The sequence below is a fragment of the Pseudomonas sp. IT-P260 genome, from assembly GCF_949768395.1.
GTDB lineage: Bacteria > Pseudomonadota > Gammaproteobacteria > Pseudomonadales > Pseudomonadaceae > Aquipseudomonas > Aquipseudomonas parakoreensis.
The window spans coordinates 114124-171476 of the sequence record NZ_CATKPO010000033.1; the positions used below are offsets into that span (position 1 = coordinate 114124).

52 protein-coding genes (2 of these 52 only partly in view) are annotated in these 57353 nt (G+C 60.2%); 24 read left to right on the forward strand and 28 right to left on the reverse strand.

Annotated elements, in window-relative coordinates; translation table 11 throughout:
• A protein-coding gene (locus ACM6HV_RS14485; RefSeq protein ID WP_414904545.1) for an acyl-CoA dehydrogenase crosses the window boundary here: on the forward strand, nt 1-478 show its final stretch. It extends 650 nt beyond the left edge of the window; the window shows 478 of its 1128 coding nt (coding positions 651-1128); its start codon lies beyond the left edge, outside the window; the stop codon is at nt 476-478.
• 119 nt (nt 479-597) lie between these two features.
• On the forward strand, nt 598-1371 hold the full coding sequence (locus ACM6HV_RS14490) for an enoyl-CoA hydratase (RefSeq protein WP_414904546.1): 774 nt from the start codon (nt 598-600) through the stop codon (nt 1369-1371).
• A 186-nt stretch (nt 1372-1557) separates the two neighbouring features.
• Here ACM6HV_RS14490 and ACM6HV_RS14495 read toward each other — a convergent pair whose 3' ends face one another.
• The 14 genes from ACM6HV_RS14495 to arnB all read right to left on the reverse strand — a co-directional run bounded on the left by ACM6HV_RS14495 (nt 1558) and on the right by arnB (nt 17232).
• Nucleotides 1558-2709 (reverse strand): acyl-CoA dehydrogenase family protein, encoded by a 1152-nt coding sequence (locus ACM6HV_RS14495; RefSeq protein ID WP_414904547.1) that lies wholly within the window; start codon nt 2707-2709, stop codon nt 1558-1560.
• Between the two features lie 3 nt (nt 2710-2712).
• Nucleotides 2713-3819, reverse strand: a complete 1107-nt coding sequence (locus ACM6HV_RS14500; protein WP_414904548.1) for an enoyl-CoA hydratase/isomerase family protein — start codon at nt 3817-3819, stop codon at nt 2713-2715.
• A gap of 235 nt (nt 3820-4054) precedes the next feature.
• The gene (locus ACM6HV_RS14505; RefSeq protein WP_414904549.1) at nt 4055-4741 is read right to left on the reverse strand and encodes an HPP family protein; all 687 of its coding nucleotides are present in this window, start codon (nt 4739-4741) and stop codon (nt 4055-4057) included.
• 155 nt (nt 4742-4896) lie between these two features.
• A complete protein-coding gene (locus tag ACM6HV_RS14510) occupies nt 4897-6075 on the reverse strand; it encodes an MFS transporter (protein ID WP_414904550.1) in 1179 nt (392 codons plus the stop codon).
• Between the two features lie 142 nt (nt 6076-6217).
• A complete protein-coding gene (locus ACM6HV_RS14515) occupies nt 6218-6736 on the reverse strand; it encodes a GNAT family N-acetyltransferase (protein WP_414904551.1) in 519 nt (172 codons plus the stop codon).
• Between the two features lie 79 nt (nt 6737-6815).
• Nucleotides 6816-8414 (reverse strand): glycosyltransferase family 39 protein, encoded by a 1599-nt coding sequence (locus tag ACM6HV_RS14520; RefSeq protein ID WP_145598078.1) that lies wholly within the window; start codon nt 8412-8414, stop codon nt 6816-6818.
• On the reverse strand, nt 8411-9790 hold the full coding sequence (locus ACM6HV_RS14525; RefSeq protein ID WP_145598079.1) for a UDP-glucose dehydrogenase family protein: 1380 nt from the start codon (nt 9788-9790) through the stop codon (nt 8411-8413). Before ACM6HV_RS14525 ends, ACM6HV_RS14520 begins: the two co-directional genes overlap by 4 nt.
• The gene (gene arnF / locus ACM6HV_RS14530; protein WP_414904552.1) at nt 9787-10200 is read right to left on the reverse strand and encodes a 4-amino-4-deoxy-L-arabinose-phosphoundecaprenol flippase subunit ArnF; all 414 of its coding nucleotides are present in this window, start codon (nt 10198-10200) and stop codon (nt 9787-9789) included. The genes ACM6HV_RS14525 and arnF overlap by 4 nt, the downstream gene beginning before the upstream one ends.
• On the reverse strand, nt 10197-10541 hold the full coding sequence (arnE, locus tag ACM6HV_RS14535) for a 4-amino-4-deoxy-L-arabinose-phosphoundecaprenol flippase subunit ArnE (RefSeq protein WP_414904553.1): 345 nt from the start codon (nt 10539-10541) through the stop codon (nt 10197-10199). Before arnE ends, arnF begins: the two co-directional genes overlap by 4 nt.
• Nucleotides 10538-12187, reverse strand: a complete 1650-nt coding sequence (gene arnT / locus ACM6HV_RS14540) for a lipid IV(A) 4-amino-4-deoxy-L-arabinosyltransferase (protein ID WP_086791184.1) — start codon at nt 12185-12187, stop codon at nt 10538-10540. Before arnT (ACM6HV_RS14540) ends, arnE begins: the two co-directional genes overlap by 4 nt.
• Nucleotides 12184-13068 carry a 4-deoxy-4-formamido-L-arabinose-phosphoundecaprenol deformylase gene (gene arnD, locus ACM6HV_RS14545; protein ID WP_041063807.1) on the reverse strand — a complete coding sequence of 295 codons (885 nt, stop codon included), beginning with the start codon at nt 13066-13068 and terminating at the stop codon, nt 12184-12186. The genes arnT (ACM6HV_RS14540) and arnD overlap by 4 nt, the downstream gene beginning before the upstream one ends.
• Nucleotides 13068-15059 carry a bifunctional UDP-4-amino-4-deoxy-L-arabinose formyltransferase/UDP-glucuronic acid oxidase ArnA gene (arnA, locus tag ACM6HV_RS14550; RefSeq protein ID WP_414904554.1) on the reverse strand — a complete coding sequence of 664 codons (1992 nt, stop codon included), beginning with the start codon at nt 15057-15059 and terminating at the stop codon, nt 13068-13070. Before arnA ends, arnD begins: the two co-directional genes overlap by 1 nt.
• On the reverse strand, nt 15056-16087 hold the full coding sequence (arnC, locus tag ACM6HV_RS14555; RefSeq protein WP_145598084.1) for an undecaprenyl-phosphate 4-deoxy-4-formamido-L-arabinose transferase: 1032 nt from the start codon (nt 16085-16087) through the stop codon (nt 15056-15058). Before arnC ends, arnA begins: the two co-directional genes overlap by 4 nt.
• Nucleotides 16084-17232: a UDP-4-amino-4-deoxy-L-arabinose aminotransferase gene (gene arnB / locus ACM6HV_RS14560; protein ID WP_145598085.1), complete on the reverse strand. Its 1149-nt coding sequence runs from the start codon at nt 17230-17232 to the stop codon at nt 16084-16086. The genes arnC and arnB overlap by 4 nt, the downstream gene beginning before the upstream one ends.
• A gap of 439 nt (nt 17233-17671) precedes the next feature.
• Here arnB and xerC point away from each other — a divergent pair, with 439 nt between their 5' ends.
• Nucleotides 17672-18562, forward strand: coding sequence for a tyrosine recombinase XerC (xerC, locus tag ACM6HV_RS14565; RefSeq protein ID WP_027611947.1), 891 nt, complete (start codon nt 17672-17674; stop codon nt 18560-18562).
• Here the strand turns inward: xerC and ACM6HV_RS14570 are convergent, their stop codons facing one another.
• The 6 genes from ACM6HV_RS14570 to ACM6HV_RS14595 form a co-directional block, all read right to left on the reverse strand.
• On the reverse strand, nt 18563-19621 hold the full coding sequence (locus ACM6HV_RS14570; protein ID WP_145598086.1) for an ABC transporter ATP-binding protein: 1059 nt from the start codon (nt 19619-19621) through the stop codon (nt 18563-18565).
• The gene (locus ACM6HV_RS14575) at nt 19618-21213 is read right to left on the reverse strand and encodes an ABC transporter permease (RefSeq protein WP_414904759.1); all 1596 of its coding nucleotides are present in this window, start codon (nt 21211-21213) and stop codon (nt 19618-19620) included. The genes ACM6HV_RS14570 and ACM6HV_RS14575 overlap by 4 nt, the downstream gene beginning before the upstream one ends.
• Before the next feature lie 3 nt (nt 21214-21216).
• The gene (locus ACM6HV_RS14580; protein ID WP_086791197.1) at nt 21217-22230 is read right to left on the reverse strand and encodes an iron ABC transporter substrate-binding protein; all 1014 of its coding nucleotides are present in this window, start codon (nt 22228-22230) and stop codon (nt 21217-21219) included.
• Nucleotides 22231-22416: 186 nt separating this feature from the next.
• The gene (locus tag ACM6HV_RS14585; protein ID WP_414904555.1) at nt 22417-23934 is read right to left on the reverse strand and encodes an ArnT family glycosyltransferase; all 1518 of its coding nucleotides are present in this window, start codon (nt 23932-23934) and stop codon (nt 22417-22419) included.
• Nucleotides 23931-25652: a lipid IV(A) 4-amino-4-deoxy-L-arabinosyltransferase gene (gene arnT, locus ACM6HV_RS14590; RefSeq protein WP_414904556.1), complete on the reverse strand. Its 1722-nt coding sequence runs from the start codon at nt 25650-25652 to the stop codon at nt 23931-23933. Before arnT (ACM6HV_RS14590) ends, ACM6HV_RS14585 begins: the two co-directional genes overlap by 4 nt.
• 294 nt (nt 25653-25946) lie before the next feature.
• Nucleotides 25947-26627, reverse strand: coding sequence for a histidine phosphatase family protein (locus ACM6HV_RS14595; protein ID WP_414904557.1), 681 nt, complete (start codon nt 26625-26627; stop codon nt 25947-25949).
• A 314-nt stretch (nt 26628-26941) separates the two neighbouring features.
• Here ACM6HV_RS14595 and ACM6HV_RS14600 point away from each other — a divergent pair, with 314 nt between their 5' ends.
• Complete coding sequence (locus ACM6HV_RS14600; protein WP_414904558.1) at nt 26942-28249, forward strand: sensor histidine kinase; 1308 nt, start codon at nt 26942-26944, stop codon at nt 28247-28249.
• Here ACM6HV_RS14600 and ACM6HV_RS14605 read toward each other — a convergent pair.
• The 5 genes from ACM6HV_RS14605 to ACM6HV_RS14625 all read right to left on the reverse strand — a co-directional run bounded on the left by ACM6HV_RS14605 (nt 28210) and on the right by ACM6HV_RS14625 (nt 34468).
• Entirely contained in the window at nt 28210-28758 is a 549-nt protein-coding gene (locus tag ACM6HV_RS14605; protein ID WP_414904559.1) for a membrane integrity-associated transporter subunit PqiC, read from the reverse strand. The two genes, ACM6HV_RS14600 and ACM6HV_RS14605, sit on opposite strands and share 40 nt — an antisense overlap.
• Nucleotides 28759-28774: 16 nt before the next feature.
• Nucleotides 28775-30430: an intermembrane transport protein PqiB gene (locus ACM6HV_RS14610; RefSeq protein WP_182401112.1), complete on the reverse strand. Its 1656-nt coding sequence runs from the start codon at nt 30428-30430 to the stop codon at nt 28775-28777.
• Between the two features lie 134 nt (nt 30431-30564).
• The gene (locus ACM6HV_RS14615; RefSeq protein ID WP_414904560.1) at nt 30565-31866 is read right to left on the reverse strand and encodes an NAD(P)/FAD-dependent oxidoreductase; all 1302 of its coding nucleotides are present in this window, start codon (nt 31864-31866) and stop codon (nt 30565-30567) included.
• Entirely contained in the window at nt 31863-32951 is a 1089-nt protein-coding gene (locus tag ACM6HV_RS14620) for a polyamine ABC transporter substrate-binding protein (protein WP_041063835.1), read from the reverse strand. Before ACM6HV_RS14620 ends, ACM6HV_RS14615 begins: the two co-directional genes overlap by 4 nt.
• 158 nt (nt 32952-33109) lie before the next feature.
• Nucleotides 33110-34468: a glutamine synthetase family protein gene (locus ACM6HV_RS14625; RefSeq protein ID WP_041063837.1), complete on the reverse strand. Its 1359-nt coding sequence runs from the start codon at nt 34466-34468 to the stop codon at nt 33110-33112.
• Nucleotides 34469-34629: 161 nt separating this feature from the next.
• Between ACM6HV_RS14625 and ACM6HV_RS14630 the strand changes: the two genes are divergently transcribed.
• The 3 genes from ACM6HV_RS14630 (at nt 34630) to ACM6HV_RS14640 (ending at nt 37137) form a co-directional block, all read left to right on the forward strand.
• Nucleotides 34630-35526 (forward strand): helix-turn-helix domain-containing protein, encoded by an 897-nt coding sequence (locus ACM6HV_RS14630; protein WP_041063839.1) that lies wholly within the window; start codon nt 34630-34632, stop codon nt 35524-35526.
• A 143-nt stretch (nt 35527-35669) separates the two neighbouring features.
• Nucleotides 35670-36185 (forward strand): cupin domain-containing protein, encoded by a 516-nt coding sequence (locus tag ACM6HV_RS14635; RefSeq protein ID WP_414904561.1) that lies wholly within the window; start codon nt 35670-35672, stop codon nt 36183-36185.
• 292 nt (nt 36186-36477) lie between these two features.
• Complete coding sequence (locus tag ACM6HV_RS14640; RefSeq protein WP_041063919.1) at nt 36478-37137, forward strand: carbonic anhydrase; 660 nt, start codon at nt 36478-36480, stop codon at nt 37135-37137.
• Between the two features lie 72 nt (nt 37138-37209).
• Here the strand turns inward: ACM6HV_RS14640 and ACM6HV_RS14645 are convergent, their stop codons facing one another.
• Together ACM6HV_RS14645 and ACM6HV_RS14650 are read right to left on the reverse strand one after the other, a co-directional pair.
• Nucleotides 37210-37923 (reverse strand): SDR family NAD(P)-dependent oxidoreductase, encoded by a 714-nt coding sequence (locus ACM6HV_RS14645; RefSeq protein ID WP_414904562.1) that lies wholly within the window; start codon nt 37921-37923, stop codon nt 37210-37212.
• A 46-nt stretch (nt 37924-37969) separates the two neighbouring features.
• A complete protein-coding gene (locus ACM6HV_RS14650) occupies nt 37970-38182 on the reverse strand; it encodes a tautomerase family protein (protein WP_121185428.1) in 213 nt (70 codons plus the stop codon).
• A gap of 201 nt (nt 38183-38383) precedes the next feature.
• Between ACM6HV_RS14650 and ACM6HV_RS14655 the strand changes: the two genes are divergently transcribed.
• From ACM6HV_RS14655 to ACM6HV_RS14700, 10 genes are all read left to right on the forward strand, one after another.
• Nucleotides 38384-39307, forward strand: coding sequence for a LysR family transcriptional regulator (locus ACM6HV_RS14655; RefSeq protein ID WP_145598243.1), 924 nt, complete (start codon nt 38384-38386; stop codon nt 39305-39307).
• Nucleotides 39308-39392: 85 nt separating this feature from the next.
• Nucleotides 39393-40502 carry an ArsO family NAD(P)H-dependent flavin-containing monooxygenase gene (locus ACM6HV_RS14660; protein ID WP_414904563.1) on the forward strand — a complete coding sequence of 370 codons (1110 nt, stop codon included), beginning with the start codon at nt 39393-39395 and terminating at the stop codon, nt 40500-40502.
• Nucleotides 40503-40543: 41 nt separating this feature from the next.
• Nucleotides 40544-40978 carry a YeeE/YedE family protein gene (locus tag ACM6HV_RS14665; RefSeq protein ID WP_095669180.1) on the forward strand — a complete coding sequence of 145 codons (435 nt, stop codon included), beginning with the start codon at nt 40544-40546 and terminating at the stop codon, nt 40976-40978.
• 2 nt (nt 40979-40980) lie between these two features.
• The gene (locus tag ACM6HV_RS14670; protein ID WP_414904564.1) at nt 40981-41400 is read left to right on the forward strand and encodes a DUF6691 family protein; all 420 of its coding nucleotides are present in this window, start codon (nt 40981-40983) and stop codon (nt 41398-41400) included.
• Nucleotides 41401-41515: 115 nt separating this feature from the next.
• The gene (locus ACM6HV_RS14675) at nt 41516-42706 is read left to right on the forward strand and encodes a cation:proton antiporter (RefSeq protein ID WP_414904565.1); all 1191 of its coding nucleotides are present in this window, start codon (nt 41516-41518) and stop codon (nt 42704-42706) included.
• Between the two features lie 223 nt (nt 42707-42929).
• Nucleotides 42930-44015, forward strand: a complete 1086-nt coding sequence (locus ACM6HV_RS14680; RefSeq protein ID WP_052510577.1) for an efflux RND transporter periplasmic adaptor subunit — start codon at nt 42930-42932, stop codon at nt 44013-44015.
• Complete coding sequence (locus tag ACM6HV_RS14685; protein ID WP_414904566.1) at nt 44012-47221, forward strand: efflux RND transporter permease subunit; 3210 nt, start codon at nt 44012-44014, stop codon at nt 47219-47221. The genes ACM6HV_RS14680 and ACM6HV_RS14685 overlap by 4 nt, the downstream gene beginning before the upstream one ends.
• A complete protein-coding gene (locus tag ACM6HV_RS14690; protein ID WP_414904567.1) occupies nt 47222-48649 on the forward strand; it encodes an efflux transporter outer membrane subunit in 1428 nt (475 codons plus the stop codon).
• Between the two features lie 67 nt (nt 48650-48716).
• Complete coding sequence (potE, locus tag ACM6HV_RS14695; RefSeq protein ID WP_145598106.1) at nt 48717-50057, forward strand: putrescine-ornithine antiporter; 1341 nt, start codon at nt 48717-48719, stop codon at nt 50055-50057.
• 48 nt (nt 50058-50105) lie between these two features.
• Complete coding sequence (locus ACM6HV_RS14700) at nt 50106-51011, forward strand: amino acid ABC transporter substrate-binding protein (RefSeq protein WP_414904568.1); 906 nt, start codon at nt 50106-50108, stop codon at nt 51009-51011.
• A 44-nt stretch (nt 51012-51055) separates the two neighbouring features.
• Here the strand turns inward: ACM6HV_RS14700 and ACM6HV_RS14705 are convergent, their stop codons facing one another.
• A complete protein-coding gene (locus tag ACM6HV_RS14705) occupies nt 51056-51649 on the reverse strand; it encodes a TetR/AcrR family transcriptional regulator (protein WP_095669313.1) in 594 nt (197 codons plus the stop codon).
• Between the two features lie 196 nt (nt 51650-51845).
• Between ACM6HV_RS14705 and ACM6HV_RS14710 the strand changes: the two genes are divergently transcribed.
• From ACM6HV_RS14710 to ACM6HV_RS14740, 7 genes are all read left to right on the forward strand, one after another.
• Nucleotides 51846-52523: a type 1 glutamine amidotransferase domain-containing protein gene (locus ACM6HV_RS14710; RefSeq protein ID WP_414904569.1), complete on the forward strand. Its 678-nt coding sequence runs from the start codon at nt 51846-51848 to the stop codon at nt 52521-52523.
• Between the two features lie 96 nt (nt 52524-52619).
• Complete coding sequence (locus tag ACM6HV_RS14715; RefSeq protein WP_414904570.1) at nt 52620-53744, forward strand: alkene reductase; 1125 nt, start codon at nt 52620-52622, stop codon at nt 53742-53744.
• A 238-nt stretch (nt 53745-53982) separates the two neighbouring features.
• On the forward strand, nt 53983-54543 hold the full coding sequence (gene folE / locus ACM6HV_RS14720) for a GTP cyclohydrolase I FolE (RefSeq protein WP_047294417.1): 561 nt from the start codon (nt 53983-53985) through the stop codon (nt 54541-54543).
• 106 nt (nt 54544-54649) lie between these two features.
• Nucleotides 54650-55192, forward strand: a complete 543-nt coding sequence (locus tag ACM6HV_RS14725) for a DUF3833 domain-containing protein (RefSeq protein WP_414904571.1) — start codon at nt 54650-54652, stop codon at nt 55190-55192.
• Nucleotides 55189-55899, forward strand: a complete 711-nt coding sequence (locus ACM6HV_RS14730) for an SDR family NAD(P)-dependent oxidoreductase (RefSeq protein WP_414904572.1) — start codon at nt 55189-55191, stop codon at nt 55897-55899. The genes ACM6HV_RS14725 and ACM6HV_RS14730 overlap by 4 nt, the downstream gene beginning before the upstream one ends.
• A gap of 14 nt (nt 55900-55913) precedes the next feature.
• Nucleotides 55914-56219, forward strand: a complete 306-nt coding sequence (locus tag ACM6HV_RS14735) for a DUF6482 family protein (protein WP_047294422.1) — start codon at nt 55914-55916, stop codon at nt 56217-56219.
• Between the two features lie 25 nt (nt 56220-56244).
• A protein-coding gene (locus ACM6HV_RS14740; protein WP_414904573.1) for a cryptochrome/photolyase family protein crosses the window boundary here: on the forward strand, nt 56245-57353 show its 5' portion. The gene runs 430 nt beyond the window's last position; 1109 of the gene's 1539 nt are visible here — the first part of the coding sequence; its start codon is at nt 56245-56247; the stop codon falls past the right edge of the window.

Consider the following 57353-nt stretch of genomic DNA (forward strand, 5'->3'; position numbering starts at 1 on the left):
ACCGGTCGCCAACCGCTTGGGTGAGGAGGGGGAAGGCTACAAGATCGCCCTGGCCAACCTCGAAGGCGGGCGGGTGGGCATCGCTTCCCAATCGGTGGGCATGGCTCGCGCTGCGTTCGAAGCCGCCCGCGATTACGCCCGCGAGCGCGATACGTTCGGCAAACCGATCATTGAGCATCAGGCCGTGGCGTTCCGTCTCGCCGACATGGCCACGCAGATCGCCGTCGCTCGGCAAATGGTGCATTACGCCGCCGCGCTGCGCGACAGCGGTCAGCCGGCGCTGGTCGAGGCTTCGATGGCCAAACTGTTCGCCTCGGAAATGGCCGAGAAAGTCTGCTCGATGGCGTTGCAGACGCTGGGCGGTTACGGTTATCTCAACGACTTCCCGCTGGAACGCATCTACCGCGACGTGCGAGTCTGCCAAATCTACGAAGGCACCAGCGACATTCAGCGCATGGTCATCTCACGCAACCTTTAACCCCAACCCTTTGTAGGAGCTGCCGCAGGCTGCGATCTTTTGCTTTTGATTGTTAAAAACAAGATCAAAAGATCGCAGCCTGCGGCAGCTCCTACAGGGTACAAATTCAGGAGTCATGTATGAGCTACGAAACAATTCTGCTGGAAAACCACGGCCGCGTCGGTCTGATCACCCTGAACCGTCCGCAGGCGCTGAACGCGTTGAACGCGCAACTGGTCAGCGAAGTGAACCATGCCCTCGATGGTCTGGAAGCGGATGCGAACATCGGTTGCATCGTCATCACCGGATCGAAGAAAGCCTTCGCCGCCGGTGCGGATATCAAGGAAATGGCCGAGCTGACCTATCCGCAAATCTACATGGACGACCTGTTCAGCGACAGCGACCGTGTGGCCAACCGCCGTAAGCCAATCATTGCTGCGGTCAACGGCTTCGCCCTTGGCGGCGGCTGCGAACTGGCGCTGATGTGCGACTTCATCCTCGCGGGTGACAACGCCAAATTCGGTCAACCGGAAATCAACCTCGGCGTGCTCCCGGGCATGGGCGGCACCCAGCGTCTGACCCGCGCCGTGGGCAAGGCCAAGGCCATGGAAATGTGCCTCAGCGGGCGGATGATCGATGCGGTGGAGGCCGAACGTTGCGGCATCGTTGCGCGGATCGTACCGAGCGATGAGTTGCTCGACGAGGCGTTGAAAGTCGCCGCTGTGATCGCCAGCAAGTCGCTGCCGATTGCGATGATGGTCAAGGAAAGCGTCAACCGTGCGTTTGAGGTCAACCTGACTGAAGGCGTGCGCTTCGAGCGCCGGGTGTTCCACGCGGCGTTTGCGACGCAGGATCAAAAGGAAGGGATGGCGGCGTTTGTGGCCAAGCGTGCGCCGGAGTTTCAGGGCAAGTAATGGGTTGATCTGACTGACGCCTTCGCGAGCAGGCTCGCTCCCACAGGGGATTTATGTCGTACACAAATCCCCTGTGGGAGCGAGCCTGCTCGCGAAGCTTTTGAGGCAACATCAAAAGATCGCAGCCTTCGGCAGCTCCTACACCGGTTTCCTGTAGGAGCTGCCGAAGGCTGCGATCTTTTGCTTTTACAGTTGGTAGTTCTTCAGCTCCCGCGCAATCACCATCCGCTGAATCTCGCTCGACCCCTCGTAGATCTGGGTAATCCGCGCATCGCGGTAGTACTTCTCGACCGGATAGTCCTCCAGATACCCGTACCCGCCGTGAATCTGAATCGCCGACGAGCAGACCTTTTCGGCTATCTCCGAGGCGAACAGTTTGGCCTGCGACGCCTCTGACAGACACGGTTTGCCCGCCGAGCGCAGGCGTGCCGCGTGCAGGATCATCAAGCGCGCCGCGTTGATTTGCATGTGCATGTCGGCCAACAGGTTGGCGATGCTCTGGTGTTCGTTGATCGGCTTGCCGAACTGGATGCGATCACGGGAGTACACAAGCGCCGCTTCAAACGCCGCTCGGGCGATGCCCAAGGCCTGCGCAGCAATGCCGATGCGTCCGCCTTCGAGGTTGGACAGGGCAATTGCCAGACCCTTGCCGCGTTCGCCGAGCAGGTTGGCCTCGGGGATGCTGCAGTTGTTCAGGGTCACTGCGCAGGTGTCGGAGGCGCGGATGCCCATCTTGTGTTCGGTGCGATCAACGATGAAACCCGGCGTATCGGTGGGCACCAGGAATGCAGAAATGCCTTTCTTGCCCAGATCCGGATCGGTCACCGCAAACACGATCGCCAGTTTCGCTCGTTTGCCGTTGCTGACGAATTGTTTGGCGCCGTTGATCAGCCACTGGCCGTCGCGCAATTCGGCGCGGGTGCGCAGGTTGTGCGCCTCGGAGCCGGCCTGCGGTTCGGTGAGGCAGAAGCAGCCAATGACCTGACCGCTGGCGAGGTCGGCCAGCCAGGTTTGTTTCTGTTCTTCGCTGCCGTAATTCATGACCGGCCCACAACCCACCGAGTTGTGAATGCTCATGAACGCGCCAGTCGCGCCGTCACCGGCTGAAATTTCTTCGACGGCCAGCGCATAGGCCACGTAATCAACGTAAGTGCCGCCCCATTCCTCGGGCACCACCATACCGAGCAAACCGAGTTCGCCCATCTTCGCCACCAGCGCGTCGTCGATCCAGCCAGCCTTTTCCCAGGCTTGTGCGTGAGGTGCGATTTCGCCACGGGCAAAATCCCGGGCCATGTCGCGGATCATTACTTGTTCTTCAGTCAGTTCGAGATCGTGCATGGCTCAGCTCCCGCTCCCATCAAAACCGTTAAAGAAACTCGCGACGTGCCCGGCGTCCAGCGCGGCGAGGGTTGGCGGATTCCAGCGAGGTGTCTTGTCTTTGTCGATCAGCAGGGCGCGTACGCCTTCGATCAGGTCGCCGCGTTCGAACCACTGACGATCCAGATGCAGTTCGAGGGCGAAGCAGTGTTCCAGGCTCAATTGCCGACCCCGACGGAGCATCTCCAGGGTCACGGCCATCGCCAGTGGCGAGCGGGTCTCCAGCAGGTCAGCGGTGGTCGTCGCCCACTCATGGCTGTCGGCGACGGTGACTGCGCGCAGTTGCTCGACAATGCTCGGCACGTCCGGCAGGGCGAAGAAATGGTCGATGGCCGGGCGCAGCTTCTCCAGCGGCGCGTCGCTCAGGGTTTGCACGCCGTTTTTGGCGAGCAGGCCCTGCAGATCCTTGAGCGGCGTGTCGTGCCATTCCAGGTGATCGAGTTGTTCGTCGAGGCTCGCCAGTTGGCGGCTGTCGACAAACCAGTCCGCCAGCCCGCAATACAGCGCATCCGCCGCGCGAATCTGCACGCCGCTGACGCCCAGATAGATCCCCAGTTCACCGGGAATGCGCGAGAGGAAATAGCTGCCGCCGACATCGGGGAAATAACCGATGGCCACTTCCGGCATCGCCAGACGGCTCTTCTCGGTGACCACCCGCAGGTCCGCACCTTGCACCAGGCCCATGCCGCCGCCGAGGACGAAACCGTCCATCAACGCCAGCACCGGTTTGCGGTAGTGATGAATGGTCAGGTCGAGGGCGTATTCCTCGACGAAGAAATCTTCGTGCAGCGTAGCGCTGCTTTTGAAACTGTCGTACAGGGAACGAATATCGCCACCGGCGCAGAAAGCTTTTTCACCGGCACCGCGCAGCACCACCGCATGCACACTGGCATCAGCGGCCCAGGCATCGAGTTGCTGCTGCAACTGGCGAACCATGTCGAGGGTGATGGCGTTGAGACCGGCGGGGCGGTTGAGGGTCAGGTGACCGATGTGGTTGCGAACCTCGGCCAGCACGTCGTTTTGCGTGGCATCCATGGACGGCGTCCGCGGGGATGAAGCCTGAGCAGTCATCACTAACTCCCTGCTTTTATTGTCTTTATTCGAGAAGCTCGCGCGCGAGCGTTGACGGATCGTAACAGTGCAAATTTGCCGTGTACAACGGGGATATGTGCAGGGGGAGTTTGCGTTTTTGCCTTAGGGAAAATCGGATGTGCTTGTGTAGGAGCTGCCGAAGGCTGCGATCTTTTGATCTTGAAAAGATCGCAGCCTCGTTGCACTCGACAGCTCCTACAGGGAGAGTGAGGTGTCAGGTGAAGACTTCGCCGATGCTGCGGCGTTTGGCGTGCAGTTCGCTGGCATGGATCAGTTGTTCGAGGTCTTCGGGAGTGACGTCGATAAACGCTTCCATCTCAGCCAGTGCCCGTTTCAAATCCTCGGCGGTAATTGACTGACTGTCGACGGGAGCCTGCAGCGGCGCGGGTTCGGCCGGGCGCTTCGGGTAGCGGATGCGCGTCAGGTTGTTGTAGGCCAGCGCACTGAGCAGCATGCACGCGGCGGCGAGCATCACCGGTTCCATGGCTTTCCAGTCCAGGGCGATGGTGGCGGGATCGGCCAGCACCAGCGTCAGCGCCAGCGCGCCGGCCGGCGGGTGCAGACAACGCAACCAGCACATCAGAATCAGCGCCATGCCTGCCGCCAGACAGGCACTACCCAGGGTTCGGCCGAGGACGTGGGCCACCAGCAGCGCGACCACGCTGGCGCACAGGTAGCCGCCGATGATCGACCACGGTTGCGCGAGTGCGCCGGAAGACACGGCAAACAGCAACACGGCCGAGGCGCCCAATGGCCCGATCAGGTGATACGCCACTTCATGGCCGAATACCTGACTGCACGCCCAGACACTGAACAAGGTGCCCAGCGCCATACCGATGGCGGCGCGGCTCCATTCGGTGGGGCGGGTGTTGATGGCGGCGGGGAACCAGCGAGCGAGCATGTGAATCGGGTCCTTGGCAGTAAAATCGAGGCAAAAAAAAGGACTTGTCCGTTTCGGAAAGTCCTCGAAGCGTTCCAACTATTGGGGGAGGAACGCGCACAGTGTGCCGTGCAAATTCGATGCTGACAAATTCATATAAATGCTGCTTCAGTGCATTATTTTTGAATTGTGGCCACGCGGCGTCCACTGACAAAACACAGATACCCACCCAGCGCCGCCAGAGCGCTCAAGGCGTAGAACATGCTCGGCGCCGGCGTGTGCATCAGCAGGAACCCGCACATCACCGGACTCAGCGCACCGCCCAGTGCCGCGAGGTTCTGCGCGCCGTAATAACTGCCGCGCAGCGCCTCCGGCGCGAGGGTATCGACGAAGAGGAAATCCGCCGGGTAAATGATCATCTCGCCGAGGGTGAAGATGAACATCGCCACGCACCAGCCGACGAGGTTATCCGCCAGGCTGAAACCGATGAGACCGACGATGAACAACGCCGTACCGCCGGCAATCCAGAACCGCAGGTGCTCGCGCTTGAGAAAACGCCCGATCTGGTATTGCAGCAGGATCACCGTGATCGCGTTGCAGGCCAGCAGAGCGGCCATGGTGTCGAGTGTCTGTTGTTGGGTATGGGTCACCAGCAGGTATTGCGACAGGTACAGGGTAAAGCGCCCGTGAACCAGGGTGCTGAGCAGACAACCGAGGGTGAACAGGATCATCGTGCGGTCGTTTTTCAGGATGATCAGGGTGTTCAGGAAACTCTGTGGTGGGCTGGCCGGCGACAGCGGACCGGTCTCGCGCGATACCCCCAGCAGCAGGAAAACGCTGCCGGCGGCAATCAGCCCGGCGACGATAAACGGCGCTGAAGGCTGAAGCCCGGCAATCACAACACCGATCATCGGGCCCACGGCGTAGCCAATGTTGGTCAGCGTGTAGTTCAGTGAAAACGCCTTGACCCGCTGGCCGACCGGCAGGTTTTCACTGAGCATCGCTTTGGAGCAGATCAGGAACAGTGCCGACGCCGTTTCACTGATGATCAGCACCAGCGTGACCAGATACAGATTCTGCGCGAACGTCAGCAGCATCAGGCCGACACCGCTGGAGAGCATGGTCAGGATCAACAGCTGACGCTTGTCGAGGCGATCGATGATGTAGCCGCCGTACAGCGACAACAGCGTGGCACTGAACACGGCGATGCCCAACAGCAGACCGACGTCCTGCGGGTTGAGGCCCAGTTTGTTGCTGAGGAACAGGGTCAGTAGCGGACTGATCAGGGCACGGCTGATGACGATGCTCAGCGAGGTGATCATCAGGCGGCGTATCAGGCGGGAGTAGGTGGCCACGGCAGTGCAAATGTCCTTATTTTTATGATGAAAACCCATGTGGGAGCGAGCCTGCTCGCCAATACCGAGTGTCAGGCGCCAACGCAGTTGACTGACCGGACGCTATCGCGAGCAGGCTCGTTCCTACAAGGGATTTGTCCTGTCAGGGCAATCTCAGCTGCATGGCGCAGCGTCGCTCGGCGGCAAAACCCTGTTCGATTTCGTTCTGCAGGGCATCGAGCAAATGCGCTTCGTGCTCACCGGGTGCAACGTCCACAAACCCCATCCGCTGATAAAACGGCGCATTCCACGGCACGTCGCGAAATGTGGTCAGGGTCACGGCGCGCATCTGCTCACGGCGGGCATGTTCAATCGCGGCCAGCAGCAGTTGACGGCCCACGCCCTGACCCTGAAACGCCAGGCTGACGGACAGTTCCTCAATGTGCAGTTGCTTGCCGACATCCAGCGCGCGGATAAACCCTGCGAGTTGCGTCGAGGTGTTTTCGGCGACCCAGACGTGGGCATGGTCGATGGCCTGGCGGTGTTGCGCGGCGCTGGCCACGTCGGTGTCGGCCAGCCAGGCGAGGGTCGGATCCGTGCGAAACAGCTCGGCGGCCGAGCATTCAATGGCGGGGAGGGCGTCGGCATCAATCTGCCGCGCCCGGCGTACAACAAAACTCATGGTAAAAGTCCCTGTAAGCGCTGCCGCAGGCTGCGATCTTTTTCCTGAAAGCGCAAAAGATCGCAGCCTCAGTCAGTTCCTACAAGGGTTTGAGGTACAGCAGCACATAATCGTTCTTGTCGAAACGGCCGGTCAGCACCGGTTGCAGACCCGCCAGCGAGGTGCCCTGCAGCGATTGCAGGTCCTTGCTGTCCATCATCAGCCAGGCCGGGCCTTTGAGGGCTTCGAGTTGCTGCACCGTTTCGGTGAACTGCGGTTGCAGGTCCTGCTCGACGTTGACCATGAACTTGATCGCCTTGGCGTCTTTGCCCATGCCGTGCAGCACCAGCGGTGCCGGGTTCTGCTGCACCTGCGCGAATGCTGCGCGACTGAACGCCTGCGTGTCGTACAAGCGTCGCTCCACCGGTTCGAACACCGCGGCATACACCGTCCACAACGCGAGCACCGAGCACAGCGCCAGCACTTCGGCACGCCAACGCGGTATCAACAGGCGCGACAACGCGAGCAATTGCAGAACACCGAGCACGATCAGCACCAGGGTGATGCCGTCAAGTTGCTCGGGAAAGCGGCGCTTGGCAACCAGCAGGGCCACCATCAACAGTCCCGGCGTCACCAGCCAGATAGCTTGGATCACCCCACGCAATACGCGGAACACCCGACCGTGCAGCACCTGAAACGGGTACGCCGCGATGATCGCCGCCATCGGCAACATCGGCAGCAGGTAACGCGCCTTCTTCGCCTGCGGAATCGACAGGCCAACCATGACGATCAGCCCGGCAGCCGCGCAGTATTGCACCAGACGCAAGGCCGGCCCGCGCTGATGCGGTTTGCTCAGCCAGGTCGCCGCCAACGCCAGGATCGCCAGCGGATATGCCAGTGCGTAGTTGCCCATGGAACTGGTGAAGTAATACAGCGAACCGCTGACGCCTTCACTGCCGTCCATGCGCCCCATGAACTGCATGCGGATCACGTCTTGCAGGAACGCTTCGCCGCCACTGAGTCTGGCCAGCCACAACAGCAGCGCGACGCACGCGGCGAGCAGGATCGACGCCAGCACACCGAACACCAACAGGCGTTTCCACTCTCGATTGAGCAGGTAGTAACTGCAGAGCATGCCGGTCGGCACCACCAGGCCGATCGGCCCGCGGATACCAAAACCCAGCAGCAACAGGACAAAGATCAGCGGCCAGCGTCGGCGCGAGCCAAAGTGGTCGTGCGCGTAACCCAGATAAAACACCGACAGCGCCACGGCTGCGAGCATCAGGTCTTGCGACACCGCGCGCACTTCGGTAACGAAGGTGCTGGTGAGCATCAGCAGCGCAATGCTGATCAACGCCCAACGCTGCGAATGCACCGCCAGCAAGCGGTACATCAACGTCACGATCACGCCGCCGGCAATGGCGCTCGGCAGCCACGCCGTCAGGGTATTGATCGCGCCGAAGGGCAGCGACAAAAGCCAGATGAACAGCGTCGAGAGCGCCGAATAATCGGCGTACGGCTGCCCGTAGGTCGTCGGGAATACCGTTGGCCCGTGCCTGAGCATCTCTTGGGCAAACAGCACAAAACGTGAATCGAAGCCAATGGGAGCCTGTCCGTAAACCCCGGCGATAAACAACAGCAGTGCCAGCAGCCCTGCGATCAGGGACTGCCGGCGGATGACAGGCGACAACGTGATCAAGCGACTTCCGCTTTGTTAGGCCACTGCTGCAGCGGCATCGGCAGTTTGCGCGAATCGCCTCGGCCGATCGGGAAGTACTTGAAGCCATTGCGCGCCAGACGCTCGGCGTCGTACAGGTTGCGGCCGTCGAAGATCACCGGGGCTTTCAGGCGTTGCTCGATCAGGTCGAAATCCGGCGCCTTGAACTGCTGCCATTCGGTGCAGATGATCAGCGCGTCGGACCCCGCCAACACTGATTCCGGGGTGCCCATCAGCATCAGTTTTTCTTCGTTCGGGTACAGGTGCTGGGTTTCCTGCATCGCTTCCGGGTCGAACGCGCGCACACTGGCGCCAGCGGCGAACAGCGAATCGAGCAGCACGCGGCTCGGTGCGTCGCGCATGTCGTCGGTGTTCGGCTTGAACGCCAGGCCCCACAGGGCGAAGGTCTTGCCGCGCAGGTCACCTTTATAGAACGCGTTGATGCGGTCAAACAGCTTGTGCTTCTGCCGCTCGTTGATCGCTTCGACCGCTTGCAGCAGGTCGCTGGAGCAGTGCGCCTGCTCGGCGCTGTGAATCAGCGCGCGCATGTCTTTGGGGAAGCACGAGCCGCCATAACCACAGCCCGGGTAGATGAAGTGGTAACCGATGCGCGTGTCGGCACCGATGCCCTGACGGACGGATTCGATGTCGGCGCCCAGGTGTTCGGCCAGTTCGGCTATCTGGTTGATGAAGCTTATCTTGGTCGCCAGCATGCAGTTGGCGGCGTATTTGGTCAGCTCGGCGCTGCGCAGGTCCATGAACATGATGCGGTCATGGTTGCGGTTGAACGGCGAGTACAGGTCGCGCATCACGTCCTGCACTTCGTCACCTTCGCAGCCGATGACGATGCGATCGGGACGACGGCAGTCGGCCACCGCCGAACCTTCCTTGAGGAATTCCGGGTTGGAGACGATATCGAACTGCAGCTCACGACCGGCCTTGTCCAGCGCCGCCTGAATGTGTGCACGCAGCGTGTCGCCGGTGCCGACCGGTACGGTGGATTTCTCTACCAGAATCAGCGGCTGCTCACGGTGGCGCGCCACGGCGTCACCCACCGACAGCACGTATTTCAGATCCGCCGAGCCGTCGTCGCTGGACGGTGTACCCACAGCGATGAACGCGACACGACCGTGCTGCACGGCGAGTTTTTCATCCGAGGTGAAATGCAGGCGGCTGGAGTCCAGACCTTCGCGCACCAGGCTCGACAGGCCCGGTTCGAAGATGCTGACGTGACCCTGGCGCAGCAGTTCGACTTTCTTCTGATCGATGTCCATGCACACGACGTCGTGACCGACTTCGGCCAACACGGCGGCCTGCACCAGGCCGACATAACCGCTACCAAATACTGTGATTTTCATGGAGCACTCCTGAATTCGGGCGCACGAGACGGACGAGTGTTAATAGTGATGACCCCGAGCATGACCAGTGCCACGCCCAGCGATTTAGTGAAACTGAACGATTCGTTGAACAGCGGCAGACTGGCCGCCAGCAGGTACACCAGCGCATAGCTGATGCTCAGCAGCGAATAAGCCCGGCCCAGCGGCAGATCGCGCAATGCCGCGAGCCAACAGAGCATCGACAGGGCGTAGGCGAAAATCGCCGCCACCACCACGGCCAGTGCCGAGAGATCGACACTGCCGGTGCTCAACGCCGCCAGCCATTGTTCCGGTTGCGGCAGGCGCGTCATGCTCCAGCGCATGCCCAACTGGGCAGCGCTGACCAGACCCACGCTGCCAAGAGCAAAAGCGATTCCACGAACCTGGTTCATGACTGTTGCCCCAGCAAAACCACGCCACCGATCACCAGCGCCACGCCCAGCCAATGTCGGCGGTCAATGGGCTCGCGAAAGACGAAGCGGGCGATCAGGGTGATCAGTACGAAGTTGAGGCTGAGCATCGGGTAAGCGATGCCCACTTCAAGACGTTGCAGCACCAGTAGCCAGACGAGCAGCCCGCTGCCGAGTGAAAACAGCGCCAGCCACAACCACGGCGAACGCAGTTTGTCAGTCCACGACGACTCAACGCCGCGCCAGCTCTCCACGGCGAATTTCTGTGCGACTTGCCCCAGACACGTCAGCAGACACGCCGTCAGTAACAGCAACCAACTCATGACGGATCCTTGGGCAGCACCATGATCACCAGATTGCCCGATTCGTAACGGGTACCGTCTTTAGGCAGCAGATCGAGTTCTTCAAGTTCGTCCTGACCCTTGACGCGCATCAGCACGCCGACCGAGCCGCTGCGGCGCGCTTCACGTACCCATTGCTGAACGTTGTCTTTGGTGAGTCGGCGTTCAGCACCTTCCGGGTAGGACAGACCGTATTTGAGTTCGCCGACCGTGTTGTACAGCGCGACCTCTGGTTGTTTCATGCGCCAGGCCAGTGCCGCTGCGGCGCCCAGATCGTTGCTCAGCAAGTGCGTGGCACCGGACAGTTCAGTGACGTGATGGCGGATGAACTGATCCGGGGTTTTGTTGGCCACCACCGATTTGGGCAACGCCGCCGGCAGGATCCCGGCCAGCAACAGGCTGCCCAGCGCCGGCGCCGCCCAGCATTGCAGCGGCAGGAACGCTTGCGCCAGGTTGGCGATGATCCAGCCGATCAAGGCAATGAACACCAGCACCATGCTGTGCAGTTCGTGGTCGTACACCGGTTTGTTCAGTTGCAGGTAAACCAGTGCGATCAGCGTGACCACACCCAGCAGCAGGTTCAGCAGACCGTTGATCCCCAGCGCCCGACCTTGTTCCAGACGCAGACGATCAGCCAGCGCATTGCCCAGCAGCAGTGCCAATGGCAGCAGACACGGCAGGATGTAGGTCGGCAGCTTGCCGTTGCTCAGGCTGAAAAAGCCCAGCGGCAACCACAGCCACAGCAACAGAAAGACCATGTTCGGCTGGGCCCGGGTTTGCCAGGCTTGCTTGAACGCGGTCGGCAACAGGCCAACCCACGGCAGACTGAACGCCACCAGCAGCGGCAGGTAAAACCACCATGGCGCATCGTGCTGCGCATCGTCGCCGGCGAAGCGGCGGATGTGTTCGTGCCAGAAGAAAAACCGCCAGTAATCCGGTTCCTGTGCGTGCACCGCCAGTGCCCACGGCAAGCTGACGACGATCGCGATGGCGATGGCCACCGGACCGAACACCAGCAATTCACGCCAGCGTTTCTGCCAGAGCATCCACGGCAACGCGATCAGCACCGGCAGCAACCAGGCGAGAAAGCCCTTGGTCATGAACCCCATGCCGCAGGCCAGCCCCAGTAGCGCCCAGGCGCCCAGGCGGTGCCCGGTGCTTTTGCTGTCAAGCGCAAACCACAGCGCCACCAGACTCAGGTTGACCCAGAAGGTGAACTGCGGATCGAGGTTGGCGTACCCGGCCTGACCGGCGACGACGGTGAAACTCATGTAGAGCAGGGCGCAGACGAAGCTCTTGCGCGGATCGTTCCATAGCCTGCGCGCGACCAGGTAGGCCAGCAACACACTCAACGCCGTGCTGAGGGCCGACGCGAAGCGCACGCCGAACAGGTTCTGCCCGAACAGTTCCTGGCCGATGGCGATCATCCAGTAGCCGGCAATCGGCTTCTCGAAATAACGCAGGCCCATGAAATGCGGCGACACCCAGTTGCCACTGAGCAGCATGTCCTGGCTGATCTGTGCGTAACGGGTTTCGTCGGGGATCCACAGGCCATGGGTGCTCAACGGCAACAGATAGGCCAGCAGACAAAGACCGACCAACAGCGGCAGTGCCCAGCGTCTGGTCATGCGCCTTGCACTCCCAGCCAGCCTTCGCGGCCTTCGAGCGCACCGCGTTGCACGCGGCCCACGGGCAAGGTGTTGAAATACTCGGGCAGCAAGTTGCCCAAGGGTTGGAAGTCAATGTGGCGCTGGCGTGCATCGGCCAGCAATTGACGAAAGTCCTGAGCCATCAGAATCCCTTCTACTTCGGCATGAATGGTGTAGACGTTGAGTGCTTGCGACTGGAACCGGTCGAGGATGAAGGCGTTGAAGTCCTTCGCCGCCACGTGCGGGCCGACGACCTCGTCGAAGGTCGGCAGGTCCACTGGAATCTGCGGCGTGCCCGGTGTGCCGTCCGCCAGCAGCGGACGGAACAGGCTCTGCCCACGGCAATCGCTGTTGTAGCGAAAGCCGAAAGTCTGCTTGGCCTCGATCACGCGCTCGTCCGCACGCCAACCGGCGGCGGCCGAACACTGGATCTTTTCGCCGAGGATGTCGCTCAAGGTGTCGACGCCGCGACGGATCTGTTCGATCAGTTGCGCGTCACTCCAGCGACCGGCATTGGCCTGCCAGCCATGGTGATCCCAGGCGTGCAGGCCAACCTCGTGACCGGCGTCCCGGGCCTGACGCATCAGGTGCCCGAGATCACGGCCAATCGGTTTGCCGGGCCAGGCAGTGCCGGCCAGCAGAATGTCCCAGCCGTACAGGCCGGCAGCGTTGGAACGCAGCATTTTCCAGAGGAACTGCGGGCGGATCAGGCGCCACAGATGCCGGCCCATGTTGTCCGGGCCGACGCTGAAGAAAAACGTTGCCTTGACCTGCGCCTCGTCGAGCATCTCCAACAGACGCGGCACACCTTCTCGGGTGCCGCGGTAGGTGTCGACATCGATACGAAGACCTGCCTGCATTACTTCTTGTCCGCGATTTCGAGCATGGCTTCACGCAGGAAGAAGTCCAGGGTGTTTCCGATGGTCTCGCGCATTTCCACGGTCGGCTCCCAGTTCAGCAGGCGCTTGGCGTTGGCAATGCTTGGTTTGCGGTGCTCTACGTCCTGGTAACCGGCACCGTAGAACGCCTTGCTTTCCACGTCGCGGAAACCGGCGAACGGCGGGAAGTTGTGACGCAGCGGGTGTGCTTCGAACTGACGCAGCAGCTCTTCGCCCAGTTGACGGATGCTGGCTTCGTTGTCCGGGTTGCCGATGTTGATGATCTGGCCGTTGCAGACATCGTTGTCGTTGTCGATGATGCGCGCCAGTGCTTCAACGCCGTCAGCGATGTCGGTGAAGCAACGCTTCTGCTCGCCACCGTCGAACAGACGGATCGGCGTGCCTTCCACCAGGTTGAGGATCAACTGGGTGATGGCGCGGGAGCTGCCGATACGGGCCGAATCCAGACGGTCCAGACGCGGGCCCATCCAGTTGAACGGACGGAACAGGGTGAAGTTCAGGCCCTTGGCGCCGTAAGCCCAGATCACGCGGTCCAGCAGTTGCTTGGAGACCGAGTAGATCCAGCGCTGCTTGTTGATCGGGCCAACGATCAGGTTCGAGTTGTCTTCGTCGAAGTTCTTGTCCTGGCACATGCCATAGACTTCCGAGGTCGACGGGAAGATCACGCGCTTGTTGTACTTGACGCAGTAGCGAACCAGCTTCAGGTTTTCTTCGAAGTCCAGTTCGAATACGCGCAGCGGGTTGCGGGTGTATTCGATCGGCGTGGCGATGGCCACCAGCGGCAGGACCACGTCGCACTTCTTGATGTGGTACTCGATCCACTCGGAGTGAATGCTGATGTCGCCTTCGACGAAGTGGAAGTGCGGGTGGCTGCGCAGGCGGTCGATGGCGTCGGAGCCGATGTCCAGACCGTAGACTTCGTAGCGGTCGTCACGCAGCAGGCGCTCGGACAGGTGATTACCGATGAAACCGTTGACACCGAGGATCAGTACGCGGGTACGACGTGGCGCACGCCCGGATTCGGCGCCGCGCAGCAGCGAGCCATCCACCAGACCCAGTTCGTTGGCCAGTTGCGGGCCGCTGAGGTACAGACCGTTGTCGTTGCGCTGACCGGCGTTGATCACCAGCGAGTCCTCACCGCAGGCAATGCGCAGCGGATCGACGCTGATCACGCGGCCTGGCGCCTGGCCTTCGTTGCCCTTGACGACGTCGGCGCTCCAGACAATCAGTTTGTGCTCGCCCACGGCGCAGAAGGCGCCCGGGTAAGGACGGGTCACGGCGCGCACCAGGTTGAACAGTTCTTCGGCCGGTTTGGCCCAGACCAGTTTGCCGTCCGCCGGGGTGCGACGACCGAACACGGTGGCTTTCGATTCGTCCTGCGGGGTTTCGGTGATCTTGCCTTGCAGCATGTTCGGCAGGGTGTCGCGCAGCAGGTCGCTGGCGGCCGTGCGCAGTTTGGCGTGCAGGGTCAGGCCGGTGTCGCTGCGTTCGATGGCAACGCGATGCTGGGCAACGATGGCGCCAGCGTCAGCGCGCTTGACCATGCGGTGCAGGGTCACGCCGGTTTCGGTTTCGCCGTTGACCAGTACCCAGTTCGCCGGAGCGCGGCCGCGATAGCGTGGCAGCAGCGAACCGTGCAGGTTGAATGCACCTTTTTTGGCCAGGGCCAGCAGTGGCTCGCTCAGCAGGTTGCGGTAGTAGAAGGAGAAGATGTATTCCGGGTCCAGCTTGGCGATGCGCTCGATCCACAGTGGATGGTTGGCGTCTTCCGGTGCGTGTACCGGGATGCCTTTGTTGGCGCACAGCTGGGCAACCGAGGCATAGAACGCGTTTTCTTTCGGGTCATCGGCGTGAGTGAACACTGCTGCAATGTCATAGCCGCTGTTGAGCAGGGCTTCAATGCCGGCGCAGCCAATATCGTGGTAGGCGAAGACAACAGTTTTTGCACTCATGAGAGAACCTGATCGGAAGTGGAAGAAGTAGCGGTAGAAGAAAGACCATCAACGGTGACGGCAGGGGCCGGAGCGGCCGGCTGGCTGCGCAACACCTTTTCGATGAAGAAACGCGGACGGGCGCGTACATCGCTGTACATGCGGCCGAGGTATTCACCCAGCAGCCCCATGCCGATGAACTGGCCACCGGTAAACACAAACAGCACGGCGAACAGCACGAACATGCCGTCACCGGCCCAACCGGCACCGAAGGCCAGACGCAGGACGATCAACACCATCGCGAACAGCACGCCCAGCCCGGCCATGGCGAAGCCGACGATGCTGAGCAGGCGCAGCGGGGTGGTGGTCATGCAGGTCACCAGATCGAACATCAGGTTGATCAGGCGCATCGGGCTGTATTTCGAATCGCCGTGTTCACGCTCGGCGTGGGCCACGACGATTTCGGTGGTGTGACGGGCGAAGCTGTTGGCCAGGATCGGGATGAACGTGCTGCGTTCGCGGCAGGCGAGCATCGCGTCGATGATCGTGCGGCGGTAGGCGCGCAGCATGCAGCCGTAGTCGCTCATGGCAACGCCAGTGGAGCGCTGCACGGCAAGGTTGATCAGCTTCGACGGATAACGGCGCAGCGCCGAATCCTGACGGTTGCCGCGCACGGTGCCGACCACGTCGTAACCTTTTTCGGCTTCGGCCACCAGCCGCGGGATTTCTTCCGGCGGGTTCTGCAGGTCGGCGTCGAGGGTGATGACCACGTCGCCCTTGCACTGTTCGAAACCGGCCATGATCGCGGCGTGCTGACCATAGTTGCGGTTGAGAATGACCGCCACGAACGGGCTGTTCTCACGCCCGGCGGCTTCTTCAAGCATGTTTGCCGATTCGTCGCGGCTGCCGTCGTCGACCAGCACGATTTCGAAATCGTGATGCAACTGGCGGCAGGCCGCCTCGGTACGACGCAGCAGTTCGGGCAGGCTTTCCTGTTCGTTGTAGACCGGGATGACGATCGACACGCTACGGATTGGATAAGGTTTCACAGGCGTTTTTCCATGATTTGAGCGATGGCACCGACAACGCGATCAAGGTCTTGACCGGTCATGTCGGGGAACAGCGGAATCGAGCAGAGCCGCGCCGAGTTCCATTCGGTGTTGGGCAGGTACAGGTCGGGGTCACGCTGGCGATACCAGGTGTGCAGGTGGGTGGCGATGAAATGGATACCGGTGCCGATGCCCTGATCCTGCAACGCCTTCATGAAGGCTTCGCGGTCCATGCCGCAACGCTCGCTGTCGATGCGCAGGATGAACAGGTGCCAGGCGTGTTGCTGGGCGTAGTCGGGCAGGGCCAGCGGTTGCACTGGCAGGCCTTCGAACTTTTGCAAATAGGTCGTGGCCAGTTCGGTGCGGCGGGCGTTGATTTCGTCCAGGCGCTGCAACTGCACGAGGGCAATCGCGGCGTTGATGTCGGCCAGGTTGTATTTGAAGCCCGGCTCCATCACTTGTGCCTGCGGCTTGCGGCCACCGGTCAGACGGTCATAGGCGTCGACGCCCAGGCCGTGGAATTTGAGCATGCGCACGCGGCTGGCGAGGGCTTCGTCGTCGGTGACGAACATCGCGCCTTCGGCACAGGTCATGTTCTTGATCGCATGGAACGAGAAGATCGCCGTGCCTTGCGAACCAACGTGACGCCCCTTGTAGCGCGTGCCGGCAGCGTGGGCGGCGTCTTCGATGACCGGAATGCCGTACTTGTCAGCCAGGGCATACAGCGGATCGAGATCGAATGCTGCGCCGGCATAGTGCACCGGAATGATTGCCTTGGTCCGCGGGGTGATAGCCGCTTCGATGCGTGCAGCGTCGGTCATCAGCGTGTCGCGGTCGACATCGACGAACACCGGTTTGGCGCCCAGCAGGGAGATCATGTTGGCGGTCGAGACCCAGGTCTGCGACGGGGTGATGACTTCGTCGCCCGGGCCGATGCCCAGGGCCAGCAGCGTGATGTGCATCCCGCCGGTGGCCGAAGACAAGGCCACCGCGTGCTTGCAACCCACGTACTGCGCAAATTGCTCTTCGAGCGCCTGGTTTTTCGGCCCCGTGGTGATCCAGCCCGAGCGCAATACCTGCTCGACTGCGGCAATTTCCTCATCGCCAATACTGGGGCGGGAGAAGGGGAGAAACGCCTGACTCATGGGCACCTCATTACAAAAAAAATAAAGGATGGATTCACTCGATTATTGGATCCAGCCTCAGCGTAGACACAGAAAAGCGCTCCTGCATCAATAACTTGGCAAAAAAAGCATGACGTCGGGGATAGATTGACTTTTCACGATTTGCCCGGCAGGTTGGGGCATAGCCACTACCGAACCTATGGGAATTAAGGTTATGCCGGTTTTTGTGAAAGGAACATGAAAAACCGGTTGGCGAATCGTTTATCTGTCACTTATACAGCCGCTGTTCAGGCTTCTGCCGTCCATCGCAGTTTTTTGTCGGACAGTGCCGCTCAAGTACCTTCTTTACTTCAAGTACATTGCATTTGTTAGTTGTTGTAGTGCTGTACATTTTTTACTCAAGGTTTAACGTTTGATTGATTTAGTTGCTGCAACCCCCGACGCTCCAAAAACCAACCCGATGAGCCTGTACCTCGCGCGTTTGGCGCCCTCCAGCCAATTGACCATGCGTTACGTGCTGCAAGATGCGGCCGATCGCCTGGGCTTTGAAGACATGAATGTCGAAGAGATTCCCTGGCACGCCTTGCAACCGGAAGATGTGGTCGCACTGGTCGCGGCATTACGTGCAGACAACTACGCACCCAATACTTCTTCGTTGTATGTGAATGCGGTGCGCGGGGTGATGAACGAGGCCTGGCGCATGAGCCTGATCAGCCAGGAACATCTTCTGAAGATGCGCTCGGTCAAGGGCATTGCCGGCACACGGTTGTCCCAGGGGCGCAATCTCAAGCGCACGCTGATTCACGAATTGATGGAAGTCTGCGCCGCCGACCCGCGCCCGCAGGGCCTGCGTGATGCGGCAATCATCGCGTTGCTGTACGGCACCGGCATGCGCAAGTCGGAATCGGTGGACCTGGACCTGAATCAGGTCGACTTCAGCGAGCGCAGCCTGTGCGTCACCGCCAAGGGCAACAAGCAGTTGATCAAGTACGCGCCGGCATGGGCTTTCAGCAAGCTTGATGCATGGCTCGAACTGCGCCGCTCGCAGCTCAAGGAAGGCGAGAGCGACGATGCCTTCCTGTTCAACCGTATTCGCCGTGGCAGCCACATCACCCGCGAGCGGATCACCAAGCATGCGATCTACTACATTGCCCGTCAGCGCGGCACGCAGGTCGGAGTGAAGATCATGCCCCACGACTTCCGTCGCTCGTTCATCACTCGGGTGATCGAGGAGCACGACCTGTCGATTGCGCAGAAACTGGCGCATCACAGCAACATCCAGACCACCGCCAACTACGATGTGCGCGATGACAACGAGCGGCGGCGGGCGGTGGATCGCTTCGATCTCTGATCAGTTCAGGCCAAACACATGCGCCGCACCGAGCACCGACAACTGCACCGCGCTGCCGGCGGGCGGTGCGTGCATACCGGTGCTGCGCACCAGAATCGAACGGGCCGGATCCTGAGTCGCGGATGAACTCAGTTCAACCGTCAAAGTGCAGGTGTTGCCGGCAAAATCACGGTCGGTGACCCGCGCGTGGCAGCCGTGACTGTCAGAGGCCACCTCGGCGATCTGCAGTTGTTCGGGGCGCAGCATGATTTGCGCGGCGCCACTGAAACCGTTGCTGTTCACCGCCACCTGACCCAGATCGCAATGCGCCCAACCCGCCTCGATCTGCGCGGGCAGGACCACCGCTTCGCCGAGAAAGTGCGCGGTCTGTTCATCCTCCGGATAGCGGTAGAGATCCATCGGATGCCCGGACTGCACCAGCCGGCCACTGCGCATCACGGCCAATTGATCGGCAAACGACAACGCCTCGCTCTGATCGTGGGTCACCAGAATGGTGGTGACGCCGGCGTCTTCGAGCAGGCGCGCGACCATTTTGCGCATGGCACTGCGCAAACCGGTGTCGAGGGCGGAGAACGGCTCATCCAGCAGCATCAGTCGTGGTTGTTGCGCCAGAGCGCGGGCCAGCGAGACCCGCTGTTGCTGGCCGCCCGACAGCTCATGCGGCCAACGGTGGGCCATGTTGGCGTCGAGCGCCACGCTGTCCATCAACTCAAGGATGCGCTGGGTGCGGGCCGCACCGGTCAGGGCCAGGCCGAAGCCGATGTTCGCCGCCACCGTCATGTGCGGGAACAACGCACCGTCCTGCGGCACGTAGCCGATCTGCCGTTGATAGGCCGGCACTGCGTGGCTGCGATCGACCAGCGTCTGGCCGTTGAGCGTAAGGCTGCCGCTGTCGGGGAATTCGAACCCGGCGATCATCCGCAACAGCGTGGTTTTGCCGGAACCGGAGGGGCCGACGATCACCGTGCGGCTGCCGGTCGGTACGTTGAGGCTGACGTCGTCGAGCGCCTTTTGCGCGCCGAAGGTTTTACTGAGGTTGTGCAGTTCGAGAGCGTTCATCGGCCAGCGGTACGCCTGGATTGGTGATAGAGAATGGCCGTCAGCGGCAGTGAAAGCAGGATCATCAAAAACGCGTAAGGCGCTGCGGCGGCGTAATCGATTTCGCTGGTCATCGCCCAGAAACCGGTAGCGAGGGTGCGCGTGCCGTTGGGCGCGAGCAGCAGGGTTGCGGTCAGCTCATTGGTGATTGCCAGGAACACCAGCGCCGCACCTGCCGCCGCGCCGGGGGCCGCCAGGCGCACAGTGATCAGCCACAATGCGCGCAACGGCGAGCGGCCAAGGCTTTGTGCGATGTTTTCCAGCTCGACCGGGGCTTGCGCGAAACCGGCGCGCAGACTGACCAGCGCCCGCGGCAGGAACATCAGCAGATAGGCCAAGAGCACCGTGATGGTGGTCTGGTAGATCGGCCGGGCGAAATGAATGGTCACGGTGACCAGCGCCAAAGCAACGACAATGCCGGGCAGCGAACTGGTGATGTAGTTGCAGCCTTCCAGCAAGCGCTGGAGCTTGCCCGGAGAGCGGATCGACAGCCACGCAATGGGAATCGCCGCGAGACTGGTCAGCAATGCGCCGGCCACTCCGTAAGACAAGGTCTGCAGCAGCGCCGGCAGCAACTCGTCACCTTCCCAGACCTGCACGCCACCGGCCAGCAGCCAGCGGCCCAGCGTGAGCAACGGCACACCAAGTGCCAACAGGCACGTCAGCGTTTGCAGCAGCAGCGCCAAGGTGGTCGCGCCGCGCCCCAGTTGCACGCTGCGCTGATCCCGGGCGCTGCCGGAACCGACCCGCGCATAACGCGCCTGGCCACGAGCAGCGGATTCCGCCGTGAGCATCGCCAGACAGCACAGCGCCAGAACGCCAGCGAGCATGTTGGCGGCCGGGCCGTTGAAGGTCGATTTGAACTGATCGAAGATCGCCGTGGTGAACGTGTCGAAACGGATCATCGCGTACAAGCCGTATTCGGCCAGCAAATGCAGGCCGACCAACAAGGCTCCACCGCAGATGGCCAGCCGCAGTTGCGGCAACACCACCCGGAAAAACACCGCCCACGGCTTCAGCCCGAGGGACTGAGCGACATCTTCAATCGCCGGATCGAGACGGCGCAAGGTCGCGGCAATCGGCAAATACAGAAACGGGAAATAGGCGATCACCGACACCAGCACGCCGGCCGGCAGACCATGGATCGACGGAATCAAACTGACCCACGCATAACTGTGGACGAATGCCGGCACGGCCAGTGGCGCAACCGCCAGCAGCGACCACAGACGCCGGCCGGGCAGATTGCTGCGTTCGGTCAGCCAGGCCAGGGTTGTCCCGAGCACAATGCACAGCGGCAAGGTGATCAGCACCAGCAGCACGGTGTTGATCAGCAACTCGCCGACCCGCGGGCGAAACACCAGGGCTTCGAGGGTCGCCCAACCGGTGTACCACGCCACGCCGATCACGAAGGCAATCGGCAGCAGTGACAGCAACGACACCAGCACCGCCGAGCTCACCACCCACGAACTGCCGCACCCGGCCAGCGTGCGGGGCGGGTGGAGGAGGTTGGCGGGGGCCGTCACCACGGCCGGTGCAGGCAAGGTTTTGGGCATCACTTAGAGCAACCCGGCCTGGGTCATCAGCTCGACGGCTTTTTTGCTGTCGAGGGTCGACGCATCGACTTTCGGCGCATCGAGGGTTTTCAGCGGGGTCAGCTTCGGATTGGACGGCGCGTCTTTACCCACGGCGTATTCGAAGGAGGTGCCGGTTTCGAGCACTTCCTGACCTTCCTTGCTGGTGATGTATTTGACGAACTTCTGCGCTTCATCCTGATGCTTGCTCGATGCCAGCACGCCAGCGCCGGAGGTGCTGACGAACGCGCCCGGATCCTGATGTTTGAAGTAGTACAACTGGGTGTTTTTGCTGTTCTCGCCGGTCTTGGATTGATCGACGAAGCTGTAATAGTGGTAAATCACGCCGCTGTCGATCTGCCCGGCGTTCACCGCTTTGAGCACCGCGCTGTTGCCGCGATAGATCGTGGCGTTGGTCTTCATGCCCTTGAGCCATTCCAGCGTGGCGGCTTCGCCTTTCTGTTGCAGGACGGCGGCGACGATCGCCTGGAAGTCCGCGCCAGCCGGGGAGGCGGCCCATCGGCCTTTCCAGGCTGGGGTGGCGAGGTCGAGCAGGGATTTGGGCAGGTCTTTTTCAGTCAGCTTGTTCGGGTTGTAGACGAACACGGTGGAACGGGCAGCGATGCCGACCCAATTGCCGTGGGCCGGACGGTAGGCAGCGTCGACTTGCTCAAGGGTCGCGGGCGCCAGCGGGGTAAACAGTTTGGCGTTGTCCACCAGCACCATCGCCGGGGAGTTCTCGGTGAGGAATACGTCTGCCGGCGAGGCGGCGCCTTCCTGCACGAGCTGGTTGCCCATTTCGGTGTCATCGCCGTTGCGAATGGTCACCGGGATCCCGGTTTCCTCGGTGAAACCGGCCACCCAGGCCTTGGTCAGCGTTTCATGCTGCGCGTTGTAAACCACCAGACCCACCGAGTCGGCGGCAACAGCATGCCCGGTGCCGAGCAACGCGGTGGCCAGCAATGCGCGCTTGAAGAAGGATGGAAAGCGTGGATTCATTCGGGCAGCTCCTATTTTCAGACGTTATGAGCAAACCCTCGCAGGAAACAATGCGAACGATTTGCAAGTGTCGAGTCGCGGCAATGTAGGGTGGCAAATGAGAAAAAAACGTCAAAGAAGCCGTTAATAGTTGTCATTGCCATTCAAATTTACCGCGACTCTCTACTTTTGTCTTAACGTCATCGCTCAGGAGTGGGGGATGTAAGCCACGCTCTGGTCTTCCCGCCCGTGAAAGACCTGCTCGCCACGGGTGGGCGTGGTGGTAATGACCTGATGGTCAGCCTTCAATGCATCGAGTGGCACGGCGTCACCGGAACGGTATTGCGCCACGAAAATCGTGCGTTGCGGGTCCCACCGTTCTCCGCTGGTGCGTTCCAGCCAGGCGATCAGCGTTGCTGTGTCGCCATTGTGCGGAAAGTCCTGGATCGTTTCCGGCACGTAGTAGAACGGTGCACCACCGGTTTGCAGGTACATCGGCACTTTGTTGTCGACCTCGACCATCACCATGCGCCATTGATTCAACGGTGCCTGCTGACTGGCCTGCTCGCGAACCTGTTCGCCGAAGCGGATGACACCGCCGCCGCTGTTGGTCCACGGGTAAAGCACACCCAATATCGCGGCAAGCAACACGGTGGTGACAGCGAAACCGATCTTCAGCCCACGGCCTTCGCTGTGGCGAGCGGCCATGCGTCGGGTTACCCACCAGGCACCCAGCAGTTGCGCGAAGGGCACCAGCGGCAAGACGTAATAGCTGCGGCGACTACCACTGGCGGTGAAGAACAGCATCAGCAACGCTAGCCCTTGAATCAGCCAGCGGGTATCCGGTTCGATGTGCTTCCAGTTGCGCGCGGCCACCCACAAGGCGATCAACCAGCACGGCGCCCAGGGCAGGGTGTAGACCGGCAGGTAGATCAAGTAGGTGTAAATCGGCCCGAACTGATCGAACGGCTGGAAAAACCGCACAACGTTTTCACGCAGCACCAGCCCCAGGCCACTTTGTTCGTAGTTGGGCGCGCCGTAGAAGTGCGAGAGCACGAACGGCGTCATGTAAAACGCCCCGGCAATCAATATCGCCGCGAACAGTCGCAGGTTCAGGTGACGTTTCCAGCGGTGCTGGCTGAGCAGGTGCGGCAGCAGCACCAGCCCCGGCAGGATGAAACCGATCAGGCCTTTGAACAGCGAGGTCAGCGACAGCAGGCCGAAGAACACTACGTAGCGCCAGAACCGGGTGTCATCCGGGCCGCGCCAGTACCACCAGACCGCGGCAAGCACACCGCAGACGGTGAGAATGTCGGCAGTGGCGACTCGCGCCCAGAACACGAAGTAGAACGTGGTCGCCAGCATCCATCCGGCAATCAGTCCGGTGCCTTTGCGAAACAGTTGCTCGCCGATGAGGTACACCAGCCACACGCTGAACCACGCGGAAATCACCGAGGACAGGCGTAACGACCAGTGCCCCAGCCCACCCGTGAACCACGAGGTGGCGGTGATCAGCCAGTACGACAGCAGCGGCTTGTCGTAATAAGGGCTGCCCTTGAGATAGGGATCGAAATAGTCGCCGCTTTGCAACATCTGCAAGGCGATGTTGGCCCAGCGGGTTTCCGCCCCCCACAGCTCACGACTGCCCAGACCGAGCAGTAACAGCAGGGCAGTGGCGGCGAGCAGAAGCAGCAACGCGCCCCGATCTTTTTTGTCTGCGGTCATGGTTTGCTCTGGGCAAAAATGAAGATTTCCAGGTTGCCGCGCCGGAAGTGCTGACCATCGATCGGCAGCAGCTCAAGTTGTTGTTCGTCTGAGGTGCTGTTGACGCGCATCACCACACCCACCGAGCCTTTTTTGCGCGCTTCGGTCATCCACTCGCCTACACCGTCGAGGCTGACCTTGCGTGACGCCATGGCCGGGTCATCGAGGCCGTACCTGAGCTCGCCAACGGTGTTGAACAGGTCGACTTGCGGGCGACGCAAGCGCCATGACAACGCAGAAGCGGCTCCCAGGTCGTTACTCAGCAACGAACGGGTCTGGCTCAGTTCCTGCTGATGTTCGGCAATGAACTGATCCGGCATCTTGCTGTTGACGATGGTCGCCGGCATCGCGGCAGGCAGCAGTGCGACGAGCAAGCCGATGCCCAGCGCCGGCATCGCCCACAATGTCAGTGGGCGCACGGTTTGCAGCGCGCCGGCAATGAGCCAGCCGAGCAACACGATATAACCCAGCGACAGGCTGAACATTTCGGTGTGTTCGTAAATTTCACGGGTCGCTTGCAGGTAGATCAGTGCGACCAGCGCTGCAATGGCCAGCACTACGTTGACCACACCGTTGATGCGCAAGACGCGCCCGTTCTGGTCGGCTATCCAATTCATTACCGTATAGCCCATCAACAAGGCCAACGGCAGCAGGCACGGCATGATGTAGGTCGGCAGTTTGCCGCTGCTCGCGCTGAAAAATGCCAGCGGCAGCAGGAACCACAAGGCGAGGAAGGCGATTTTCGGATCGCGCTTTTCGCGCCAGGTGCGCAGCAGCGTCGAAGGCAACAGCAGGGCCCAAGGCAAGGTAGAAGCAAACAGCAACGGCAGGTAGAACCACCATGGTCGTGCGTGCTGTGCGTCTTCACCGGCGGCGAAGCGGCGGATGTGTTCGTGCCAGAAGAAGAATCGCCAGAAATCCGGTTCACGGTAATGCACGGCCAGTGCCCATGGCACGCTGACCAGCGCGGCCACCGCAACGGCGACCAGACCATAACGCACCAGTTCGCCAAAGCGTCGCTGCCAGATCATGTAGGGCAGGGCGATCAGCACCGGCAGCATCAGGGCGAGGAAACCTTTGGTCATCAGGCCCATGCCACAAGCGAATCCCAGCAATGCCCAGCCGCCCAGACGCGCGCGCGGGGTATTGCTGTCGATGGCAAACCAGATCGCCACCAGGCTGAGGTTGACCCACAAGGTGAATTGCGGATCGAGGTTGGCATAGCCGGCTTGCCCGGCGATCAGGCCGAAGCTCATATAAAGAAGGGCACAAGCGGCACTGATGCGCGGGTTGTTCCACAGGCGACGGGCCAGCAGATAGGCCAGCCAGACGCTCACGCCCGTGCTAAGCGCCGAGGCGATGCGTACGCCAAACAGGTTTTCACCGAAAATGGCTTGGCCGATGGCAATCATCCAGTAGCCGGCAATCGGTTTTTCGAAATAGCGAATGCCCATGAAGTGCGGCGCCACCCAGTTGCCGCTCTGCAGCATTTCCTGGCTGATCTGCCCATAGCGGGTTTCATCGGGAATCCACAGGCCGTGGGTCATCAGCGGCAGCAGATAAAACACCACGAACGCCAGCACCAGCCCGGGTATCGCACAGCGTTCGATCAGGGTGCTCTGCTGGAGGCGCGGCAAATTCAACGCTGCATGGCGCAACGGTTTGTTCTCAGACGTCATGACTGGACCTTGGTGCAGTACAAAGTGTGCGTTTCAGTGTTGCGCCTGGCGATATCCGTTGCAGGCGCGGCACTGGGTTGAATGAATGCAGAGGCGAGCACGCCCGAAGGGCGTGTCCTGTATTCAGAGAACGGGTCTGCTTCCAGCGTTAAGTTCTCCTCGAACAGCCAAGCTTTAAAATGAAATATTTCCAGTTTTTTAAAGTGAAAAAAATTTCTTATTACAATTTCATAAATGCTAATTAGTCTGTGCCAGAGCATTGCCCGAGCGTTTTTACTTGATCAAGTCTGATGATTACTTGGCCAATCGTTGCCAGCCTTCTGGGTTCATGATGCCGATTACTTCAAGTTGGCCTTGCGCATCTATCCGGGCTAAAACCGTGCTGCCATATTCGGCGGCGACCGCGCGTGGGTAACCGGTTTGCCGTTCGAAATCGGCGATGCAGCCGCTGTGGGTCACCAGGATCATGTTCTGTCCTGCGGTCTTGTGTGCCACCACTTCATTGCGCATCGTCGGGCCACAGGTTTCCAGCCATTCCGCAGCCACGGCATCGTGGCCGAGCATGTAATGCGCGGTTTGCAGGGTGCGCGTCAGCGGGCTGCTGAAGAACTGGGTCTTTTCCAGGCCCAGTTGCGTAAAGCCACGGCCTACCTCGGCTGCAGCAATGCTGCCAGCCTGGGTGATACCGTCTGCCGGCCCCAGACAAGTATTGGCCGATCGGTCGCAACGCTCAGTATGACGGACCAGTGCGATGACCTCACCGGCCTGCCAGGCCTTCACCCATTCCTGGGTCGCCGATGCACTGGCGTAGCGCAGGTTGGCGGGCGAGCGTTGGACCCAGACGAAGCCGCAAATCAGTGTAATCAACAGCAAACCGACAGCAATGATTGCCCAAGTGCGCGGACGAGACAGAACCCATCGTTTAGACGCTGATTGTACGTGTACTAATTCAACCACGACGTTGCCCCTTGTCATTCCCGAGTTCCACTCAGTACACGCACAGTGCAACGTAAGCTCCAGGAGGTTAGTTACTTTACGGTGGTCTACTTGAATGGCTGCTGAACACTACGTTCAGAGTCGTGGCGGTGCAGTGAAGAACATGTGAAAAATTTGCGAGAGCGGCGCAGGCATTAACGGAAAAGTCTATTTGATAAATAAACTCAAATACTCGTTTTGTTTATTAGGGCCACTTAACAACAGCGCCAGTCGAGGCGAAGCTGCGACTCTGGATAACGTCGTGACGCAGCTGCTTGCAGTCCCCGACATCAGCACTGGAGTCAAGCAACCGGATGGACCTCAAGCAAAGCCTCGCCAATCGGATTGTGATTGTGTTCGCCTTGATGAGCGCGGTGGTTGCCGGTGTCTTTGCAATGGGCATTGTGGCCACGGTACATGTCGTCGAGCACAAGTTGACCATGACCGCCCTCAGCGGCGGACTGCGCCGCTTGTTGGCGATGGACGACATCAACCAATGGCGTCACGAGCCGGAAAAGAGTGAGCTGTTTTTTTTCGAAAACGGTCCCGGACCCATGGCGCTGACGCCACAACTGGCAGGGCTGGACGTAGGGTTTCAGGAGATATCGTTCAACGGCGACGACTTCTATGCGATGGTCGAGGCGGTCGGCGGCCGTAAATATGTGCTGTTGCGCAATCAGGAAAGCTTCGAACAACGTGAACACCTGCTGTTCGTGGTGGTGATAGTCGGGTTCATCCTCAGCGTCATGCTGGCGGTCGCGCTCGGCAGGCTGCTGGCGCGGCAGGTCATGGCGCCGGTGATTCGCCTGGCGGGGCAGGTGCGTCATCGTGACCAGTTGATCGCGCTGGCGCCGGCGCTGCATCCGGATTACGCCGATGATGAGGTTGGGGCGCTGGCGCTGTCTTTCGACCAGACACTCGGCCGGTTACGCGAAACCCTGAACCGGGAAAAGCTTTTCACCAGTGACGTGAGCCATGAATTGCGCACACCGCTGATGATTCTGGCCAGTTCCTGCGAGCTGTTGCTGGCCAACCCCTCGCTGGATTCGCGCTCCACCCAACAGGTCAAACGCATCGCCCGGGCCAGCGCAGAAATGCGCCAACTGGTTGAGACCTTCTTGATGCTGGCGCGCAAGCCGGAAGCGCTTGGCACCGAATCCACTTGCACACTCAAATCTATCGCCGACGCCCAGGTAGAAATCTGGGGGCGATTGATTGGCGAAAAGGGTCTGGAGTTTATCTACGAGCCGCAACTGGCTGGCAGTGCGCGTTATGACCTGACGTTCCTGCAGTCGGTCATGGGCAATCTGCTGCGCAATGCCTGGCACTACACCGATCAGGGCTTTGTCCGGTTGACCCTGCTCAACGACAGTTTTGTGGTCGAGGACAGCGGCATCGGTATTCCGGAAGAAAAACGTCACGCGATGTTCCAGCCATTCGTGCGCGGTGACGAACAGCGCGGTGAAGGCCTTGGGCTGGGGTTGTCGCTGGTGCAGCGGATCTGCAGCCATCAACGCTGGCAGGTTCAGTTGGTTACTCGCGAGCCCAATGGCTGCCGTTTCACGGTCACGCTGTCGGCGGCTCAGGAGGCTGACGGGCAGCGAGCGTTGCCCGCCGCCTGATTGATCAGGGTTGCCAGGCGTTTGACGTTGTTCTGTTGCGCGGCCACCAGTTCGTCGATGCTCGGGCCGGAGGGTGTTTGCAAGGTTGAATGGCAGGTCAGCAGAGCGTTGTCCGCCGCACCGCTCGGGCGCAGGCGCCATTTGACGTCGATCAGCCCGTATTGTCCGGGAATCGAGTCGAAACGCTGCACATCGATACGCACCGAAACATTGCCGCGACTGCCGGTATTGCTCAGTTGATCGCTCAAGGCACTGCGCAATTCATCCGCCAGACTCGCTCCCCACCATTGGGTTTCCAGAATCGCCAGGCCATTGTTGCCCTGACGAATGACGATTTGCGGGCGGTCGACTTGCGGCGGCACGCTGATCCCCTCGATCGGAATCTGCGCCCCGGCCCGGGACGCCGACAGCTCCACCGGCGTCAAGGTGTGAAAGTTTATCGGCTCGCTGCGGCAGGCACCAAGGAGCATGAACGCAGCGAGCACGGTGATCTTCAGCGGTACAGCCATGGGATAGCTCCTGGGCTCAATTGCGTGGCGGTCCTTTCAGATCCAGCGGCGCTGCGTTGTCGGGACGACCGCGAATCAGCGATTCCGGATGGCGACCGAGATAGTCCGACAGCTCACGCAGCGAACGCGACATGCGCCCGAGTTCGTCGAGGGTCTCGGTGAGTTTCTCGCGCTGCGGTGAATCCTCGGCCAGGGTCGAACTGGCGGACTGCAAGGTCTTGCTGACGTCGGCCAGTGTGGTTTGCACGCCCGGCAGGGTTTTCGCATTGAACTGTTGCAGACCTTTGCGCAGCTCGACGAGGTTGCTGTCGAGGTTGCCGGCAATCCGCTCGACCGGCAGTTTGTTGAGCTTGTCGACCACCGCTTCGAGTTTTTCCTGCAACTGTTCGAGGCTGCCGGGCACGGTGGGCAAGGCGACCGGTCGGGCCGTTGCGTCGAATGCAACTTTCTCGGCTTTCGGGAAGAAATCCAGCGCGATATACAGCTGCCCGGTCAGCAGGTTGCCGCTGCGGGCCTGAGCGCGCAGACCGTTGTCGACGAAGGTGCCGAGCAGACGAATACCGGCCGCTTCGTCGTTGGGATCGTGCTTGAATTCGGTCAGCATCTTTTTGTAAGCCTGGCCGAGGCGCTGCGGGTAAATGACGATCCCGACGTTAAGCGGGAAAGTGCGTTTTTTCGCGTCGAAGTCGAGGTTGATTCCAACGACCCGGCCAATCTCCATGCCGAGAAACTCGACGGGCGCATCGACCTTGAGCCCGCGTAACGACTGCTCGAAACGCAACACCATGTATTGCGCCTTGCCGTTGGGCGGGGCGAGGGCGGTCTGTTGATCGGCGAACAGTTCGAAGTCCTTGTCGTCGGCGGCGGCAACGTCGTTGGGGCTGTAATCCGGCGCGCGGAAGGCAATGCCGCCGACCAGCATAGTGGACAGCGATTCGGTCTTCACCGCAAAACCGTTGGCGCCGACATTGATGTCGATGCCGCTGGCGTTCCAGAAGCGGGTATTTTCGGTAACGAACGCGTCGTTCGGTGCGTGAATGAACACTTCGATGTCCACGCCTTTGCCCTCGGGATTGAGGGTGTAGGTCACGACCTGGCCCACCGGAATCTTGCGGTAGTAAACCGGGGAACCGATATCCAGCGAGCCGAGATCCGAGGCATGCAGCATGAAGCGCTTGCCCGGTTCGCCGTAAGTGATCGGCGGCGGATTCTCCAGCCCCTTGAAATGCTTGGCGCGGTTGTTGGCCTGACCGATGTCGGCGCCGATATAGTCGCCGGAGAGCAAGGTATCGATGCCCGAAACGCCGCCGGCACCGATGCGTGGGCGCACGACCCAGAACTGCGAGTCTTCGCGGGTGAAGGTTTCGGCCTGTTTGGCCAGTTTGATCGTGGCATCGACGCTCTTCTGATCGCCGCTCAATTCGACATCCGTCACCTGACCGATCACCACACTGCGATATTTGACCTCGGTCTTGTTGGCAACCAGGCCGCTGCCGGTCTTGAAGTTGACGACGATGGTCGGGCCTTCCTGCATAAGGTTGTGCACCACCAGCGATATGCCGACCAGCACCGCGACGACCGGGACGATCCACACCAGGGAGATGCTGAAACGCCGGGTCTTGATCGGCGCGTGGCCCGGTGCTCGTGGTTCATCGGCGGCTGACGACTTCATCCATGTCCTCCTCGGTTTTGTGGATGCTGAGCGTCAGGAACGCAAAAGCACTTCATCAATATAGAAGTGCTTGGCGATAGAGCAAATTCACGGGCTGATGCGGATTTGTGCAGGCGCTGCCGCAGGGGCGCGCGTTAGCCGAGGATTTCGCGCAGGCGATACCAGAACATGCCCAATGCCAGCAGCGGTGAGCGCAAGGCCGGGCCGCCGGGGAAGGTCATGTGCGGTACCGCGCTGAACACGTCCATGCCCTGACTGTGGCCGGCGTGAATGGCCTCGCCCAGCAGCTTGGCGCACCAATGCGTGACATTCAGACCGTGACCGGAATAACCCTGAGCGTAGAACACGTTCGGCTGTTGCTTGAGCCGCCCGACCTGCGGAAAACGGTTGGCGGTAATGCCAATCTTGCCGCCCCATTGATAGTCGATGCGCACGTCCGCCAGTTGCGGGAAGACCTTGAGCATTTTCGGGCGCATGTAGGCGGCGATGTCCGCCGGATCGCGACCGGAATAGTGACAGGCGCCGCCAAACAGCAGGCGTCGGTCCGCCGAGAGCCGGTAATAGTCGAGGCCGACTTTCTGGTCGCACAACGCAAGGTTGTGCGGGATCAATTGCGCGGCGCGTGCTTCGGACAGCGGCTCGGTGGCGATGATGTAACTGCCGGCGGGCAGGACCTTCCCGCTGAGTTGCTGCTCGAGTTCATCCAGATGCGCGTTGCAACCGAGCACCAGACTGCCGGCGCGGACGCTGCCGGTGGCGCAGCGCACTTCAACCGTTTCGCCGTGGATGATCTGCTGGACCGGGCTCTGCTCGAAAATGCGTACACCGAGGGACGCCGCCAGACGCGCTTCGCCCTGCACCAGATCTAGCGGGTGCAGATGACCGGAGCCCATGTCGATCAGACCGCCAGCATAGACATTGGCGTTGACCACTTGCTGGCGGATTTGCTCGGGGCCGACCAGCTTGGTTTCATGGCGGTAGCCGAGTTCGTCGAGGCTGACTTGTTCGTCCTTGAACGCCGCGAATTGCGCCGGGGTGTTGGCCAGTTCGCAGAATCCCCAACGCAGGTCACACTCGATGGCATGCTCGGTGATGCGCTGGCGCACCAGTTCCACGGAGTCGATACCGGCGCGTTGCAGATAACGCACGCCGTCGTTGCCGACGTAACGGGCAAAGCCTTCGACCTCGTGACCGATGCCGCGAATCAACTGGCCGCCGTTGCGCCCGCTGGCGCCCCAGCCGATGCGCCGGGCTTCGATCAACACCACCGACAGCCCGCGCTGCGCCAGTTCAATCGCGGTGTTGACCCCGGTGAAGCCGCCGCCGATCACGCAGACATCGGCGGTGAGGTCACCGTCGAGTGCCGGCCAGGGCGTACTGGCCCGGGCCGAAGCCGCGTAATAGGAGCGGGCGTGTTCTTGCGTGTACTGATTCATTTGTTCGACTTCACTTTGCTCCAGGACCGGGTCATCAGACGCATGATCGACTGGGGCGGGGTAGAGGAGATGTAGAGCTTGTCCAGCACTGCCTGGGACGGGTAGACCTCGGGATTGTTCACCAGCGCCTGGTCCATGTACTGCTTGGCGGCCGGGTTCGGGTTGGCGTAACCGACCGAAGCGCTGACCTTGGCAATCACTTGCGGATCAAGCAGGTAATTGATGAAGGCGTGGGCTTCCTTGGTATTGCTGGCGTCGGCCGGGATCGCCAGCAGATCGAACCACAGGTTGGCGCCTTCTTTCGGAATCGCATAGGCGATGTTCACCCCGTTCTTGGCTTCCTTGGCGCGGTTGGCCGCCTGGAACACGTCGCCGGAGTAACCGAAGGCTACGCAGATGTCGCCATTGGCCAGATCGGAAACGTATTTCGAGGAATGGAAGTAAGTGATGTACGGGCGGATGCTCAGCAGTTTGGCTTCGGCTTTTTTGTAGTCTTCCGGGTTCTCGCTGCGTGGGTCCATGCCCATGTAGTTGAGGATCGCCGGGAACACTTCGTCCGCCGAGTCCATCATCGACACGCCACACTGGGTGAGCTTCTTCAGGTTCTCCGGCTCGAACAGCACGGCCCAGGAATCGATGTGATCGATGCCGAGCACAGCCTTGACCTTGTCGACGTTGTAGCCGATGCCGTTGGTGCCCCACAGGTACGGTACCGAGTGCTGGTTGCCCGGGTCGTTCTTTTCGAGCAATTCGAGCAATTTCGGGTCGAGATTCTTCCAGTTCGGTAGCTGCTCGCGATCCAGTTTGAGGAACGCGCCGGCTTTTACCTGACGGGCGAGAAAGTGGTTGGACGGCACCACCACGTCGTAGCCGGTGCGACCGGCGAGGAGTTTGCCTTCCAGGGTTTCGTTGGAGTCGAACACGTCGTAGATCACCTTGATCCCGGTCTTGGCCTGGAAGTCGGCGAGGGTGGTTTCACCGATGTAGTCGGTCCAGTTGTAGACGCTGACCTGGGGTTGGGCCAGGGCTGCGGTGCTGCACAACAGCGCCAGTGCGGCGGGAACCATGGATTTCAATAGACGCATATCGACACCTCTTCGAATTTTTTGGATTTTTCAGGTGGTTCGCTAATCCATGTGGGAGCGAGCCTGCTCGCGAAAGCGGTGGGTCAGGCAACATTGATGGTGACGGTGCTGACGCCTTCGCGAGCAGGCTCGCTCCCACAGGGCATTTATGGCGTGGATCAGACGCTCAGCAGCAGGAACTCGCGCTCCCAGGAGCTGATCACGCGCTTGAAGTTTTCATGCTCGGCGCGTTTGACCGCGACGTAGCCGCGCACAAACTTGTTGCCCAGGTAACGCGCAACGGTGTCGCATTCTTCCATTTGCGTCAGCGCGTCTTCGATGGTGATCGGCAGGCGCAGGTTACGGCGTTCGTAGGCGCGGCCTTCGACGGCGGCACTCGGTTCGATGCCTTCGACCATGCCGATATAGCCACACAGCAGGCTCGCGGCGATCGCCAGATACGGGTTGGCGTCGGCGCCCGGCAAACGGTTTTCCACACGCATGGCTTCCGGCCCGGAGGTTGGTACACGCAAACCGACAGTGCGGTTTTCTTCGCCCCACTCAACGTTGACCGGTGCCGAGGTGTCCGGCAGGAAGCGGCGGAACGAGTTCACGTTGGGCGCAAACATCGGCAGCACTTTCGGAATGTACTTTTGCAGGCCGCCGATGTGATGGCGGAACAAGTCGCTCATCTTGCCGTCGGCATCAGCGAAAATCGGCTTGCCCGTGGCGATTTCCACCACGCTCTGGTGCAGGTGCATGGCACTGCCGGGTTCATCGCCAATCGGTTTGGCCATGAACGTAGCGGTGACGTTGTGCTTGAGCGCCGCTTCCCGCAGGGTGCGTTTGAACACGGTGATCTGATCGGCCAGATCTAGGGCGTCGCCGTGACGGAAGTTGATTTCCATCTGCGCCGGGCCGTCTTCGTGGATCAGCGTGTCCAGATCCAGGCCTTGCAGCTCGCACCAGTCGTAGACGTCTTCGAACAATGGATCGAACTCGTTGGCGGCATCGATGGAAAACGACTGACGACCGCTTTCGGCACGGCCCGAACGCCCCAGTGGTGCCTTGAGTGGCAGGTCCGGATCTTCGCAGCGCTGGGTCAGGTAGAACTCCATTTCCGGTGCAACGATCGGCTTCCAGCCCTTGTCGGTGTACAGCTGCAGGACTTTTTTCAGCACGTTGCGCGGCGACAGTTCGATTGGATTGCCGAACTTGTCGAAGGTGTCGTGGATGACGATGGCGGTCGGCTCGATGGCCCATGGAATCACATACACGGCGTCGCTCACCGGTTTGCAGACCATGTCGATGTCGGCCGGGTCGAGCAGGTCGTAGTAGATGTCGTCGTCGACAAAATCCCCGGTTACCGTTTGCAGCAGCACACTTTCCGGCAGGCGCATGCCTCGCTCATGCAGGAACTTGTTGGTCGGTGCGATCTTGCCGCGGGCAATGCCGGTCAGGTCGCTGACCACACATTCAACTTCGGTAATCTTGTGATCTTTCAGCCATGTGAACAGCTGATCGAAAGGGGCATTCATAAAGACCTCGTTATTGGTTTTATAGACGCCGGGGAGGGCGGGTTTCATCTTCCGCCCCTTCCCCTGTGGCGCGTTGACGACTATCTTGGGCGTGCCTTGTAGTTCCATCTATCCACTTTAAGCAGCACCAAAGTGCACCAAAAGAGTGCGCAAGGTCTCCCATGACAACGTGTAATCCGCTTCAGGTTCAGGCGTTTAATACCGCTGATGTCACCGAACAAATCCGCGCCACACCGGGTTGGGTCCAGCATTACCAGCAGATGTCGCCCGGGCATTTCGCCGGGCAGATCCGCTATCTGGATCTGGAAGGTGTGCAGGTCTACGAAGAACAGATGAACACCCGCGTCGAGCAGGCATTCAGTGCGCCATCGGGTGCCTTGGCGTTCTGTTTTGATCGCAGTGACAACGCGCTGTACCTGCTTAACGAAGACAGCCGCAACATTTGGATCACCCCGGAGAACTACCAGGAAATCGCCGTGGTGTTCGGCCCGCAATTCGTCCGGGAACACGGTCTGGATGTGGCGAAACTCGAGGGACTGTTCATGGCGCCGCTTAACTGCGGGCAGAACGCCTTGTTCAGTCGCTGGTTAAGCTCAACGCTCACGAAGTTGTCGCAAGCTGTTGATCCGTTTGATAAAAACTCATTGACTCAGCAGCTGCTCGAAGACTGTCTGTTCATTCTCGACAACGCTCACACCCGTCTTGATCGAGGCGGTTTGCAGCGTCGTACTGAAGAGCGGACGATCATGAAGCGAGTAGGGGAATGGGCAGCGGATTCGCCGGAAGAGACTGTTAATCTGCTTGAGCTTTCGAAGGTGGCAGGGGTGCCGTTGCGTCAATTACAGCAGGCGTTCAAGGCCTACACCGGCATGACCCCGAGCCACTGGCTGCGCCTGCGCCGGCTTAACAGTGCACACCGCGAATTACTCAATCGCCGGCCCACGGAAACCACCGTGGCCGAAGTGGCGATGAACTGGTCGTTTTGGCATCTGGGGCGGTTTTCCAACAGTTATCGGGCGCTGTTCAAAGAGCTGCCGAGCGAGACGCTGAAGCGCTAGCGAGCGTCCCTGACGTGGGTTTGCGTTAGATCGTCGAAGTAGAGGGAATTGTCTTCGATATTCGTCGAAATACAGTTAACTCCACTAAATAGCCGTTTAGTAGAGCTATCAGCCTATCTGCCTTTCAATCAATGGAGCAGGCCATGAATCGATGGAAAACAAAGAGCGTGGACGTGATTGCTGCACTGGATCTGCAGCCTCATGTCGAAGGCGGCTATTTTCGCAGGACTTTTCAAGCAGATCATCGCGCCATGCTGCAAACCACCGGTGGCCCACGTTACCTGGTGACGTCGATCTATTACTTGCTGACGGAAGATTCGCCGGTGGGCCAGTTTCATTTCAATCAATCGGACATCCTGCATTTCTACCATCTGGGCGATCCTATCGAGTACAGCATGATCTCAGGTGACGGTTCGCTTCAAACATTGGTAATGGGTAGCGATATTCTGGCGGGACAGCTTTTGCAAATGCACGTGCCTGGTGGCATCTGGAAAGCATCGCGACTGCTTGAGGGTGAACACGGGTTTGGTTTGATCAGTGAAACCGTGTCGCCGGGATTTGATTTCGCGGACATGGAGATGGGTGACAGACGCAGACTGACTGCGCAATTTCCACAGCATCGGATGTTGATAGAAAAGCTGACGCGGTCTGCTGATTGAGGCTCACAAATTTCAGGCCAGACCGAGGTTTTGGAAAATGCGGTTTCAGGTAAGCCTCTGGATTGAACGTGGCGTGCAACCGGGCTGATTCGGAAACATCTTGTTACGTGTAATGTATATTATGTTAAACAAGGTATTACGTTACGTCCCTCCTGCACCAATGCCTGTAGATTGCAGACATCAAGTCAACTACAGCTAACACGCGCAACGTTTGCGATAATACCGGCCACCGCGGCGCGACAGCATATCGAGTGCTGGTGCCCCCATCTGTTAATCGGGTTTGGAGAACTTCATGCGTGACATCATTGACGGCTTTCTGCGCTTTCAGCGCGAGGTTTATCCGCAGCGTGTCGAGCTGTTCAAGCAGCTCGCGACGGCACAAAATCCCAAGGCGCTGTTTGTCACCTGCTCGGACAGTCGTGTTGTGCCGGAACTCCTTACGCAGCGTGAACCGGGCGAACTGTTCGTGATTCGTAACGCCGGCAATATTGTGCCGTCTTACGGCCCCGAGCCCGGCGGCGTTTCGGCCACTGTCGAATATGCGGTCGCGGTGCTGGGCGTCCAGGACATCGTGATCTGCGGCCATTCGGACTGCGGCGCGATGGGCGCGATCTCGCGCTGCACTTGTCTGGACCACCTGCCAGCGGTTGCTAACTGGCTCCGTCACGCGGACGCCGCGAAAGCGATTAATGCGGCGCATGAGTTCGACACGCCCGGCGCCAAGCTCGATGGCCTTGTGCGTGAAAACGTGATCGCGCAACTGGCGAATCTGCGTACGCATCCATCAGTGGCCCTCGCGCTTGAGCAAGGGCGGCTGAATCTGCACGGCTGGGTTTACGACATCGAAGCCGGATGCATCGATGCACTTGATGGCGCGACACGGCAATTCGTCCCACTTGCGGATTCGCCGACCACCGTCGCGATCGCTGCTCGCAACGCCCCCCAAATGTGATGGGAGAAGCCGCCGATGGCGGCTTCTTGCTTCAGATTGCCGGTCGCCTGGTTGGCCAGACCGCCGTCTCCATCAGTGACCGGCGCTTTGGCCGCCATCGACGTGCAGGATTTCGCCCGTGACGAAGTGAGCGCTGTCCAGATACAACACCGCTGCGACGATGTCTTGCACGTCGCCCATGTGGCCGACCGGATGCAGGCGGCCCAGTGCGGCGTGGCTTTCCTCGCCATGCATCGGGGTCTTGATGATGCCCGGCGAGACCGCGTTAACGCGGATGCCGCGCTTGGCGTACTCGATCGCCAGGGATTTGGTCGCGGCGTTCATCCCACCTTTGGTCAGCGACGCCAGCACCGATGGCACGCCCTCGATGGCGTGATCGACCAGCGATGTGGTGATGCTGACCACATGACCGCCCTCGCCTTGCTTCTCCATCTGGGCAATCGCCTGCTGCGACATATGGAAGAAGCTGCCCATGTTGGTCGCCACCGTATTTAAATACTCTTCGCGGGTATAGGCCGTGAACGGCTTGGCGAGGAAGATCCCGGCGTTGTTCACCAACGTGTCGATGCGGCCAAAACGCGCTACACCTTCGCGAATGGTTTTCTCGGACGTCGCCGGATCGGCGATATCTCCAGCGACGGTCAGGATGTCCGGATCCGATGACGGCTGGATGGAGCGCGAAGTCGCCACCACTTGATAACCGAGTTTACGAAAACCCTCGACGATGCCCGCGCCCAGCCCCTGAGATGCGCCAGTGACCACAACGACTTTTTTTGAATGGCTCATGATAATGCCTCGATAGTTGAAAAAAGCGGTTTCAAGTGCCTCAGCATTACCTGGGCTCCACCAGCGACTGGCGGTACTCGGTCGTGGTTATTCCTGCGTAGCCCCAGTTATCGGTATCGACTTCCTCGATCACGATGTGCGTCAGGTGCGGGTCTTTGTTGAGCACCGTCTGCATGGTTTGGGTGATCTCGGCGATCACCTGTGCTTTTTGTTCTTTGGTAACGCCGTCACGGGTGATACGAACGTTGATGAAAGGCACGGGAAAGTCTCCAGTTCGCGTCTCATCGGCATGATGAGACGGCAAGTGGAATGAACTCTATAAGCTGGCCTTGAATGAATAAATGCGCGCTCGGTTATTTCATTTATGACGCCGTGTAATGAATAAAAGCCGCGGTCCTCGCCACTGCGTCATCGACTTCGGTATGCTTTGGGCACTTCGCGAATACTCGGTGTGATGAATATGAAGCGTCATTTTGATGACCTGCAGCTAGGAAGCATCGAGCTATTTTGCCTGGCCTCGGAAACGGGCAGTTTTACGGCAGCCGCGCAGGTAGCCGGTGTGACGCCTGCAGCAGTAAGCCGCTCGATTTTGCGTCTAGAGGAGCGTTTGGGATCACGCCTCTTCGTCAGAACCACACGCAGCATCCGGATGACTGAACCGGGCCGGGTGTTCTATGAACAATGCCGACAGGCCCTGACGCAACTGGTGGAAGCACAGCAAGAAGTCATGGGCGCTCAATCGACGCCGTCAGGACGGCTGCGCATCAGTCTTCCGACCACCTATGGGCATCACCGGATCCTGCCGCTTCTGCCGAAGTTTCGGGCGCTTTATCCAGACGTCAGCGTGGATATCCATTTGGGTAACCGAAATATCGACTTTGTGGCGGAGGGCTACGATCTGGCGATTCGGGTCCGGGCTCAACCGGACTCGACCCTGATCGCCCGCTTGCTGGAGGACGCACAACTGGTCGTGGTCGCGACACCTGAATACCTGATCAGGGCCGGCACGCCAATGACACTGGATGACCTTGTCGCTCACGAGTGCATTCAATTTGAACTGCCCAGCAGCGGCCGTCGCATCTCATGGCTGTTCGAGGTCGACGGCAAACATCGCGAGATCTTCACAGAGGGCCGCTATTGCTGCTCGGACGATGTGCTGGGCGGCGTCACTCTGGCCAAACACAGCGCTGGCCTGTTCCAGACTTACCGATTCATTGTCGAGAACGAATTGGCCGATGGGCGCCTCGTCGAGGTACTCCAGCCCTATAATGGGCGCTCCCGACCCTACACCCTGCTCTACCCTCATGGCCGCTACGTTCCTCAGCGGGTCCGGGCTTTCGTCGATTTCCTGCTGCAGCACCGAACCGATTGGGCGGCGATCTAGATACAGCCATTTGAGGATCATCAACAAACGCCCGATTCGGATGCGCTAATCTGGCCTGACTTGCGCTGCCTCAAGGACTCTCCCAATGCCTGCCAACTGTACCGAAGTGGATGTCGCGATTATTGGCGGCGGTCAGTCCGCACTCGCCGTGGCTTACTTCCTGCGTCGCACCGGGCGCTCGTTTGTGATCATTGATGCCGAAGCCGCACCGGGTGGTGCGTGGCGGCATGGCTGGGACTCCCTGCGATTGTTTTCACCTTCGACCTGGAGCTCCATCGCCGGTTGGATGATGCCGCCGGTCACCGACGGCTATCCCAGTCGTGACAACGTGATCGATTACCTGCGCCAGTATGAGCAACGCTATCAGTTTCCTGTCGAACGGCCTTATTGGGTCGATGCTGTTGAGCGCCAGGGCGATCGACTTCAGGTCAAAGCCCAGGGCCGTTGCTGGCTGGCCCGTGCAGTAGTCAGTGCGACCGGCACCTGGCGTCATCCTTACCTGCCACATTACCCCGGCAGTGAAACCTTTACCGGCCAGCATTTGCATTCGGCCCATTACGTCAATGCGAAGCCTTTTGCGGGGAAAAAAGTCCTGGTGGTGGGCGGTGGCAACTCCGGTGCACAGATCCTCGCTGAAGTCTCAAAAGTGGCCGACGCCACCTGGGTTACTCCGCAGCCGCCACAATTTCTCGCCGATGAGGTCGATGGCCGCGTGCTGTTCGAGCGCGCCACCGAACGCTGGAAAGCCCAGCTCGCCGGGACCGTCATTGAACAACCGGTCGGAGGCCTGGGCGATATCGTGATGGTCCCGCCAGTCGTCGAGGCTCGGGAGCGTGGCGTGCTCCATGCGGTTCGGCCGTTCCTGCGCTTCACCGAAACCGGGGTGACGTGGGCCGATGGCTCGCAAACGCCGGTCGACGTGGTGATCTGGTGCACCGGCTTCCGCCCTGCCCTCGGTTATCTGGCATCACTGGGGGTGTGTACCGCCGATGGACGTGTGGTCGTTGAAGGTACGCGTTCGATCAAGGAGCCGCGCTTATGGCTGGTGGGGTATGGCGACTGGACAGGTGCCGCTTCCGCGACACTGATCGGCGTCACCCGAACGGCGCGAAGTACCGTTGAGGAGATCGAGCGTTTTTTAATGACGCAAAACACGCCGGCTAGCGAATCAACAGCTCCACGGCACGCGCGGTGATGTTTGGCTTTTAATCAGCACTTCTGTGCAGGAGCTACAAAATGAGCATCGATTGGCTGAACTTTACGCCTTGGACTGCCTTGGGCGGAGGGGCCTTGATAGGCCTGGCGGTCGGGGTATTCGTGCTCGCCAATGGTCGCATCGCCGGCATCAGTGGCTTGATTGGCAGCGTGATGCAATTTGGCAGTGAGGGCTGGAGCGAGAAGGCACTGTTTCTTCTTGGCCTGATGCTCGCGCCACTGTTGTGGGGAGTGTTTGCCGTACTGCCGCAGATCGAGATCAAGGCAGAATGGCCGACGCTGATCATTGCGGGACTGTTCGTCGGCGTGGGCACCCGTTACGGCTCTGGCTGCACAAGTGGTCATGGGGTTTGCGGGATCTCTCGACTGTCCGCCCGATCCATCACGGCAACGATGTGCTTTATGCTCGCCGGTTTTGCAACGGTGTACGTCATTCGTCATGTCGTGGGGGCTTGAAAATGATCAAGCTGAGCGCTTTTTTCGCAGGACTGATCTTCGGCCTTGGGCTGCTCCTGGCAGGCATGGCGAACCCCGCCAAGGTACTGGCTTTCCTGGATGTGGCCGGGGCCTGGGATCCGTCACTTGCTCTGGTGATGGGAGGCGCCATCGCCGTGGCGGTTATCCCCTTGAATTGGGCGCGTAACAACAAGCAATCCTTGTTGGGAGCCCCTATGCAGTTACCGATTAAACGGGAGCTGGATGCCCGCCTGATTGGCGGCAGCCTGCTGTTCGGCATCGGTTGGGGGATGGCGGGAATCTGCCCTGGGCCAGCCGTCGCTATCCTGCTTACCGGGCACGGGCAGATCATCGTATTTGTGTTGGCCATGCTGGCCGGCATGTACCTGTTCTCTCTATTGGAGCGTCGACGCAGGCGTTGATCAGGTACTTGATTGGGGAATCCTCACATCCATTGATTTTTATCAGAAGACGCTACGAGCAATGAATTAAACCTGCCTTATCCCTTCTCTCTGAACCCGGACAGGCAGGTGATCGATGTATCAGAACCTGGCACTGCTTGCCGCCTTCCTTCTTGTCTATAGCCTGTTTGCCGGACGTTTCGAGTCGCGCCTGCTCAATGGGCCTTTGATGTTCATGCTTGCCGGGCTGATTCTTGGCCCGGCATTCCTGGGCCTGCTGCTGCCCCGGATCGACAAGGACGGTCTCCGGATTCTGGCCGAACTGACCTTGGCAATTGTGCTCTTCAGCGATGCGGCCAGCGCTGATCTCAAGGTCCTGAAAGCCCACGAAGGATTACCGCTACGCTTGTTGTTGATCGGGCTGCCGCTGACCATGCTCAGTGGCTGGCTGGTCGGCATCTGGCTGTTTCCGCAGATTCCCCCGATCGAACTGGCCATCTTGGCGACTCTTCTGGCGCCCACGGATGCGGCACTGGGCAAGGCTGTCGTGAGCAATCCGAAGGTGGCGGCATCGGTGCGTGAAGGATTGAACGTGGAGAGCGGGCTCAATGACGGCATCTGCGTGCCGGTGCTGTTGATGTTTCTGGCCCTGTTGATCGAAGAACAGACGCGGTCGCCCGTCTCGCTGGCGGTGGAGCTGGTTGCCGAGGAGCTTGGCATTGGCGCGCTCGTCGGCGTAGCCCTGACGTTGATCGCCTGGTTGTTGCAGCGTTACGCCGGGAAACGCCATTGGCAAACCCCAATGTGGTCACAGCTGACGCTACCCGGACTGGCGCTGGTTTGCTTTGCCACCGCGCAAGCATCGGGCGGTAGCGGGTTTATCGCGGCGTTCGTTGGCGGCCTGCTCGCCAGTTATCTGTTTGCTGAACAAAAGCATGATTTGCTCAAGGCCAGTGAAGAGTTCGCCAGCCTGCTTTCCGTCATTACCTGGGTGGTATTTGGCGCGCAGGTAATCCCTTGGGCCTGGAGCAGTTTCACGCTGAATATCTGGTTGTATGCAGTGCTCAGCCTGACCGTGGTTCGCGTACTGCCTGTGCTCATCAGTCTGGCAGGGACCGACTTCGATTTCGAAACCCGGCTGTTCATCGGCTGGTTCGGCCCGCGCGGCCTGGCAAGTATTGTCTTCGCCGTGATGATTCTGGACTACCCTCTGCAAGTCGGTCGTACGTTGGTGGCTGTAGCAGCCTGTACCGTTTTACTGAGTGTGCTGCTCCATGGTTTGAGTGCCAACCCATGGGTCTCGCGGCTGGCAAATCGTGTTCTTTGATAATTGTCAGAAATGCCACTGAGTGCCGGTGCTAGCGTTGTGACCAACGAATGGCTAAGCGTCTGTCCGAGAAACCTTCACGGAGCAGAATATGGGCAGGAACATGAGTGTTGGCAGGCAACTCGGCTTGCCCGTCGCCATTATCGTCGGCAGCCTGAGCCTGCTCGGCGGCTGCGGCAAAGAACCCCCGACCCTCGCCCGTCAAGCGCCTGATGTCACGATCATGACGGTCACCGCACGCACTACACCGGTGACCTTCGAGTTCGTTGCGCAAACCCAAAGCTCCCGCGAAGTGGAGATCCGCGCCCGGGTTGCCGGGTTCCTGGAAAAGCGGCTGTACACCGAAGGCGACCTGGTAAAAACCGGGCAGACGCTGTTTCAGATGGACCGCAAGCCCTTTGAAGCTTCATTGCTCTCGGCCCAGGGACAACTGGCTCAACAGCAGGCACGCTGGGAGGTGGCCAAAGCCACCCTCGCCCGTGTCCGGCCGCTGGCGGCGCAGAATGCTGTCAGCAAGATGGACCTGGACAATGCCGTCGGCGATGAGCGTCAGACCAGAGCCGCCGTGCTGGCCGCCGAAGGGTCGGTGCGAACCGAACAGCTGAACCTCAGCTACACCACCATCGCCTCCCCGCTTACCGGTCTTTCAAGCTTTGCCAAAAAGCAGGAAGGCAGTTACGTCACACCCGGTGAGTCCGGACTGCTGACCACCGTCTCGCAGATGGACCCGATTTACGTCAACTTCAGTCTTTCGGAAAACGAGACGCTCAAGTTCCGCGAAGAGATTGCTTCCGGGCACCTCATATTCCCGCTGCGCAGTGAATTTGTCGTGGAAGTGGTATTGGCCGACGGCTCGGTGCTTCCCGAACAAGGTCGACTGAATTTTGCCGCGCCCTCCTACAGCCAGGACACCGGCACCTTTCTGGTCCGCGCCGTGGTCGCCAATCCCAATGGCCAATTGCGTCCCGGCCAGTTCGTACGGGCGCGGGCCATCGGCGCTACCAGGCCGAACGCCATCGTCGTGCCGCAAAAGGCCGTTCTGGAGGGAGCCAAGAGCCACTTCGTCTGGGTGATCAATGCTGCGGGCAAGCCCGAACAACGGGTGGTCGAAGTGGGTGACTGGCACGGCGATGACTGGTTCATTACCCAAGGGTTGCAGGCCGGTGAACGGATCGTGGTCGACGGTGCGATCAGAGTCACGCCCGGAGGTCCGCTGAACATCATTGCCCCTCCTGCCCCGCCAGCTAACCAGACGCCGACAAAACCGATGGCTGCCAGCACGCAGCAAGACACCGGGCACAGCCCATGAGTATTTCCCACTACTGCATTGATCGCCCCATTTTCGCTTCGGTGATCTCAATCATCATCACCCTGGCCGGCGCGGTGGCCATGGTCAAATTGCCGGTGGCCCAGTACCCGGATATTACCCCGCCGCAAATTACCGTTTCGGCGACCTACCCCGGCGCCGATGCCCAGGTGGTGGCTAATAACGTGGCAGCGCCGATCGAACAACAGGTCAACGGCGCCGACAATATGATCTACATGAACTCGTCGAGCTCGGCGACGGGGAACATGACCCTCAACGTGTTCTTCGAGATTGGCACCGACCCGTCCCTTGCCCAGGTCGATGTGCAAAACCGCGTCAATCTGGCCTTGCCGCAACTGCCCTCCGCCGTCCAGAGCCAAGGCATTCAGGTACAGAAAAAATCTTCCGCGTTCATGATGGTGCTTGCCGTGTATTCGGCCGGCGAGCGCTATGACAGCACCTACGTCGCCAACTACGCGAACCTCTACATTCTGGATGCAATCAAGCGCATTCCGGGGGCCAACCAGGCGAGCATTTTCGGCACGCCGGACTACGCCATGCGGATCTGGCTCAAACCCGATCGCATGGCGCAACTGGGCATCACCGCCGCTGACGTACAGACAGCGGTCGCCAATCAGAATCAGCAATTCGCCGTCGGCCGTGTCGGGCAATCGCCGACCGGCCAGGCCGTGGAGCAATCGTTCGCGGTGACCACCAAGGGCCGCCTGACGGAGCCTGCGGAGTTCGAGAACATCATCTTGCGCGCCAGCAACGACGGCGCGGCCATCATCCGCCTGAAGGATGTAGGGCGCGCCGAACTCGGGCAGAAGGACTATTCGCTGCGCAGCACCTATCAGGGACGTCCCGCCACGCTGATTGCGGTGTATCAGCAACCGGGGGCAAACGCCCTCGATGTTTCGGCAGCGGTGACGTCGACCCTGGCACAAATGAAAACGACATTTCCCGAAGGGATCGAATACAAGATCGTGATGGACACTACCGCGTTCACCCGCGCGTCGATTTCCGAGGTGATTCACACCTTTTTCGAAGCGTTGGTGCTGGTGGTCGTGGTGGTGTTCATTTTTCTGCAGAGTCTGCGCGCCACGCTGATCCCGGTACTCGCCGTACCGGTGTCGATTGTCGGCACCTTTATCGGCATGTCCGCCCTGGGATTTTCGGTGAACATGCTGACGCTGTTCGGCATGGTGCTGGCGATCGGCATCGTGGTCGACGACGCGATCGTGGTGATTGAAAACGTCGAACGCAATATGCACGTACACAAGATGAACCCCAAGGACGCCGCCAAACGCGCCATGGATGAAGTGGCCGGGCCGGTGGTCGCAATCGTGCTGGTGTTGTGTGCAGTGTTCGTCCCGGTGGCTTTCATGGGGGGCATCACCGGGCAGCTCTACAAACAATTTGCGATCACCATTGCCATCTCCGTGGTGATCTCCGGTCTGGTGGCGTTGACGCTTTCACCGGCCCTGGCCGCCCTGCTGCTCAAACCTCATCAAGGCGAAAAAAACGCTTTTTTCCGCTGGTTCGAACGTAGCTTCGAACGCATGACAGAGGGCTATTCGCGTGCCGTGGCGTTCATGATCAAACGCTTTGTGCTGGCGTTGCTGCTGTTCGCCGGCATGATCGTTTTGATTGCGCTGATGGCGCAGCGCATTCCCAGTGCCTTCCTGCCACCGGAGGATCAGGGGTATCTGCTGGGCGCGCTGATCATGCCCGATGCCGCCAGCCTGGATCGCACCGCTGAAGTGGGCAAGGTCGCCAGTGATTTCTTCATGCATGACGAGGCCGTCGAGGGTGTCGCTATCGTTAACGGTTACAGCCTGCTCGATGGCCAGAACAAGAACAATGCCGGTGCCTTTTTCGTCGGGTTCAAGGATTTCGAAGAGCGCTACAAGGACTCGCAAACCATCAAGGAGCAGAGTGCTCCAGCGCTCATCCAGAAAGCGGCCCGGGCCTTTTCCACAGTACAGGGCGGGATCATTTTGCCGGTCAACCCGCCATCCATACCGGGCCTCGGTACCACGGGCGGCATGGAGGTGTGGGTTCAAAGCAAGGGCGACGCCAGCGTCGGGCAACTGGCCGAGACGGTCGGCATGCTTGTCGCAAAAGCCAGGCAGCGTCCGGAACTCGGCGCCATTACCTCGACCTTCAATGTGTTTTCCCGGCAATTGCTGGTCGATGTCGACCGCGAAAAGGCCGAGACGCTGGGGGTGCCGGTGGAAGACGTGTACAGCACCATGCAAACCATGTTCGGTTCTCTGTATGTGTCTCAATTCAACAAGTTCAGCCGTCTGTGGCAGGTGATTCTGCAGGCTGAACCAAGCTACCGACTCAAGGCTGATGACTTGCAGCAGATTTATGTACGCAGCAAGAACCTGGGGATGGTGCCGCTCAAAGCCCTGCTGACCACCCGCTACGTCACCGGCCCCGACCTGCTGACGCGCTTCAACAACTTCCCGGCAGTCAAGCTCACCGCCAACGCCGCGCCCGGTTACAGCTCCGGTCAGGCACTCAAGGCGCTGGAAGAGATCAGCGCTGAAATCATGACCAATGACTATGCCTTGGCCCTGAGTGGCGAGGCCTTCGAGGAGAAAAAAAGCGGGGGCGCTTCCTCTCAGGTGTTCATCTTCGGCCTGGTCATGGTGTTCCTGATCCTGGCCGCGCAGTACGAAAAATGGTCCCTGCCCGTCGGCGTATTGCTGGCGGTGCCCTTTGCGTTGTTCGGTGCCCTGCTCGCGGTACTGATTCGCGGGTTGAGCAACGATGTTTACTTCCAGATCGGCTTGACCATGCTGGTCGCCCTGGCCGCGAAGAATGCGATCCTGATTTTCGAATTTGCGGTACTGAACCGGGAAAGCGGCATGTCTGCCTACGATGCGGCAATGACCGCCGCCAGGGAGCGGCTGCGGCCTATCGTGATGACGTCCCTGGCGTTCATTCTGGGGTGTGTCCCATTGGCCATTGCCGTCGGCGCATCGGAAAACAGCCGACACTCGATCGGCACAGGTGTCATCGGCGGGATGTTGGCGGCAACAGTCATCGCCATTTTCTTCATCCCGCTGTTCTACTACCTGGTTGAACGCTTGACCGAGAAAAAAGGCGCGCCGCAACAGACCACCCCGCCGCCTTCGCTCACATCGCCCGGAGAGATCCCCGGTGGCGCTCCCCTGCACAGACATGAGGGGGAATGAATGCGCACATGCCATTTGTCGTGGTTGATTTGTCTGGGGCTCAGCGGCTGCATGCTCGGCCCGGATTATCAGCGCCCGGCCACCGACACCCCGGCGGCCTATCGCTACGCAGAGCAAGAGGCCAACGACCTGTCCAACGCGTTGTGGTGGGAACAGTTCAACGATCCGGTGCTCAATGACTTGATCCGCAGCGCGCTGGCGCAGAACAAAGACATCAAGATCGCCGCCGCCCGGGTCGAGGAGTTTCAGGGCCGTTACGGTGTGGCGCGTTCGCAGCTGTTTCCGCAAATCGGCGCCGCCGCGCAAGGCAGTCGTTCCCGGGCGCCACGCGACAATGGCCCGGTACCGCTGGACCCCAGCGTCGACCCGATTTATCAGAATTATCAGGCCACCCTGAGTGTGAGCTGGGAGCTTGACGTCTGGGGGCGCTTGCGGCGACTCAATGAATCGGCACGGGCTGACTTGCTGGCCTCGGAAGAAGGTCGGCGGACTGTGATACTCAGCCTGGTCTCGTCGGTGGCATCGAGTTACATCGCGCTGCGCGAACTTGATCGCCAACTGGAAATCGCTCGTACCACGGCCAAGGCCCGTGGCGACTCCTACGAAATCTTCAAACTGCGTTTCGGTGCCGGGACCATTTCTGAAATGGAATTGGCGCAAAACCTTTCGGAATTTCAGCGCACCCAGGCATCCGTTGCGCAATTCGAGTCACTGGTGGCGCAACAGGAAAACAATCTGGCTGTGCTGCTTGGACGCAATCCGGGGCCGATCATCAGAGGCCGTGAGCTGACACAACTGTCGCTGCCATTGGTGCCCGCCGGGTTGCCTTCGGACTTGCTTGAGCGTCGCCCCGATCTGCGGCAAGCCGAGTTGAATCTGGTTTCCGCCAACGCCCGAATCGGTGCGGCCAAGGCACTGTATTTCCCGACGATATCCCTGACCGGATTGTTGGGCTCGGTCAGTAACCAACTGTCCAACCTGTTCACCGGGCCGGCCGCCACCTGGTCTTACGGAGTCGCGGCCAGCATGCCGCTCTTCACCGCTGGCGGGATCGCCGGCCAGGTGCAACAGACCGAGGCCATTCAAAAACAAACCTTGCTGGCTTACCAACAGTCGATCCAGTCAGCCTTCAGGGATGTTGAAAACGCCCTGGTTGCCGCGAGCAAATCCCGCGAGCAAATGACTTCTCAAGGCAATCAGGTCGAAGCGTTGCGCACCTACACCCGGTTTGCCCGGCTGCGCTACGACAACGGCTATACCAGCTACATAGAAGTGCTGGATGCCGAGCGCAGTCTGTTCGACGCCGAGCTGACCTACACCCGGACCCGGGGTTCGGTGTTCACCGCCATGATCGATGTTTACAAGGCCACAGGCGGAGGCTGGATAAGCAAGGCAGACACGTTGACCTCAACCGTCGGCGAACATTGACCATGACCACGCTGCAGTGCGTTCAAGGGCTGGGCGCGGATGCACTTCGCCGATCGAGGGGTTTTCGATGACCGACACCAACAAGAAAATGAGCCTGATGGGACTCACCACTTTGGTGACCGTCAACATGATGGGCTCGGGCATCATCATGTTGCCGACCAGCATGGCGCAACTCGGGGCGGTCTCGTTGTTGTCATGGATCGTCACCGCTGTCGGTTCCATGGCCATTGCGTATTGTTTTTCCCAGTGCGGCATCTTCTGTCTGCGCTCGGGCGGGTTATCCGCCTACACCGAAGAGGCGCACGCAAAGTCGGGATTTTTCCTCTGCTCGTATCTGTATTTCCTGTCACTGGCCATCGCCAACGTGGCGGTGGCGATCTCCGCAGTGGGATACATGACGTCGTTCATGCCTTGGCTGGGAAGCGGCGCCATTCCTTTGTTCATCGGAACGGTCGGCTTGCTCTGGATAACCACCGTGGCAAATTTTGGCGGCCCCGGCGTTACCGGCAAGATCGGTGCGATTACGGTTTGGGGCGTGATCATCCCGGTCGCCGGCTTGAGCCTTATCGGATGGTTCTGGTTCAAACCCGATCTGCTGATCGCCGCCTGGAACCCTTACCACCTGCCCATTTCCGAAGCGATCAGCAAAGCAATTCCGCTGACACTCTGGGCCTTTCTCGGCATGGAATCGGCCGCGCAGGCCTCTGACGCGGTGGAAAACCCCACGCGCACGGTGCCGCTGGCCTGCCTGTTCGGCACACTGGGAGCGGCGGTTGTCTACGTGCTCTCGACGACCGTCATTCAGGGGATCATTCCCAATGCCGAGCTGGCTAACTCGTCCGCGCCGTTCGCGCTGGTTTATGCGCACATGTTCAATCCAACGGTCGGCCACATCATCATGGCGTTGGCGGTGATGGCATGTGTCGGCTCGCTGTTGGGCTGGCAGTTCACCCTGGCGCAAACCGCCAAGATGACGGCTGACCAGGGCATGTTTCCCAAACTGTTCTGCAAGGTCAGCGCCCGCAATGCCCCCATCGTCGGGATGCTGGTCTGCGGCGTGCTGCAGACCTTGATGGCGCTGTCGACCATTTCGCCGAACGCCAGTGCGCAGTTCGGCAAACTGGTCAGCCTCGCCGCAGTGACCAACCTGATTCCCTATGTAACAGCGGCCACCGGGCTGCTGGTCATGATGTACAAAGCCAAGGTCAGTGCCAGCGTGTACACCCGCAATACCTTGCTGTTGGTGGTGGCCGTGGCGTACTCCCTCTACGCGTTGTATGCCTGCGGCAAAGATGCGGTGTTCGGCGGCATTCTGGTCCTGGTGTTCGGCTACCTGCTCTACGGCTTCCTCGCCAAACGTTTTGTCGACGTGCCTGTGCCGGTTCACCCCCGGGCCGACAATCCTTGACCGCCGTCATCGTGACGGCTCAGACAGCTGAATTCGAGGAACCCGCACATGAACGTGAAACTGATCACATCCCACCCGCTGCTAGTCGTCTGCCTACTGACGCTATTGCCGGTCATGGTCCAAGGCAGCACGCTTGAGCGCATCCGCACGAGCCACACGTTCACCCTCGGTTACTTGCCGGATTTCGCGCCGTTCAGCGAGCAGGTCGCCGATAAAGCCAGCGGATATGCCATCGACCTCTGTTTGAAAATAGCCGAAAAGGTCAAGAGCGAACTGGAGTTGCCCACGCTGAAGATTGCCTACCAGCCTGTATCCCTCAACGACGAAATCGATGCCGTCAATTCGGGGAAAATCGACATTCTCTGTACACCGACCCCTCCGACACTGGCGCGGCGCTCGCAGGTCAGCTACTCGGTGCCGGTCTACACCGCCGGTCTTTCGGCCGTGGTGCGCGAGGACGCCTCCCAGCCTTTGCTTAATGTGCTCAATGGCAAGGTGGCCCATACCGGGCCAACGTGGCGTGCCACTGCGAACCTTGGGCTGTCCAATCAAACCTATGCTGCCATCGCCGGCGGTGTGACCGAGGCGTGGATACACCAGCAGATGCGTTTGCTCGGTGTGGTGGCCACGCTGGTCACGGTGGAGAATGCCGATGCAGGCCTCAAACAGGTTGCCGATGGCAAAGCCAGTGCGTTCTTTGCTGAGCGCATGGTGCTCAAGCATCTGTTGAGCAGGAATGACCCCGAAGGTCACCTGGTGCTGCTGGAGCGGATTTTCGAGTACGCGCCGACGGCCATGGCGCTGGATCGAAACGACGAAGATTTCCGTCTGCTGGTCGACACTGCGCTGAGTGAAATGTACCGCGCCGGCGAAATCGAGCAGGCGTACGACAACTACCTGGATGGCGCCGGCGACGCGGCGAAGAAGCTGTTCAAGATCTACGCACTACCTTGAGAGCCAGGCCACAACGATCGGGGACGCTCAACAGTACGGGCGCTTCAGTTTGATGGCCGCTGCAAAAGCCGCTTCGTCATCACCATCGAGGTCTGCAATGACTGCCCGGTGCGCTGCAGCTTGTTCAGCAGACTGGCGCCCAACCAGAGCTGGTAAAGGGTTTCTGCCAGCTGACGAGCATCAGCATCCGGCACACTTTTATCCAGCTGCCCTTCTTCCAGGCACGTCGTGATCCGCGCAACGATGCGCTCGGCGCCGTCACGCAAGGTGAGGCGCATCGACTCGGACAGGTCGGCGACTTCCGCGCTCAACTTTACGACCAGGCATTCATCGCCGTGACCTTCCAGGGTGCAGCGGTTCTGCCAGCCCTGCCAGTAATCCATCAGCCGCTCATAGGCACTGAGCCCCGGCAGTGTCAGGCGTCGCTCCATATCTGCGAGGTAGCCGACGAAGTAGTCCTCCAGCAGCGCCTGGCCGTAGAGTTCCTTGGATTTGAAGTAGTGATAGAACGAGCCCTTGGGCACACCGGCGGTCTGCAGGATCTCGCTCAGGCCAACGCTGGTGAAGCCCTTTTCGGCCATCATGCGGTGGCCGGTGTCGAGCAGGTGTTGGCGGGTATCGTCGTAGGTCGGTTTCATGGGGCGCAAAATACCAAACATTAGACCAGTCGTATATTTCTGATGAGCAGGAGTTTGCCACAGCGATCGGGCGGAAACACGGCCGTAAAAATTTACTAGACGACCGGTCTAATATGAATCTATGCTGTGCCCGTCATTCCTTCCAAGGTGTCGCAGACGAACCCGTCGAGGACACCCGACCACCACAGGGCGCTCTATGAAAATCTTGATGGTTCTGACTTCCCACGATCAGCTTGGCAACACCGGCAAGAAAACCGGCTTCTGGCTCGAAGAGTTCGCGGCCCCCTACTACGCCTTCAAGGATGCCGGTGCACACATCACCCTGGTATCGCCGGCTGGCGGCCAGCCACCGCTCGACCCGAAAAGCGATGAGCCCGATGCGCAAACCGCTGAAACCGACCGCTTCCGCAAGGACCCTGCTGCCCAGCAGGCACTGGCCAACACCGGGCGTCTGGCGGATGTCAGCGCTGAGGATTTCGATGCTGTGTTCTACCCGGGTGGTCATGGCCCGCTGTGGGATCTGTCCGAGGACAAACACTCGATCGCACTGATCGAAGCCTTCGACCGCAGCAACAAACCCCACGGTTTCGTGTGCCATGCGCCGGGCGTGCTGCGCCACGTCACGGCTGCCGACGGCAAACCGTTGATTCAAGGCCGGGACGTCACCGGATTCACCAACGCTGAAGAAGCCGCTGTGGGCCTGACCGATGTCGTGCCGTTCCTGATCGAGGACGAATTCCAGCGTCTTGGCGGGCGCTACGCCAAAGTGGCTGACTGGCAGGTTCATGTGGTGACCGATGGCCAGTTGGTGACCGGTCAAAACCCTGCCAGCTCGGCAGCCGTTGCTGAAACGTTGTTGAAGCTGTTGGCCTGAGCCACCTGGCCTCCCGAACACCGTGCGCATCACGCACGGTGTTTTTTTTGCCGCATTACTAGTCGACTGGTCTAATAAGGCCAAAACAGGTATCCCATGAAAAACAGCCCTTTCTTCACGCCTTTCACCCTGGGCCCGCACACCCTGAAAAACCGCATCGTCCTGCCGCCCCTCACCCGCCAGCGCAGCACGCAACCGGGCAATGTCGCCAACGCATTGATGGCCGAGTATTACCAGCAGCGCGCCGGCGCCGGTCTGCTGGTCACCGAAGGCACGCAGATCGAGCCTCGCGGTCAGGGCTACGCCTGGACCCCCGGCATTCACACGCCGGAACAAATTGCCGGATGGCGCACAGTCACCGAAGCGGTTCATGCCCGGAACGGCGTGATATTCGCCCAGCTGTGGCACGTCGGACGTGTGTCCCACACCGCCTTGCAACCCGACGGCGCGGCCCCGGTATCCGCTTCTGCCATCGCTACTGAACGGGTCAGCGTGTTCATTGAAACCACGCCGGGCGCTGGAGAGCTGGTCAAGCCATCCGCACCGCGAGCGCTGAGCACCGATGAAGTCCAGGCACTGGTTCAGCTCTATATACAGGCCGCGCGCAATGCGATGGATGCCGGTTTTGACGGGATCGAACTGCACTGTGCCAATGGCTATCTGGTGAACCAGTTCATTTCTGCGCACAGCAATGTGCGCACCGATCAATACGGTGGCTCGCTGCACAATCGCCTGCGTTTTCTGCGCGAAGTGGTGTCGGGTGTCGCCGAGTGCATCGGCAAGGAAAAAGTCGGCGTGCGGTTCGCGCCGCTGTTCACCACCACCGATGAAGCACGCACTTATCTGGGCATGGTCGAGCAAGACCCGCACACCACATACATCGAAGCGATCAAGGTGCTTGAGGACGTGGGGATTGCCTACCTGTCCATCGCCGAGGCGGACTGGGACGACGCGCCCGCGATGCCGCAAACATTCCGCCGCGCAGTGCGCGACACCTTCAGCGGCGCCGTCATTTACGCCGGACGCTACAACGCTGAATCCGGCGCGCGATTGCTCGAATCGGGGCTGGCGGACCTGGTGGCGTTCGGTCGGCCGTTCATGGCCAACCCGGACCTGCCGGCGCGCATCGCCAATGACTGGCCGCTCAATCCACTGAACCCCGCCACGGTCTACGGCGGCAATGCCGAAGGCTATGTGGATTACCCGACCTACAGCGAATAATTCCGCGAATTCGCCCAGCGCTCCCACTGCCCGGGAGCGCTTTGCCCTACGCGCCAAACGCGCAACCTCGCACGCTGCGATGTGAGGTGTTCGCATCTGCACAAAAAAGATTGCCGATTCATTGTCAGGCGGATTTTTTCAGCCTATCTTGAGTAAAACCTATACAAAGAACTTAATTGCGTACAACTCTTGCGCTACGGATTGGCCCTCACGCACAGCACTGCTGCGAGTCCTCTGAATGAACCCACTACTAGCCAGCCATTACCGTGAAATTCTCGTCGGCGTCGGGGAAAACCCCGAGCGTGAAGGTCTGCTCGACACGCCCAAACGTGCGGCCAAAGCGATGCAGTATCTGTGCAACGGCTACACGATGAGCCTGGAAGACGTCACCAACGGCGCCCTGTTCGAATCGCAAAGCGATGAGATGGTCATCGTCAGTGACATCGAGCTCTATTCCTTGTGTGAGCACCACATGCTGCCTTTCATCGGCAAGGCGCACGTGGCGTACATCCCCACCGGCAGGGTGCTCGGGCTGTCGAAAGTGGCGCGCGTGGTGGACATGTTCGCCCGGCGCCTGCAGATCCAGGAAAACCTCACCCGGCAAATTGCCGAGGCCATCCAGCAGATCACCGATGCCGCCGGCGTGGCCGTGGTCATCGAGGCCAGGCACATGTGCATGATGATGCGCGGCGTTGAAAAGCAGAATTCGATCATGACTTCCTCGGTGATGCTCGGCGCGTTTCGTGACAGCACCACCACGCGTCAAGAGTTCCTGCAGCTGATCGGGCGGCGAAGTTGATGTTCGACCCTCGACAGGGGCGATAAACCTGTACAGCAAAAGCATGCTGTACAAGCACGATCTTTCCAATTTCACCCTCCTGCCTGTGCCTTCAGGGAGAACGTCAATGACCCGATTTGTGCTCTTGCTGGCTCTGATACTCGGTGTTGCAAGCTGCGGCAGCGTGGATGTCAGTCACTACGCCGATCAGCAGCCGGCGTTGGATCTGCAGCGCTTTTTCAGTCAGCCGGTGAAGGCCTGGGGGATGTTCCAGAAGCGTTCCGGGGAAGTGGTCAAGCGCTTCGAGGTCAACATCGTCAGCCATCGTGAAGGTGACAACCTGATTCTTGATGAGCACTTCCTGTACAGCGACGGTACGCGCCAACGCCGCGTCTGGACCCTGACGCCCGAGGGCCAGGGACGCTGGAGTGGGCGCGCAGGTGATGTAGTGGGCGTCGCCACAGGTCAGGTGGCCGGCAATGCGCTGCACTGGCGGTACCGCCTGAACCTGCCGGTTGATGGCTCGACCTATGAAATGAGCATGGACGACTGGATGTACCAGATGGACGAGGACACGCTGATCAATCGCACCCGCATGTCCAAGCTCGGGGTTGAAGTCGGCCAGGTGACCTTGTTCTTCCGCCGTCAGGGTGCCGGAGTTAGCCAATGAATAGTGCGTTCAGCATGGCCTCCTTGGGCGATGATTATCGTGCCCTGGTGATCGGCGCCAGTGGCGCCATCGGCCGCGCGTTTTGCCTGCAGCTCAGTCAGGACCCGCGCTGTGCCGGCGTTTGTGAACTGGGGCGCCATACCGTTCCAGCGCTGGATCTGGAGCAGCCGCAATCGATCGCCAGCGCCGCCGCCGAACTGGCCGCGCAAGCGCCCTATCAGTTGATCGTGCACGCTGCCGGCCTGCTGCATCGTGAGCGGATCAAGCCGGAAAAGAGCTACAGCGCGATCGAGGCGGATGCGCTGCAAACCGTGTTTCAAGTGAACACTCTGGGGCCGGCGATGGTGTTGCGGCATTTTCTGCCGTTGCTTGATCCCCAAGGGGCGATGGCGATGCTCTCGGCCAAGGTCGGAAGCATCGGCGACAACCGATTGGGCGGCTGGTACGCCTATCGCGCCTCCAAGGCGGCGCTGAACATGCTGATCAAGACCGCAGCGATCGAACTGGCCCGCACCCGCCCGCAAAGCCGCTTGCTGAGTCTGCACCCGGGCACGGTTGTGTCGAGTTTGTCGCAACCTTTTCGCGGGGCATCCAGCGCCCGCCCTGCGGACATTGCCGCTGAGCAGCTACTGAACCTGATTGACCAGTTGACGCCGGCCGACAGCGGCCAGTTCTTTGCCTACGATGGACAACGCCTGCCCTGGTAGGCAAGGAGTGAAGCATGAATCTGCAAACCCTGACCGAACGCGCGGCCAACAGCGAAATTCGAGAGCTGGAGTTGCTGTCGCTTGAAGGTGGTTTTTATCTGGCCCGGGTTCGCCTGGATCACGGTCAGTTCACCTTGCTCGACGACGCGGCCAAACCGATGCACCTGCGTTCAATCACCCATCTGCGTGACTTGCTGCAGACCGTGCCGGCATTCCCGTGTGTGCTGGTGCAGCAGTGCGTGCACGACGAAATGTGTGGCCGCGATACCGGGCCGGTCGAAGAGCTGCGCATTCCGTTTTCCCTGGCCACGCCGTTATGAAACGAATCCTGCCGGACCGCACTGAATGAACCCGAATCGTCGGTTGTGCCTGGTGCTGGGCGATCAGTTGTCGTTCGATCTGGCCTCCTTGCAGACGCTCGACAGCGAGCGCGACACCGTGCTGCTGGTCGAGGTCATGGAAGAAGCCAGCCATGTACCGCACCATCCGCAAAAGATTGCCCTGATCTTCAGCGCCATGCGCCATTTCGCCCAGTCGTTGCGAGACCAGGGCATTCGTGTCGAATACGTGACGCTGGATGATCCGCACAACAGCGGTTCGGTGCCGGGGGAATTACGCCGTTGGCAACAGCGCTTGCAGGTCGAGCAAGTACACGTCACCGAGTGCGGTGACTGGCGCCTGGAACAATCGATCAAGGATTGTGGTCTGCCCGTTTGTTGGCACGCCGATTCGCGTTTTTTGTGCAGTCGCGCCGAGTTCGCCGCTTGGGCTGCGGGGAAAAAGCAGTTGCGCATGGAGTTCTTTTATCGCGAGATGCGCCGCAAGAGTCGCTTGCTGCTCAATGGCGACGGCACGCCGGTGGGCGGTGCGTGGAACTTCGATGCCGAGAATCGCAAGTCCCTGCCCAAAGGTGTGAAAGCCCCCTACCCGATCCGTTTCAGTAACGACGCCATCACCCGCGAGGTGCTGGATCTGGTGCAGACGCGCTTCAGCCAGCACTACGGTGCCCTCGATGATTTCAATTACCCGGTCACCCATGCCGACGCGCAGGCGCTGTGGGACTATTTTCTGGATTATGGCCTGGCGGGTTTCGGTGACTATCAGGACGCCATGGCCAGTGACGAACCGTTCCTGTTTCATGCACGCATCAGCGCCGCGCTCAATATCGGCCTGCTGGATTTGCGGCGGTTGTGCAGCGACGTCGAGTCGGCCTATTGGGCCGGCAGGATCGCCCTGAATGCCGCCGAAGGCTTCATTCGGCAACTGATCGGCTGGCGGGAATACGTGCGCGGCGTGTACTGGCTGAAAATGCCGGACTACGCACTGGGCAACGCCTTCGGCAACAGCCGTGCACTGCCGGAGTTCTACTGGACCGGTGCCACACAGATGAACTGCATGCGCCAGGCCATTGGCCAGAGTCTGCAGCATGCCTACGCGCACCACATTCAGCGGCT

Bases quoted from the DNA above. Each gene is read 5' to 3' on its own strand.
- ACM6HV_RS14600 (WP_414904558.1), top strand. From the start codon at position 26,942: ATGGACCTCAAGCAAAGCCTCGCCAATCGGATTGTGATTGTGTTCGCC.
- ACM6HV_RS14685 (WP_414904566.1), top strand. From the start codon at position 44,012: ATGAGTATTTCCCACTACTGCATTGATCGCCCCATTTTCGCTTCGGTG.
- ACM6HV_RS14605 (WP_414904559.1), bottom strand. From the start codon at position 28,758: ATGGCTGTACCGCTGAAGATCACCGTGCTCGCTGCGTTCATGCTCCTT.
- ACM6HV_RS14620 (WP_041063835.1), bottom strand. From the start codon at position 32,951: ATGCGTCTATTGAAATCCATGGTTCCCGCCGCACTGGCGCTGTTGTGC.
- ACM6HV_RS14680 (WP_052510577.1), top strand. From the start codon at position 42,930: ATGACGGTCACCGCACGCACTACACCGGTGACCTTCGAGTTCGTTGCG.
- arnE (WP_414904553.1), bottom strand. From the start codon at position 10,541: ATGAGTTGGTTGCTGTTACTGACGGCGTGTCTGCTGACGTGTCTGGGG.
- ACM6HV_RS14615 (WP_414904560.1), bottom strand. From the start codon at position 31,866: ATGAATCAGTACACGCAAGAACACGCCCGCTCCTATTACGCGGCTTCG.
- ACM6HV_RS14505 (WP_414904549.1), bottom strand. From the start codon at position 4,741: ATGCTCGCTCGCTGGTTCCCCGCCGCCATCAACACCCGCCCCACCGAA.
- ACM6HV_RS14730 (WP_414904572.1), top strand. From the start codon at position 55,189: ATGAATAGTGCGTTCAGCATGGCCTCCTTGGGCGATGATTATCGTGCC.
- arnB (WP_145598085.1), bottom strand. From the start codon at position 17,232: ATGAGTCAGGCGTTTCTCCCCTTCTCCCGCCCCAGTATTGGCGATGAG.
- ACM6HV_RS14610 (WP_182401112.1), bottom strand. From the start codon at position 30,430: ATGAAGTCGTCAGCCGCCGATGAACCACGAGCACCGGGCCACGCGCCG.
- ACM6HV_RS14575 (WP_414904759.1), bottom strand. From the start codon at position 21,213: ATGCCCAAAACCTTGCCTGCACCGGCCGTGGTGACGGCCCCCGCCAAC.
- ACM6HV_RS14645 (WP_414904562.1), bottom strand. From the start codon at position 37,923: ATGAGCCATTCAAAAAAAGTCGTTGTGGTCACTGGCGCATCTCAGGGG.
- ACM6HV_RS14705 (WP_095669313.1), bottom strand. From the start codon at position 51,649: ATGAAACCGACCTACGACGATACCCGCCAACACCTGCTCGACACCGGC.
- ACM6HV_RS14675 (WP_414904565.1), top strand. From the start codon at position 41,516: ATGTATCAGAACCTGGCACTGCTTGCCGCCTTCCTTCTTGTCTATAGC.
- ACM6HV_RS14735 (WP_047294422.1), top strand. From the start codon at position 55,914: ATGAATCTGCAAACCCTGACCGAACGCGCGGCCAACAGCGAAATTCGA.
- arnT (WP_414904556.1), bottom strand. From the start codon at position 25,652: ATGACGTCTGAGAACAAACCGTTGCGCCATGCAGCGTTGAATTTGCCG.
- ACM6HV_RS14635 (WP_414904561.1), top strand. From the start codon at position 35,670: ATGAATCGATGGAAAACAAAGAGCGTGGACGTGATTGCTGCACTGGAT.
- xerC (WP_027611947.1), top strand. From the start codon at position 17,672: ATGAGCCTGTACCTCGCGCGTTTGGCGCCCTCCAGCCAATTGACCATG.
- arnA (WP_414904554.1), bottom strand. From the start codon at position 15,059: ATGAGTGCAAAAACTGTTGTCTTCGCCTACCACGATATTGGCTGCGCC.
- ACM6HV_RS14640 (WP_041063919.1), top strand. From the start codon at position 36,478: ATGCGTGACATCATTGACGGCTTTCTGCGCTTTCAGCGCGAGGTTTAT.
- ACM6HV_RS14710 (WP_414904569.1), top strand. From the start codon at position 51,846: ATGAAAATCTTGATGGTTCTGACTTCCCACGATCAGCTTGGCAACACC.
- ACM6HV_RS14660 (WP_414904563.1), top strand. From the start codon at position 39,393: ATGCCTGCCAACTGTACCGAAGTGGATGTCGCGATTATTGGCGGCGGT.
- ACM6HV_RS14700 (WP_414904568.1), top strand. From the start codon at position 50,106: ATGAACGTGAAACTGATCACATCCCACCCGCTGCTAGTCGTCTGCCTA.
- ACM6HV_RS14495 (WP_414904547.1), bottom strand. From the start codon at position 2,709: ATGCACGATCTCGAACTGACTGAAGAACAAGTAATGATCCGCGACATG.
- ACM6HV_RS14490 (WP_414904546.1), top strand. From the start codon at position 598: ATGAGCTACGAAACAATTCTGCTGGAAAACCACGGCCGCGTCGGTCTG.
- ACM6HV_RS14630 (WP_041063839.1), top strand. From the start codon at position 34,630: ATGACAACGTGTAATCCGCTTCAGGTTCAGGCGTTTAATACCGCTGAT.
- ACM6HV_RS14515 (WP_414904551.1), bottom strand. From the start codon at position 6,736: ATGAGTTTTGTTGTACGCCGGGCGCGGCAGATTGATGCCGACGCCCTC.
- ACM6HV_RS14715 (WP_414904570.1), top strand. From the start codon at position 52,620: ATGAAAAACAGCCCTTTCTTCACGCCTTTCACCCTGGGCCCGCACACC.
- ACM6HV_RS14655 (WP_145598243.1), top strand. From the start codon at position 38,384: ATGAAGCGTCATTTTGATGACCTGCAGCTAGGAAGCATCGAGCTATTT.
- arnF (WP_414904552.1), bottom strand. From the start codon at position 10,200: ATGAACCAGGTTCGTGGAATCGCTTTTGCTCTTGGCAGCGTGGGTCTG.
- ACM6HV_RS14595 (WP_414904557.1), bottom strand. From the start codon at position 26,627: ATGACAAGGGGCAACGTCGTGGTTGAATTAGTACACGTACAATCAGCG.
- ACM6HV_RS14665 (WP_095669180.1), top strand. From the start codon at position 40,544: ATGAGCATCGATTGGCTGAACTTTACGCCTTGGACTGCCTTGGGCGGA.
- ACM6HV_RS14670 (WP_414904564.1), top strand. From the start codon at position 40,981: ATGATCAAGCTGAGCGCTTTTTTCGCAGGACTGATCTTCGGCCTTGGG.
- folE (WP_047294417.1), top strand. From the start codon at position 53,983: ATGAACCCACTACTAGCCAGCCATTACCGTGAAATTCTCGTCGGCGTC.
- ACM6HV_RS14500 (WP_414904548.1), bottom strand. From the start codon at position 3,819: ATGACTGCTCAGGCTTCATCCCCGCGGACGCCGTCCATGGATGCCACG.
- ACM6HV_RS14570 (WP_145598086.1), bottom strand. From the start codon at position 19,621: ATGAACGCTCTCGAACTGCACAACCTCAGTAAAACCTTCGGCGCGCAA.
- arnT (WP_086791184.1), bottom strand. From the start codon at position 12,187: ATGACCAGACGCTGGGCACTGCCGCTGTTGGTCGGTCTTTGTCTGCTG.
- ACM6HV_RS14580 (WP_086791197.1), bottom strand. From the start codon at position 22,230: ATGAATCCACGCTTTCCATCCTTCTTCAAGCGCGCATTGCTGGCCACC.
- ACM6HV_RS14525 (WP_145598079.1), bottom strand. From the start codon at position 9,790: ATGAAAATCACAGTATTTGGTAGCGGTTATGTCGGCCTGGTGCAGGCC.
- ACM6HV_RS14585 (WP_414904555.1), bottom strand. From the start codon at position 23,934: ATGACCGCAGACAAAAAAGATCGGGGCGCGTTGCTGCTTCTGCTCGCC.
- ACM6HV_RS14625 (WP_041063837.1), bottom strand. From the start codon at position 34,468: ATGAATGCCCCTTTCGATCAGCTGTTCACATGGCTGAAAGATCACAAG.
- ACM6HV_RS14690 (WP_414904567.1), top strand. From the start codon at position 47,222: ATGCGCACATGCCATTTGTCGTGGTTGATTTGTCTGGGGCTCAGCGGC.
- arnD (WP_041063807.1), bottom strand. From the start codon at position 13,068: ATGCAGGCAGGTCTTCGTATCGATGTCGACACCTACCGCGGCACCCGA.
- ACM6HV_RS14725 (WP_414904571.1), top strand. From the start codon at position 54,650: ATGACCCGATTTGTGCTCTTGCTGGCTCTGATACTCGGTGTTGCAAGC.
- potE (WP_145598106.1), top strand. From the start codon at position 48,717: ATGACCGACACCAACAAGAAAATGAGCCTGATGGGACTCACCACTTTG.